The sequence below is a fragment of the Streptomyces peucetius genome (assembly GCF_025854275.1).
Lineage (GTDB): Bacteria > Actinomycetota > Actinomycetes > Streptomycetales > Streptomycetaceae > Streptomyces > Streptomyces peucetius_A.
On record NZ_CP107567.1, the window covers coordinates 341,114 to 396,762 of the forward strand.

The window sequence follows — 55,649 nt, forward strand, 5'->3', positions numbered from 1 at the left end:
GCCTCCTGGCGGCCGAAGATCGCGGCCACCGAGGACGCCCGGCTCCCCTGGTCCGGTCTCGACCGCGGCCTGGTGTGGGGCGAGGTCCACGACGAGAACGCGTACAGCTTCGGCGGCGTGGCCGGCCACGCCGGGGTGTTCTCCTGCGCCTGGGACCTCGCGATCCTCGCCCGTACGCTCCTCAACGGCGGCGTCTACGGCGGCTCCCGCATCCTGGACACCGCCTCCGTCGACCTGATGTTCACCGACTTCAACACCGACTTCCCCGGCGACGAGCACGGCCTCGGCTTCGAGCTCTACCAGCACTGGTACATGGGCGCGATGGCCACGCCGCGTACCGCCGGGCACACCGGCTTCACCGGCACCAGCCTCGTGCTCGACCCGACCACCGACTCGTTCCTGATCGTGCTGGGCAACTCGGTGCACCCCGTGCGCAGCTGGCGCTCCGGCAGCGCGCCCCGGGTGGCCGCCGCGAACAACATGGCCAGGGCCGTCGCCGTCCGCCCCGACCACGGCCGCACCGCCTGGTACTCCGGCATGGCCGGCTCCACGGAGGCGACCCTCACGCTGCCCGCGCTCACCCTCACGTCCGGCGGACCGCGACTGCGGTGCTCCCTGTGGTGGGACACCGAGCCCGGCTCCGACGCGCTGTTCCTCGAAGCGTCGCAGGACGACGGGGCGACCTGGCGACCGGTCGCCTTCACCACGACGCAGGCGGCCCGCGCGGGCGGCACGGGCGGGACAAGCACGAACGCGTCCCACCCGGAAGGGTCCACCCCCGAGAACTCCCACCCGGCCGGGTCCGCAACCGGCTGGTCGGGGCGGGTGTGGCACCGGCTCACCGCCGACCTGACCGCGTGGCGCGGCGCGCCGGTACGGCTGCGCTGGCGGTACGCGACCGACCGGCTCTACGTGGGCCGGGGCGCCTACGTCGACGCGATCCGCGTCGAGGACGGCCACGGCGGGCCGCTCTTCGACGAGTCGCGCCCCGCGGACGCCGCCCGGATCGAGGCGCTGGGCTGGAGCGCGTCAAGGGACTGACGGCCGGTCAGGTCGACGGGCCCTCGGTGTCACCGGCCCAGCGCCGCCATCGCGGCGTTGTGGCCGGGCACCCCGCTCACCCCGCCGCCGCGCACCGCGCCCGCTCCGCACAGCAGCACATTGGCGTGCGCCGTCTCCACGCCCCAGCGGCCGCCGGCCTCCGTGGCGTACGGACAGGACAGGTCGCGGTGGAAGATGTGGCCGCCGGGCAGCCGCAGTTCCCGTTCCAGGTCGAGCGGTGTCTTCGCCTCGATGCACGGGTCGCCGTTCGCGTCGAGCGCGAGGCAGTCGGCGATCGGCTCCTCCAGATACGCGTCGAGTTCGGCGAGCGTCGCCGCCAGCAGCTCGTCGCGCGCCCGGTCGTTGTCGGCGGCGAAGAGCCGGGCCGGGGTGTGCAGTCCGAAGAGCGTCAGGGTGTGGCAGCCCTGGGCGGCGAGCTCCGGCGACAGGATGGAGGGATCGGTCAGCGAATGGCAGTAGATCTCGGACGGCGGGGCGCTCGGCAGCCGGCCGGCGGCAGCCTCCCGGTAGGCGGTGGCCAGCTGTTCGTAGCCCTCGGAGACATGGAACGTCCCCGCGAAAGCGTCCTTCGGAGCGACGGAGACGTCCCGCAGCCGGGGCAGCCGGCGCAGCAGCATGTTCACCTTCAGCTGCGCGCCCTCCGCGGCCTCGGGTGCCGGTTCGCCGAGCAGCGCGGCCAGTTCCTGCGGCGAGGCGTTGACCAGGACCCGGCGGGCGCCGACGGCACCCTCGCCCGTCGGGGTGCGGAAGGCGACCTCGGCCCTCTCGCCGTCGGTCCCGACGGCGAGCACCTCGTGCTCGACGGCGATCTCCGCCCCGGCCTTGCGTGCGGAGGCGGCCAGCGCGCCGGTGAGCGCGCCCATGCCGCCGACCGGCACGTCCCAGTCGCCGGTGCCGCCGCCGATGACGTGGTAGAGGAAGCACCGGTTCTGGACCAGCGACGGATCGTGGGCGTCGGCGAACGTACCGATCAGCGCGTCGGTGAGCACCACGCCGCGAACGAGGTCGTGGGTGAACCGCTGCTCGATCGCGGCGCCGATCGGCTCCTCGAACAGCATCCGCCAGGCCTGCTCGTCACCGACCACGGCCCGTAGTTCCTCCCGGTTGGGCAGCGGCCCGGTCAGCGTCGGGAACACCCGGCGGGCGACCTGCCCGGTGATCGCGTAGAACTCCTGCCACGCCGTGTACTCCCGGTCGCCGCCGATGAGTTCCGCGAACGACTCGCGGGTGCGGCCACCGCCCACCAGGAGACCGCCGCCGCCCCTCGGCGTGTAGGAGGAGACGGTCCGCTTGCGTACGGCGAAGTCCAGCTCCAGATCGCGCACGATCTTGTCCGGCAGCAGCGAGACCAGGTACGAGAACCGGGACAGCCGGGCGTCCATGCCGGGGAACGGGCGAGAGGAGACGGCCGCTCCCCCGGTGTCCGCCCGGCGCTCCAGCACCAGGACGGAGCGGCCGGCGCGGGCCAGGTAGGCGGCGGCGACCAGACCGTTGTGGCCGCCGCCCACGATCACGGCGTCGTACGAGGCGTGTGCGGGCATGGCGGGACCTTAACGCCTCCGGGTCGGATCGTGCCGGTCCCGCGTGGCCCGAACACCGCACCCGGCCACGCCGTCTAACCGCCGGGCGTCTGCTCCGCCACGGTCCGGCGCAGCGCGGCGACCTGCCGGTACAGCTCGACGGCCTCCGCGTGGCGCCCGAGCTGTTCCAGGCAGTGCGCCTCGTCGTTGCGGCTGGACAGGGTGTCGGGGTGGTCGGGGCCCAGCACCCGCTCGCGGGCGCGCGCCACCTGCTCGTACACGCCCATGGCGTCGGACCAGCGGGCCAGCCAGCCGAGTGCCACAGCCACCTCCCGCAGGCTCACCAGGGCCTCGGGGTGGTCGGGGCCGAGCACCTGCTCACGCAGGGCGCTCACCTCGCGCGCCTCGGCCAGCGCCTCGTCCCAGCGGCCGAGCCGGCCGAGGTTGACGCCGAGGCCGTGGCGGGCGCGCAGGGTCTCCGGGTCGTCCGGGCCGGCTGTACGGGTGCGGTCGGCGACGAGGCCGCGGTAGACGTCGAGGGCCTCGGCGCCGCGGCCGAGCCGGCCGAGGCAGATACCGGTCTCGTAGCGGGCGGCGAGGGTGTCCGGGTGGTCGGGGCCCAGTGCCTGGGCCCGTGCTGCCGCCACGTCCTGGTAGGCGGTCAGCGCGTCCAACCAGCGGCCCAGCTGCCCGAGCGCGTGGGCCGCCTCGTAGCGGGTGACGAGCGTGTCGGGGTGGTCGGGGCCGAGCACCCGGGCGCGGGCCTGTGCGACGTCCTCGGCGATCCGGTGCGACTCCTCGACGCGTCCCATGCGGCCCAGGTTGAAGGCGAGGTTGTGGCGGCAGCGCAGGGTGTCGGGATGGTCGGGGCCCATGGTGCGCTCGCGGGACTCGAGGACGGCCGCGTACACCCGGTCGGCCTCGGTGTACCGGCCGAGGCCGCCCAGCACATAGGCGGTCTCCTGGCGGGCGGCGAGCGTGTCGGGGTGGTCGGGGCCCAGCGCCCGCTCCCGGCCGGTCGCGACATGGCCGAACTCCGCGAGCGCGTCCGTGGCGCGGCCGGTGCGGCTGAGGCTGAAGGCGACCTCGTAGCGGCTGGAGAGCGTGTCGGGATGGTCGGGGCCCAGCAGCGTCTCCCGGTCGGCGGCCACCGCGCGGTGCACCTCGCCCGCCTCGTCCCAGCGGCCCAGGCGCCCGAGGCTCAGGCCCGCGTTGTGCCGGGTGTCGAGTACGGCGAGCAGCTCGGGCGGCGGGGTGGTCCGCTCGGAGCCGGCGGACGCCGCAACCGCCTGGTGCGCGGCCGACGCCCCCACCGCCTGGTGCGCGGCGGACGCCGGAACCGCCTGGTGCGCGGCAGGGGCCGGGACGTCCCCGTGCGGTGCGGGGCGGGTGGTCCACTGCCCGGTCAGCGCCGCCGTGTGGTCGAGGCCGGGCGGCACCGGACCGGCGGCGACGGCGCCGGTCGCCCGGTGGCCGACGGTCATCCCGCGCGTCCAGTACGGCAGGGCGGTCCCGCGTGCCGCGTCCGGCACGGGGTCGCGCTGCAGGGGCACCACGGCCGGCCGGTGGCGCACATGGCCCGCGGCGTGGATGCGGTGCCTCAGGTCGCCCGCGGCTCCGGGCCGTTCCTCGGGTGTCTTGGCGAGCAGGTCGAGCACCATCAGGTCGAGGAACTCGGGGATCTCGTCACGGTGTTCGCGCAGCGGCCGGGGGGCCGTGTCCCGGTGGCCGACGAGGATGGACCAGGTGTCGCCGACGTCGAAGGGCGGAGCGCCGGTGGCCAGTTCGTAGAGCACGCAGCCCAGCGAGTACAGGTCACTGCGGTGGTCGACCTGGCCGCCGGCGATCTGTTCGGGCGACATGTAGTGCGGCGTGCCCATGGCGATGCCCGTGCCGGTGAGCTTGGACGTGAAGCCGATGTCCTCGCCGAGGCGCGCTATTCCGAAGTCGCAGATCTTCACCCCGCCGCCGGTGAGCCGCATGATGTTCGCGGGCTTCAGATCACGGTGCACGATGCCCCGTTCGTGGGTGTAGTCGAGGGCGTCGGCGATCTGGTCGGCGATGTCGACGACGTCGGCGACCGGCAGCGGGCGCTGCTTGTTGTCGTCGAGCAGCTGGCTGAGGTTGCGGCCCTCGAGCAGCTCCATCACCAGGTACAGCACGCCCTCGTGCTCGCCGAAGTCGTGGACCACGGTCACGCCGCGGTGCTGGAGCGCCGCGGCGACGCGGGCCTCGCGGCGGAAGCGTTCCCGCAGGACCCCGGTGAAGGACCGGTCGGGCTGCGATCCGATCGGCTTGAGGCACTTGACGGCCACATGCCGTCCGAGAGATTCGTCGCGGGCCCGCCACACCTCGCCCATACCGCCTCGCCCGATGAGATCGAGCAGTCGGTACCGGCCCTGGATCAGCCTGGTTTCCGCCATCGCGTGCTGTCGCCCCCGTCGCTGTGCTGCGCCCTCCCCGGCCGGTCCAGTATGGCGGCCCGCCTGCGCAGTTTGTACGGGGCCGGGCGTGTTGCGGGCCCGAGCCGGGCGATCGCTTGCCGGATGTGACCGGGAGGCAGCCGCCAGCGTATACGGGAAGGTACGCAGCGCAGCAGGTCGGCCGTGGCGGTCAGGCGCCGTGTCACCCGGTCCGGTGGCGGTGCGGTTCTGCCGTACAGCCCGTGCGCGTAGGACGGCAGGGTGTCGTACGCGAGCGCCGCGACCGGTCCCCACAGCAGTGCGCGGGCGGGGACCAGCGCGGGTGCGACGGGGGGCCGGCGCAGGAAGTCGTCGACGTCGCGGGCTTCCGGGCCGGCGGCGAGCCGCGGCCGTACGCGCTCGAAGTAGGCGGCCAGCTGCCCGGTGGTGGCGGGCACGTCCGCCGGATCGAGGCCGACCAGGCGGGCGGCCCGACGCTGCTCGTCCAGGTAGCGGTCGGCGAGTTCGTCGTCGAGCGGAAGCCCGGAGCGGCGGGCCACCTCCAGGTAGGAGGCGACCTCCGCGCAGTGCACCCACAGCAGCAGGCCGGGCTCGTCCACGCCGTACCGTTCGCCGGTGTCCGGGTCGGTGGCCTTCAGGCGGGAGTGGATGCGGCGGACGCGGGCGCCCGCCTTCTCGGCGGCGCCGGTGGTGCCGTACGTGATGGTGCCGACGAAGTCCGCGGTGCGCATCAGCCGGCCCCAGGCGTCCTGGCGGAAGTCCGAGTTCTGCATGACGCCGCGGACGGCACGCGGATGGAGCGCCTGCAGGTAGAGGGCGCGTACGCCCGCGATCCACATGACCGGGTCGCCGTGGATGTTCCAGGTCACGGAGCCGGGCCCGAACAGTCCCGGGTCGGCGTCGTCCTTCGGGCTCAGGTGGGCCCACGGAGCGTTCATGTCACCCAGCACGCTTCCGGTCTGCAAGTCCGCCGCCTGGCATCCGTGCCACACCCCTCCGCATACAGAACCGCTCGGCACACCGGTACGCCTCGAGACGCCTCGAGACGCCTCGTGCTTGGTCCTACCCACCACGCACGGCTGGAAGCCCCGGAGTTCCGGCAGCGCGACGAGAGGGCCGGACCGGCGGCGGGGGTGGGCGGAACACCGCGGGCGGGGGTGTTCCTGCGCAAAGTGTGGTGGGTGTGCCTCGTTCGTCCGCCGGGTCTCTACGCCGTGTGCGGCCGCCCGGTCCGCTCAGCACGCTCCCGGGCCCGAGGGGCCTTCACGGCGTCCGGAATCCGCGGAAGGTCACGTGCTTGCGGACCTCGAAGCCGAGCCGCTCGTACATTGCGACGGCACCCGTGTTGGCCGCGGCCACGTGCAGGACCGGACGTTCGTTCCGGGCTGTGATCCGTGCGGTCAGTGCGCGTATCAGGCGGGTGGCGTGGCCTCGTCCACGTGCCTCGGGGGCGGTGCACACGGCGCTGATCTCGGTCCATCCCGGTGGACGGAGCCGTTCGCCGGCCATGGCGACGAGGGTGCCGTTCTCGCGGATGCCCAGGTAGGTGCCGAGTTCGTGGGTCCGGGGCCAGAACGGTCCGGGCTGGGTCCGTGCGACGAGGTCGAGCATCTCGGGAACGTCGTCGGGGCCCAGTTCGGCAACGCGTGTCTCTGCCTGGGCGTGTCCGGGGCGGCACTCGGCGGGGCCGGTCATCTGGAAACCCTCGAGTGTGAAGACCGGTTCCCAGTCCGGTGGCGGGGTCGCCGGACTGCTGAACATGTCGGCGAACGCTCCGCGGCCGAGCAACCGGGCCAGATCGGCCCACCCTGCCGCTCCCGGGTCGGCGGGCACCGAGGAGAAGGTGGCGACCTCCGGCAGATAGACAGCCGCCCGGCCGAGCCGCCGGGCCAGGTGCGCGTGGTGGCCTCGCAGTGACTGCCGCACCGGATCGTCGAGTACCACGGCGTCGCGGTCGGCCATCGTCGTTCGCCTCTCGTGTAGGGGGCACGTGAAGTCAGCGGTGGCCGTGTCCTGTCCAAGAGACCGTGACGTCGTTGAGGCGGGCGGCGGTCCGAGCTGTCATCTCCTCGCGGTCGCAGTGTAGCCGCGCCGGATGGTGGGCTCTCCCGCCGCCCGGGGAACCGGGGTCCGTGCGGGGCGCCGGGCGGGGCTCCTGCTCCCTGGTGGGAGGCCTCGAGAGGGCGCTGGTGTCGAAGGGGGCCGCCGCCATGACCCCTCAGAAGCGACGCCGGGACGGTGACGGTCGGGCCGAGGCAGGGGGCGGGGGAGCCTTGCTGGGTTGGCACTTGCTTGCAACTCTGTGCTGAGTACTTGGCTCGATGGTCGGACTTACGAGCCGCCGATTCCTGCCTCTGGACCATGGAGGTCCTCCATGAATCAGCCGACGTCGGCGCCGCCATTGTTCGAGCGCCCCCTCCGCACCGGCGAGCCGCTCTTCGCCTCCGGTCGGCTTCCCACCACGGAGTCGGTGCTCGAGGAACTCGGTGACCGTGGACGTCACGCCCGTATCGCACTCGGTGTGACCTCCGCGCCGTTCGGTGCGTGTGTGGAGACCGAGATGGTGGTCGAATGCTGAAGATGACCAGTACGGGACGGCGCGACGCCTCGGGCAACGGGGCCGGGAACCAGGACAACCCGCTTGAGATGCTCTCGCTCGACCAGTTGCGTCGACGGCGGAGCATGAAATGGCGCACGCATCCGGCGGACGTCCTGCCGTTGTGGGTGGCGGAGATGGATGTCCCGCTCGCGCCGGCGGTCGCCGATGCCCTGCACGAGGCCATCGAGGCAGGTGACACCGGGTATCCCGCCGGGACCGAGTTCGCCGAGTCGCTGGCCGGCTTCGCACGGCGGCGGTGGAACTGGGACGGCGCGGCGATCGACCGAGTCGCCGTCATCCCCGACGTGATGACGGGCGCCGTCCAGGTGCTGCGACTCATCACCGAACCGGGCGACCCGGTCGTCGTCAACTCCCCGGTGTACGCGCCGTTCTACGCCTTCATCACCCATGACGACCGCCGGATCGTCGAGGCGCCGCTCGGAGAGAACCTGCGGATCGACCCGGAGGTGCTCGAGGACACGTTCCGGCGCGTCCGCCGGGAGACCGGCCAGGGCAAGATCGCCTACCTTCTCAGCAACCCGCACAATCCGACCGGCACCGTGCACACCGCCGATGAGCTCTCCGCCGTGGCGGAGCTGGCTCGCCGCTACAAGATCCGTGTCGTCGCCGATGAGATCCACGCCCCGCTCGTGCTGCGGGGCGCCCGGTTCACGCCGTATCTGAGCGTGCCCGGGTCCGAGGACGCGTTCTCGCTCATGTCGGCGACCAAGGGCTGGAACCTCGCCGGGATCAAGGCGGCACTCGCCGTCGCAGGGCCTCGAGCGGCCCCTGATCTGCGCAGGATGCCCGAGGAGGTCCACCACGGCGCCAGCTATCTGGGCGTGATCGCCCACACGGCAGCCTTCCGTGAGGGGGACGCATGGCTCGACGCACTGCTGGCCGGGCTCGACGCGAACAGGGCTCTGCTGGGTGAACTCGTCGCCGAGCACCTGCCGGGCGTCGGGTACGCCAGGCCGGAGGGGACCCACCTGGCCTGGCTCGACTGCCGGTCCCTCGGGCTCGGCCCGGAGGAGGCAACGACAGAGCTCGCGGTTGTCACCGACCTGGCCGGCCCCGCACGACTCTTCCTGGACCACGCCAGGGTGGCGCTCTCGTCCGGTCACATCTTCGGGACGGGGGGAGCCGGGCACGTCCGCCTGAACTTCGCCACCTCCCAGGCCGTACTCACCGAGGCCATTACCCGAATGGGACGCACGGTCACCGATCACACCGGCCGGTCGCACGGCCCCCGCTCGCCGGGACGGTCGTGACTGCTTCAGCGCTCCGTGCCGGTCTCACAAGAGGCTTCCTCACGGCGCGCCCGTAACCGCCGGAAGGTCTCACCCGCTCGCGCACGTCGAAGCCGAGGTGTCCGTAGAGCGCGTCGCAGCGTGTCAGCGGCGTACCCGCGGCATCCCCAGTCCGATCCAGGAGATGATCTCGCGCTGGATCTCGTTGTTGCCGCCTCCGAAGGTGAAGATGACGGCGGAGCGGTAGCCGCGTTCCAGTTCGCCGCCGAGAACGGACCCGGCCGAGCCCTCCTTCAGCGGGCCCGCCGCGCCGACGACCTCCATCAGCCAGGCGTAGGCGTCGCGCCTGGCCTCGGAGCCGTAGACCTTGACGGCCGAGGCGTCCTGCGGGGTGAGGGTGCCGTCCTGGACGGCGTTCACCATCTGCCAGTTGAGCAGTTTCATCGCGTCGAGCCGGCTGTGGGTGCGGGCGAGCCGGCCGCGCACCCAGCCGAGGTCGATGACCCGGCGGCCGTCGGCGAGTTTCGTGTCGGCGGCCCAGCGCTGGACGTCGCGCAGGGCGCGGATCGCCATGGTGCCGTGGGCGGCGAGGGTGACCCGTTCGTGGTTGAGCTGGTTGGTGATCAGCCGCCAGCCCTTGTTCTCCTCGCCGACCCGGCGCGAGACGGGGACGCGGACGTTCTCGTAGTGGCTCGCGGTCGTGTCGTGGGAGGCGAGGGTGTTGATGAGGGTGCACGAGTAGCCGGGGTCGGACGTCGGTACGAGGAGCATGGTGATGCCCTTGTGGGGCGGGGCGTTCGGATCGGTGCGCACCGCGAGCCAGACCCAGTCGGCGGTGTCGCCGTTGGTGGTCCAGATCTTCTGCCCGTTGACGACGTACGTGTCCCCTTCCCGTACGGCACGCGTCCTGAGGGCGGCGAGGTCGGTGCCCGCGTCGGGTTCGCTGTAGCCGATGGCGAAGTCGATCTCGCCGGAGAGGATCTTCGGCAGGAAGTACGCCTTCTGCTCGTCGGTGCCGAACTGCATGATCGTCGGGCCGACCGTGTTGAGTGCCATCAGCGGCAGGGGCACACCGGCCTGGGCGGCCTCGTCGAAGAAGATGAACTGTTCCATCGGGGTGAGCCCCCGGCCGCCGTACTGTTCGGGCCAGCCGACCCCGAGCCAGCCGTCGGAGCCGAGGCGGCGGATCGTCTCGCGGTAGAAGCGTTTCCGGGCGGCCGGTTCGGCGAACCGGGCATAGGCGTTGTCGGGGACGAGTTTCGCGAAGTAGGTGCGCAGTTCGGCGCGCAACTGCTCCTGCTGCGGCGTGTATCGAAGGTGCACGACCCCTCCAGGCTCTCGCGGTCCGTCCCTTGCGCGGCGGCGCACACAGTAGAACGTGTTGCAATAATTCGGAAGGGCCGTGCGGCGTCCGCTACCGCGAGGCGTACACGGCGTCGACGAGGGCCATCTTGCGCGGGTCGTCGGCGATGTGCGGGCCCATCCGGTTCATCACGTACCCCAGGGAGATGCCGCCCTCGGGGTCGGCGAGCCCGCACGAGCCGCCGAAGCCGTCGTGGCCGACCGCCCTCGGGTTGGGCCCGTACGAGCCGTTCCCGCCGCTCAGCCAGAGGCCGAGACCGGCCTCCGTGTCCTGCGCGAACCCGGCCCCGACGACGAGGTCGCGGCAGGCGCCCTGCCCTTCGCGTACGCGCTCCGCCGCCCGCTCCGTCAGCACACGGCGCCCGTCGAGCCTCCCCCGGCCGGCGAGGACGCCGTACAGCGCGGCGACCGCGCGGGCGGTGCCGTGGCCGTTCGCGGCGGGGATCTCGGCGGCCCGCCACGCGGCGGAGTTGGCGGCGTCCGCGTCGGTGACCGGGTTGATCAGGGCGGCGAGTGCGACGGGCGGCAACCGGGCGAAGGCGGCCACCTGTTCGCTGCTCCGCCGGGCCGGGCGCACCAGCTCGGCCACCCGCCCGGCCTCGGTCCCCGGGAGGCCGATCGTGAAGTCGATGCCGAGCGGTCCGGTGATCTCCTGCCGCAGGAACTCGCCCGGCAGTTGTCCGCTCACCCGGCGCACGACCTCGCCGACCAGGTGGCCGTAGGTGATCGCGTGGTACCCGGACCGGGTGCCCGGCTCCCACCACGGCTCCGTGGCCGCCAACCGTGCGCAGGTCAGCTCCCAGTCGTACAGCTCGTCGAGCGAGTGGGGTTCGCGCAGTCCCGCCAGGCCGGCTCGATGGGAGAGCAGATGGCGCACCAGGACGGCCTTCTTGCCCTCCGCGGCGAACTCGGGCCAGTACGCGGCGACCGGCGCGTCCAGGTCGAGAAGCCCGCGGTCGGCGAGCACATGGGCGCAGAGCGCGGTCGGACCCTTCGTCGTGGACCAGACGTTGACCGTCGTGTCGCGCTGCCACGGCCGCGTCCGGGCCGCGTCCGCCCAGCCGCCCCACAGGTCCACGACCTTCTCGCCGTCGGCGAGCACGGTCACTGCGGCGCCGAGCTCCCCCCGCTCACGGAAGTTCTCCTCGAACGCGGCGCGCACCGCCGAGAACCGCTCGTCGCAGTGGCCTTCGATGCCGATGGGTCGCTCCGCCATACCGATCTCCGTCGTCTCGTCCCGCACCGCCTCACCTTCCGGGGAACATACCGACTGGTCGGACCGGAAGAGAAGGGGGCGTATGGCGTCCGCTCACCCGTGAGCGAGGATGGAACGGCATGGCAAGATCCCGATCCCGGAAGGACGAAGCGATGGCCCCCGACGGCTCCGCACCGCCGAACGACGACGCCGTACTGCTGCGCACCGAGGGGCGCACCGGGTACCTCACGCTCAACCGCCCCCGGGCCATCAACGCGCTCACCCACCCGATGGTGCGCGCCGTCTACGCGGCGCTCGACGCCTGGGAGCACGACGACGCCGTCGACGTGGTGGTCGTCGCCGGGGCCGGTGAGCGCGGGCTCTGCGCCGGGGGCGACATCCGCGCCATCCACGACGACGCGCGCGCCGGCGGGCGCGCGTCGGCGGCCTTCTGGCGCGACGAGTACCGGCTCAACGCCCGTATCGCCCGCTACCCGAAGCCGTACGTCGCCCTCATGGACGGCATCGTGATGGGCGGCGGCGTCGGGGTGTCCGCCCACGGCAGCGTCCGGATCGTCACCGAACGCTCCAGGGTCGCCATGCCGGAGACCGGGATCGGCTTCGTACCGGACGTGGGCGGCACCCACCTGCTGGCGCGGGCACCCGGTGAACTGGGGACCCACCTGGCGCTCACCGGCGCGGCGGTCGGTGCGGGGGACGCGCTCCTGCTCGGCCTCGCCGACCACTTCGTGCCGTCCGAACGGCTCGCCGGCCTCGCGGCGTCGCTCGCCTCGGTAACCGCGGCCGACGCGGTACGGCGCCACCAGGCTCCCGCGCCCGAGGCGGAACTGGCCGCCCACCGCGGCTGGATCGACCACTGCTACGCCGCCGGCTCGGCGGAGGAGATCGTCGAGCGCCTGTCCTCCTGCGGGGAGCCGGCGGCCAAGGAGGCCGCGGAGACGATCCTGACCCGGTCCCCCACGTCCGTGAAGGTGACGCTCGCCGCGATCCGCCGGGCGCGGGCGCTGGGCTCCCTGGAGGCCGTCCTCGAGCAGGAGTTCCGCGTCTCGTGTGCCGCGCTGTCCTCGCCGGATCTCGTCGAGGGCATCCGCGCGCAGGTCGTCGACAAGGACCGCAGGCCCCGGTGGTCGCCGGCGCGGCTCGAAGCGGTCACCGAGGCGGACGTGACGGCCCACTTCGCCCCACTCCCGGAGGGAGAGCCGGGCCTCGGGCTGGCGTAACGGCAGGCCGAGGTTCGGCCCGGGAGCGCCGAACCGGGCCACACCGGGCCACACCGGAGCGCGGCCGGGCCCCGGACCGAACCCGGCCCCGCCCGAACGTGGCCCGGGCCACGCACCGTTCCCGTGCGTGGCCCGGGCCGCCAACAAAGGCGGCTACGCCGCCTTGTCGCGCGGCGTCACCACGTTCGCGCGCACCTCTCGCGTCGTGCCGTTGACCGTCACCGCAAGCGTGAACGCGCCGGCACGCAGCGCCGTGACCCGGCCCGTCGCCGGGTCGAAGGACGCCACATGACGCCCGCGGGCGTCGTCCGCGGTGCCGATGTGGAGGTTCGGCGAGCCCGACCAGTCCGCGCTGACGGGGAAGGTCACGGGGACCCGTCGTGCGCCCTGGACGACCGTCGCCTTCGCCTCGCCGGTGTCGCCGGGGCGCAGGACGACGGGCGTCTCGAGCTCCAGCGCGTCGACATGGGCCCGGGCCTGGACGGACACCCAGTCGGGCCCGGCCTCCCAGGGGGCCCGGCGGGCGGCCGCCTGCTCGGCGTGCGGGACACGGTCGACGCCGACGAGCGACCAGCCGGTGAAGCCTCCTTCGTCCGCGGGCCCGGCCGGCGCCTTGCCGGAGTTGCCGTTGACGAGGTACGGCACGCCGTCGACGTGCTCGGCGTGGAAGACCCCGACGTGGCTGCCGATCAGTCCGGCGCCCTTGCCGGTCGTACGGCGGAACTGAGCCAGCCAGTCCTCGATCAGCGCGGCTTCCTTGCGGTCGCCGAGCCGGCTCGCCTGCTGGACGGTCGGGTCGCGCGGCGGGACGTGCTCGATGACCATCACCGAGCTGATGCCCCGGTCGGCCGCGGCCGCGTCGAGCTGCGCGCGGAGCTCCTTGATCTGGTCGAGCCCGCCGCCCCGCAGCGTCAGGCTGGAGGTGTCGAGCGTGATGAAGCGGGTGCCCCGGTGGTCGAACGTGCGCTGCGCGGGGCCGAACTCGTCGACGAAGTTGTCGATCCTCCCGCCCATCACCTCGTGGTTGCCGGGCACGTAGTACCAGGGCAGTTCGTCCCCGAGTTCCTCGGTGAGCACGCGGCGCGCGAAGGCGAGGTCCTCCGGTGACCCCTCGTCGACGAGGTCGCCGTTGACGACCAGGAAGTCGGGGCGGGCCGCCTTGATCTCACGGAGCGTCCGGCGGGCCTGGGCGACGATCGGGCTGTCCGGGGCGCGGGCGACGAACTGCGCGTCGGACATCACGGCGAACCGCCAGTCGCGCTGCCCGGTCACGGCCGCCGGGTCGATGAGCGGGTCGACGACCCGCGGGGCCTCGGGCAGGTCGACCGGGGGCGGCACCTGCGCCTGGAGCTCGTCGATCACGATCCGCCCGGTGTACTGGCGGGCGGCGGCTGTCTCCGCGAGATAGAAACGGTGCACGGACAGCGGCATCGCCGCGCCCTGCGGGACGGGGAACCGCACCTGCTGCCAGCCGGTCCAGGTGACATAGGGGCCGCGCAGCAACTGGTCGGAGCCGGCGGCGTCCTTGAGGTGCAGGGTGGGCCAGGCGCCGTTGCCGTCGCCCTTGATCCAGAGCGTGAAGGCCTGTGGCTGGCCGGCGACGGCGATCCGCTGCGGCGGGTTGGCGTAGGCGGCCCTGGTCGCGGTCGACTTCGTGAAGTCGTAGGAGAGTTCGAGGCCGGTGCCGCTGTGTCCGTCGGGCGTGGCCGCGACGGACCCGCTCGCACGGGCCTGGCTGAAGGTCCAGGACCCGGCGTCGTCGAAGCCGGTGACGGCCTGTTCGGTGAGGCCGACGCTGACGGCGAGCACGGTACGGGCGCCGTCGACCGTCGCGGTGATCAGTCCGGCGGTGCCGTCGCCGGAGCGTGCGGCGACGGTGAAGGCGCCGCGGCCGTCGTCGCGGACGTCGAACAGACCGTGGTCGTAGTCGAGCCGTACGTCGCCGGGTTCGATCGGCGCACTGTTGCCCTGGGCGTCCAGGCCGAGGATACCGAAGGTGCCGGTGGCACCGGAGTCCGCGAGGGAGACGCGGCGGGTGGTCGGCTCGATCCGGGCCAGGTCGTCCAGCACGGTGAGGCGGATGCTGCCGTGGGCGGCGTCCCGCTCGGCACGGACCTCCGTGGTCCCGCTGTGCCGTGCCCGGAAGACGCCGTCGTCGTCGACCCGGCCGACGGAGGGCCGCAGGGAACGCCAGTGCGGCTCGCCCGCGGCCGGCCCGTACGTCTCGTCGTGGCCGGCGGCGGTGAGCCTGCGGGTGAGCCCGGGGAACACCCGCTCCGGGTGGCCGCCCACGACCGGGTCGGCGGTGGGCGCGGCCAGGGCCGGTACGGCGGTCTCCACCCAGTAGCCGCGCAGCTGTCCGCTGCCGTCGGGGGTGGTCAGGGCAAGGCCGTTGGGCACCTCGCGCTCGCTGCCGTCGGAGGGGCTGTTCTCCACGTGGAACACGTCGCTGCCCACGGCGCGGGCGACGAGGGTCGAGGAGCCGCCACCGTCGAGGTTGAGGGCGCTGTGCGCGCCGGCCTTCCGCATCATCCGGCCGAGCTCGGTGAGGGTGACGCCGCCGCTGTCGGCCTGCCGGCCGTCGACGGTGATGATCTGCATCGTGCGGCCGTCCCCGGAGAAACCGACGGCGGTGCGCGGCGCGGTGGTGTTGTTGCCGGCGCCGTCGTGGTTCTGCGGCACGCCGTCGACGACGAGGAGTTCACGACCGCCGACGGCCGTACGCGGTACGGGGCCGCTGTCGGTGCGCGGCCGGTACTCGATGCTCACCGGGTCGCCGGGCTTCAGGGCCGCCAGTACGGCGGCCCCCGCCTCCCGGCCGACGAGCACGGTGGTGTCGGCGGGGACGTTCCCGGTGCCGGGCCGGTCCGTGACGGTGACGACCTTGCCGTCGCGGACGGCGGCCTCCGCGACCGGCGTCGCGGAGTCGACGGTGAGGGCCCGGTCGGCCTCGCCCCAGGCGGAGGTGTACGCGCCGATGCCGCCGGCGGGCACGTTGGCGGCGTTGTACGCGCCCAGCGTGTGTTGCCCGCCGGGCACGGTGAGTGTGCCGTCGAAGTACAACTGCAGGATCCGGCCCGCGCCTTCCGGGCCGATGCCGACGGCACGGTGGGCGCCCGGGGCGGGCGAGTGAGTGAGCCGGCCGTCCTTGATGCCGGGGCCCTGCGGTGCGCCGGTCTGGTTGATGTCGAAGAAGTCCGCGTTGACGGCCGCGACGGTGCGCCGGCCCTCGCCCGGGTCGTGCCGGGCGGCGAGTTCGGAGACGCTGTGCCGGTCGGTGACCTTGCCGGACGACAGGTAGTCGGCCTGCACCGTGCCGCCGAGGTCGACGGAGAGCGCGTCGACGCGCAGCCACTTGTCGGCCTCGAGGCGGTCGTACGAGGTGAGCCGGACGCCGGGTGCGACGGGCCGGGAGCTGCGGGCCGTCTCGATGCCGTCGGAGTCGGTGACGGCGGCCTGGCTGCCGCCGGGGTCGCTCGCGGGCGGCGGTGCGACGGGCCGCAGTATCTCGGCCGACTGCCGGGGCGGCGGTGGTGCGGGATCGGCGGCGGCGGGAGCGGTGGCTCCCACGACGAGTGCGGACAGCGTCGCGGCCAGCACGACGGTGCGTCTTGCTATGCCAAGGCCCACAACATCTCCTGGAATTCGGCGGGTTGAGCACGTGGTAAGCGCTGTCGGCGGACAGCATCGCCGGGCCGGGAGGATCGCGCCAGAGGGTCGGAGTGAAGGACGAGGGAACAGGGAGTGCCTGGCGTCTTCGCGTGGCGGTGCACGGTGACGCGACGTCACCACTCCGACAGCGACGACGCCTTGCCGTTGGGCGCAAGCCCGCGTCCGGTCATGCACGAAGCCGCCCACTCGACGTGTCGAGTGGGCGGCTTCGTGGTGCCGGCCGCCCGTCTCGTGGGACGGCCGCAACACTGGGAGGGCGGGTGGGCCGAAGGCGGCCCACCCGCCCGGCGTCACATCAGTGCTGTGCGCTGCGGCGCTTGCGCGCGGCCCACATGATGCCGCCGCCGGCGAGGATCACCAGGGTGGCCGCACCGGCGATCAGCGGGGTGGCGCTGGAGCCACCGGTCTCCGCCAGGCCGCCGCCGGGCGCGCTGGTGCTCGGCTCTGCCGGGGGTGTCGCGGGCGCGCTGGTGCTCGGCGTGTCGCTGGGCGCCGGCGAGGACACGCTCGGAGTCGGCGAAGGAGGCGTCGGCGAGGGCGGCGTGGTCGACGGCGACGGGCTCGGCGTGTCGTCCTCGCAGACCGGCGCGGTCTTGGTCTCGTCGCGGGAGAACTGGTCCCCGTCGCCGGCCTCGATGATCAGGCGGACGGTGACTTCCTTGTCGTGCGCGGGGAGTTCCAGCCTGTCGTGGAATTCCTTCCTGAACGTCTTCGCCGGCAGGAGGTCCTTGCCGTCCACCGTGATCGTCACGGTGTTGTCCTCGTTGGGGCTGTACGCGGTCAGGTCGACGCTGACCTGATCACAGGTCACCGACCACACCGGCGTGTGCGCGAAAGCCGGTGCGGCAGAAAGGCCGACGCCGAGCGCGCCGGCCGACGCGACGGCTATGAATGCCCCGGTGCGCCGCCACGTTCTTCTTGTATCAGTCACTGATTCCTCCACGATTACCGCGTCCTTCGGTCAGGCGGTGCGCGCACAGTACCGCCAGGGCCGCACGGCTTCACAACCGGGCTGCCTCATAGGGCGATTCGAGGGCTGAAAAAGCGTCAGTCGAGACCACGGCGGGTGGCGCGGGTCCACGCGGGCAGCACGAACCAGCACACCACGAACCACACCACCATGGCGACGACCAGCCACAGTGCGATGGTGTCGTCCAGGACGACGCGAAGGATCAGCAGCAGCGCGAACGCCATGGTGCACAGCAGCAGCACCAGCCCCAGCATGGTCAGGCGGGAGGCCCAGGCGACCGTCTCGGGCTTGAGTCGCCGCCCGGTGAGCATCCGGTGGAAGGCGACCGGTCCGACGAGCACCCCGGTGGTGGCCGCGCCCAGGATGACGGTCACGGAGTAGATGGTCTGGTCCGTCTGCGACAGCTGCTCGAAGCGTGGCTGAAAGGCGACGGTCAGGAGGAATCCGAAGAGGATCTGAACGCCGGTCTGCGCCACCCGCAATTCCTGGATCAGGTCGGCCCATTTCCGGTCTGCCCTTTCCTCCTCGGTCTCGTCGCGCCCGGGGCCGCCACTTCCCTTTGTGTCACCGTTTCCCCTGGTCCGGTCCATCACGCTCAGACTCCATTCGCCTCGGGCGGTGTGCGGCAGGAAAATATGGGCACCCGCTGTGACGGAGGTGCAGACAATGGTTCCTATCCTGCTCGTTCTTCTTCTCGCTGTCGTTCTTTTCGGCGCGGGATTCGCAGTGGAAGTCCTTTGGTGGATCGCTCTCGCCGTTCTGGTGGTCTGGCTGCTGGGATTCGTCATGCGCGGGACGGCGGCAGGCGGCGGGCGGTCGCGCTGGTACAGGTGGTAGACGACTGACGAGGGGCCGCTCCTATCGAAGGGCGGCAAGCCGGCGGCCGGCCGGGCCCAGTGCCCGCCGGCCGCCGAGCGTGTCGCCCCACGGCCGGGTACGGGCCTGGTCGAGCGCGTCGGCGACGGTCCAGCGCCGTGGGCCGAGACCGGGGTCGTCCAGCTGGTCCCAGCTGATCGGCGTGGCCACCGGGGCTCCGGGCCTGGCGCGCACCGAATAGGGGACCACCGCGGTCTGCGCGTATCCGTTGCGCTGCACGTCCAGGTAGAGGCGGTCGCCACGGGCCTGTTTGCGCGCCGCGGTGGTCAGCCGGTCCGGGTCGCGCTCCGCGAGGGTGTCCGCAACCTCCTGGGCGAAGGAACGCGCCGTGTCGAAGTCCGACTCGCCCGCCAGCGGGACGATCACATGGAGGCCACGGGAGCCGGTGGTCATCAGCACGGACGCGAGGCGCAGGTCGTCGAGGAGTTCCCCGAGCTGCCGCGCGGCCCGGCGTACGGTGCCGAAGTCGTCCGCCGAGCTGCCCGAGGGGTCCAGATCGAACACCAGCCGGTCGGGCCGGTCCAGGCTGCCGACGCGTGACTGCCAGCGGTGGAGGGTCAGGCACGCCTGGTCGACGAGGTGCATCAGAGTGGCGGTGTTGTCGCACACCGTGTGGCACACGGTGCCGTCCGCCTTGTCGACCTCGACCCTGCGCACCCAGTCCGGGTAGCTGTCCGGGGTGTTCTTCTGCATGAAGCGGGGACCGTCGATGCCGTCGGGGTGCCGTTCGAGCATCAGCGGCCTGCCGCGCAGATGGGGCAGCATGTGGGGCGCGATCGCCCGGTAGTAGTCGGCGAGTGAGGCCTTGGTGATCCCGTCGTCCGGGAAGAGCACCTTGTCGGGCCGCTGGATCGGGACGGTACGCCCGCCCGCCCGTACCCGGTGCGTCCGCCGGTCCTTCACGGGCGCACCATGGCTTCCGCGACGAGCAGACGCACGGCGGCCGCGATCGACTCGGCGTCGATGCCGGAGGCGTGCAGCTGTTCCTCGGGCTTGGCCGAGGCAGGGATGTTGCGCACGCCCAGCCGTACCAGCCGGGGCATGGGACGCCCGTCGGAGAACGCCTCGGCCACCGCGTCGCCGAGGCCGCCCTCGGTGCGGTGGTCCTCCACGGTCAGCAGGCAGCCGGTGTCGTCGGCGGCCGTCTGCAGGGTGCCCCCGTCGACCGGCTTCACCGAGTACAGGTCGATGACCCGCACCGGGATGCCCTCGCGTTCCAGCAGGGCGGCGGCGGCCAGCGACTCGTGGACGGTCACGCCCGCGGCGACGACGCAGACGCGGTCCCGGTGGGAGGAGCGCAGCACCTTGGAGCCGCCGACCGGGAAGGCCTCGTCGGGGCCGTAGAGCACCGGCATGTCGGCGCGGCTGGTGCGCAGATAGCTGATGTTCGGCAGATCGGCCATGGCGGCCACGAGCCGGGCGGTCTGGTTGCCGTCGCACGGGTAGAGGACGGTGCTGCCCGGCACGGAGCGGAACATCGCCAGGTCCTCGAGGCCCATCTGGGACGGCCCGTCCTGGCCGATGGCGACGCCCGCGTGGGAGCCGACGAGGTTGACGGAGGCGCGGCTGACGGCCGCCATGCGCACGAAGTCGTGGGCACGGGTCAGGAACGCGGCGAACGTGGAGGCGAAGGGCACGTAGCCCCGGACGTACATCCCCACCGCCGCGGCGACCAGCTGCTGTTCGGCGATGTAGCACTGGAAGTACCGGTCGGGGTGCTCCTTGGCGAAGTACTCGGCCCGGGTCGAGTCGCCCACCTCCGCGTCGAGTGCCACGACGTCCGTACGCGCGGCGCCGAGCGCGGTGAGGGCCTCGCCGTACGCGGTGCGGGGTGCGACCTCGTCGCCCTTCTCGTACCCGGGCAGGGTCAGCCCGCCGCTGCGGCGGGCGTGCAGGACGCGGGCCGGGGGCGGCGTCCGGACCTGGACGCGGGCGGTGCGCACCCCGCCGAGCTCGGCGATCGCCTCCTCGGCGTCGGGCAGCGGTTTGCCGTGCTTGCCCTCCTGGTCCTGCACGGCGGTCACTCCGTGGCCCTTGTCCGTGCGGGCGATGACCGCGGTGGGGCGGCCGACGGTGGCGGTGGCTTCGGAGAGGGCCTCGTCGACGGCCCTGACGTCGTGTCCGTCGGTCTCGACGGTGTGCCAGCCGTGGGCCCGCAGCCGGCGGGCGTAGGCGTCGAGGTCCCAGCCGAAGCGGGTGGGGCCGCGCTGGCCGAGCCGGTTGACGTCGAGGAGCAGGGTCAGATTGTCCAGCCCCTCGTACGACGCGTGCTCGACGGCCTCCCAGACGGAGCCCTCCGCCATCTCGCTGTCGCCGGAGAGGACCCACACGCGGTACGGGATGTCGTCCAGCCGCTTGCCGGCGAGCGCCATGCCGACGCCCACGGGCAGTCCCTGTCCGAGCGATCCGGTGGCGACGTCGACCCAGGGCAGCCTCGGCGTGGGGTGTCCTTCGAGGCGGCTGCCCTTCTTCCGGAAGGTGAGGAGTTCCTCGTCGTCGATGGCGCCCGCCGCCAGGTACATGGCATACAGCAGCGGCGAGGCGTGCCCTTTCGAGAGCACGAGCCGGTCGTTGCCCGCGTGCTCGGGCCGGTCGAAGTCGTAACGCAGATGGCGGGCGAGCAGCACGGCGCCGAGTTCGGCCGCGGACATGGAGGAGGTGGGGTGGCCGGAGCCTGCCGCGTCGGCGGCGCGTACCGCGTCGACGCGCAGCTGCTGGGCGAGTTCCGCGAGTTGTTCGTCCTGCATCTCAACTCTCCTTGGAGGAGGCGCCCGGGACCCGTGCCAGTTCGGGCGAGGCGTTGTCCAGCGGGACGGACCCCGAACGCACGAGTCCCAGCTGGACCGCCTGCCGGGGCAGCACGGCGTCCAGGACCCAGTCGGCGGCGACCCGTACCCGGTTCCCGGGCATCGCCGCGAGGTGGTAGCCGCGGGTGACGGCGCCCGCGAGAGGTCCGGACAGCGGCACGCCGAGAGGGTTCGCGGCCGCCTTGACGCCACCGAGGTCGACGGCGAAGCCGAGGTCGTGGTGGGAGTAGGCCTGCGCGGTGCCGCGGCCGAGCGACGCGGCGACGTTGTGGCCGGCCGTCCTGCCCTGCCGGGCGGCGTGCTGGGCCGTCATCGGTGTGTACTCGCCGGGCCGGGTGACGTCGGGGACCGCGGCGGCGTCGCCGCAGGCGAAGACTTCCGGGTGCCCGGGCACGGTGAGCCTGGAGTCGACGACCAGCCGGCCGCGTTCCGCAGGCAGTCCCACGTCGGAGACGAGGGGGTCGGGTCGCACACCCACGCACCAGACCAGGGTGTGGGTGGCGATGTCGTCGCCGTCGTCGAGCAGCACCCCGGTCGCCGTGGCCTCCTTGACGGAGGTCTTGGTGCGGACCTCGACGCCGCGTTGGCGCAGCACCCGGCCGGCGGTGTCGGAGAGCCTGCGGTCCAGTTCGGGCAGTACCCGGTCGGCGATGTCCACCAGGATCCAGCGCGGCCGGACGCCGACGTGGCCGACGCGCTGCCGCTCGGCCTGCGCCCGGGTGAACAGCGCTCCCTGGGCGGCGACTTCCGTCCCGGTGTAGCCGGCGCCGACGACGACGAACGTGCGGCGGGCGGTGCGTTCCTCGGAGCTGTCCGCCGCGGCGGACAGCTCCATCTGGCGGGTGAGGTGGTCGCGCAGGTAGAGCGCCTCCGGCAGCCCGCGGAAGCCGTGAGCGTGTTCGGTGATGCCGGGCACGGGCAGCAGTTTGTTCACACTGCCGACGGCCAGGACCAGCCGGTCGTACGTGAGCCGGCCCGTGCCGCCTTCTGGTCCTTCGTAGTGGACCTGCCGGCCTTCGAGGTCGACCCCGGTGGCCTGGCCGAGCACCAGGCGGACCCGGGGCAGGGCGCCGGGGAGGGAGACCGTCACCCGGCGCGGCTCGAGGATTCCGGCCGCCACCTGGGGGAGCAGCGGAAGGTAGAGGAAGTAGTCGGTCGGGTTGAGCAGCACCACCTCTGCCTTGTCCCGCAGGTTCCGGCTGAGGGTGCGGGCCGCCTGGAAGCCGGCGAACCCGGCTCCGACGACCACGACTCGGGAACGGCTCACGATCTGCTCCGTCCGCGAACGGGGATGAATACGGAATGTGCACGTCGAGCGCGGATCCCGGGTGCCCGTGGCCCCGGCCGTCAAACCAGCGGCGGCCGTCCGGCCGCGTCACTCGTAGGTGCGGCGGTTCGGGTCCTCGACCACCGGCGTGGAGGGCGGCACGACCACGCGCCTGCGCCGGGCGATGCTGGTGAAGGTCGCGACGCCGATGATGCCGACGGCCATGAGGATCAGACCGATGACGTCGAGGTTGGCGCCCTGCACCTCCCAGTCGGTGGCGAATGTGAGGATCGCGCCGACGGCGATCAGGATGATGCATCCGCCAAGACCCATGAGTCTCACCTGTTTCTGTAGGTCGGATGGTCCGCTTCCGGGTACCCGCCGGAGGTAGGGCCATGCATGGCGGGCCGCGCACGGCCCTTGGCCGGCGGCCCCGGATAGGGCACGCCGGGCAAGGGATCAAGAGCATCCGGGGAGGGCAAAGTCACAGCTCCGGGGCCTGCTGTGACTCTGGGTGGCTGTCCTACGATCCGTGGCATGACGGTCCTTCCCGATGACGGGTTCTCACTGGCCGCCGAGTTCCCGGATGCGAACCACGAACAGTGGCAGCGCCTGGTCGAAGGCGTGCTGCGCAAGGCAGGCAGGGACGCGGCCGGGGCCGCGGCCGAGGACGCGCTGTCCACTGCCCTGGAGGACGGGATCACCACCCGTCCGCTCTACACGGCGGACGGCGCGCCCCCGGCGGCCTCCGCGGGCTGGCCGGGGTTCGCGCCGTTCACGCGTGGCGGCACACCGCAGGGCGGTTCGGTGGCGGGCTGGGATGTACGCCAGCGTCACGAACGGCCGGACGCGGCCCGTACGAACGAGGCGGTGCTCACCGACCTGGAGAACGGCGCCGCCTCGGTGTGGCTGGCCGTCGGCGAGGCGGGCGTGCCCGTGGAGGACCTGGCCGCGGCGCTGGAGGGCGTCCATCTGGACCTGGCTCCCGTGGTGCTCGACGCGGGCGGCGCCTTCGACGCGGCGGCGCGCGAACTGCTCGGCCTGTACGAGAAGCGGGGCGTGGCGCCCGAGGCGGCGCTCGGCCGTCTCGGCGCGGACCCGCTGGGCCACGCCGCCCGCACCGGCCGCCACACCGGCATCGAGGAGGGCACGGCCGCGGCCGCCCAACTCGCCGCCCTGTGCCACGGGTCGTACCCGCTCCTGCGTGCGGTGAGCGTCGACGCGCTCCCGTACCACGAGGCCGGGGCGAGCGCCGCCCAGGAACTGGGCTGCTCGCTGGCGACCGGTGTCCTCTGGCTGCGTGAGCTGACCGGTGCCGGGCTGGACGCCCAAGCGGCCTGCGGGCAGTTGGAGTTCCGGTACGCGGCCACCGCCGACCAGTTCCTGACGATCGCCAAGCTCCGTGCGGCACGCCGGCTGTGGTCACGGGTGGCCGAGGTGTGCGGCGTGAGCGGCCCGGCCGGTGCCCAGCGCCAGCACGCGGTGACGTCGGCGGTCATGATGGCGCGCCGCGACCCGTGGGTGAACATGCTGCGCACCACGGTCGCCTCGCTGGCCGCGGGCGTGGGCGGCGCCGACGCGGTGACCGTGCTTCCGTTCGACCACGCGCTGGGCCTGCCGGACGCGTTCGCGCGCCGCATCGCCCGTAACACGTCCACGATCCTGATCGAGGAGTCGCATCTGGGCCGCGTCGTCGACCCGGCGGGCGGCTCCTGGTACGTGGAGCGGCTCACGGACGAGCTCGCCGAGGCGGCCTGGGCGTGGTTCCAGGAGATCGAGCGGGCCGGCGGCCAGGCCGCCGCGCTGCGCGGCGGCCTGATCGAGGAGCGGATCGGCGCGGCCTGGGAGGTCCGCCGGCGGCGGCTGGCCACCCGCCGCGAACCGGTCACCGGCGTCAGCGAGTTCCCGCTGCTGGGTCAGGCGGCGGTGGAGCGGGACCCGGCACCGCGGCGGCCCTCGGGCGGCCTGCCCGTGGTGCGCCGTGACGAGGCGTTCGAGGCGCTGCGGGCGCGGTCCGACGCGCACCTGGCGGCGACGGGCGACCGGCCGAAGGTGTTCGTCGCGGCGCTCGGCCCGGCTGCCGCGCACACCGCGCGGGCGGGCTTCGCGGCCAACCTCTTCCAGGCGGGCGGCATCGAGCCGGTGCACGACCCGGTGACCGTCGACGCGGACTCGGCCGCTGCGGCGTTCGCGGCCAGCGGCGCCGTGGTGGCGTGCATCTGCTCGAGCGACGCGCTCTACGAGCAGCAGGCCGCCGGCGTGGCCGAGGCCCTGAAGGCGGCCGGCGCGCGGCGGGTGTATCTCGCCGGGCGGCCCGGCGAACAACGAGAGACGTACGAGAGGGCCGGGGTCGACGAGTTCGTCGTCGCGGGCGGCGACGCGGTCGCGGTGCTGACCGGGGCCCTCGACCGGATCGGAGTGGTGTGATGGGCATCCCGGACTTCACGGGGATCGAGCTGGGGCCCGCCGCCGCGGGAACGGCCGGTCGGGAGCAGTGGCAGGCGGCGGTCGAGGCGGCCACCGGCAAGGAGCCCGGTGAGCTGGTGTGGGAGACGCCGGAGGGCATCGGGGTGAAGCCCCTGTACACGGACGGTGATCTCGAGGGCGTCGACTTCCTCTCGACGTATCCGGGCGTGGCGCCGTACCTGCGCGGCCCGTACCCGACGATGTACGTCAACCAGCCCTGGACGATCCGTCAGTACGCCGGGTTCTCCACGGCCGAGGAGTCGAACGCCTTCTACCGGCGGAATCTGGCGGCCGGCCAGAGGGGCCTGTCCGTCGCCTTCGACCTGCCGACGCACCGCGGGTACGACAGCGACCATCCGCGGGTGACCGGGGACGTCGGCATGGCCGGCGTGGCGATCGACTCGATCTACGACATGCGGCAGCTGTTTGACGGCATTCCGCTGGACCGCATGAGCGTGTCGATGACCATGAACGGCGCGGTGCTGCCGGTCCTGGCGCTGTACATCGTGGCCGCGGAGGAGCAGGGCGTACCGGCCGAGAAGCTGGCGGGGACCATCCAGAACGACATCCTCAAGGAGTTCATGGTCCGCAACACCTACATCTATCCGCCCGGCCCCTCGATGCGGATCATCTCGGACATCTTCGCGTTCACCTCGCAGAAGATGCCGCGCTACAACTCGATCTCCATCTCGGGCTACCACATCCAGGAGGCCGGGGCCACGGCCGACCTGGAGCTCGCGTACACGCTGGCCGACGGCATGGAGTATCTGCGGGCGGGCGTCGCGGCCGGCATGGACGTGGACGCGTTCGCGCCCCGGCTGTCGTTCTTCTGGGCGATCGGCATGAACTTCTTCATGGAGGTCGCCAAGCTGCGGGCGGCGCGGCTGCTGTGGGCGAAGCTGGTGAAGCGGTTCGACCCGAAGAACCCCAAGTCGCTGTCGCTGCGCACCCACTCGCAGACCTCCGGCTGGTCGCTCACGGCGCAGGACGTCTTCAACAACGTCACCCGCACCTGTGTCGAGGCGATGGCCGCGACGCAGGGCCACACCCAGTCGCTGCACACCAACGCCCTCGACGAGGCGCTGGCGCTGCCGACCGACTTCTCGGCCCGCATCGCCCGCAACACGCAGCTGCTGCTCCAGCAGGAGTCCGGGACCTGCCGGGTCATCGACCCGTGGGGCGGCAGCGCGTACGTCGAGAGGCTGACGCACGACCTCGCCCGGCGCGCCTGGCAGCACATCGAGGAGGTCGAGGCCGCCGGCGGCATGGCGAAGGCCATCGACGCCGGCATCCCCAAGCTGCGGGTGGAGGAGGCCGCAGCCCGCACCCAGGCCCGTATCGACTCCGGCCGGCAGCCGGTGATCGGCGTGAACAAGTACCGGGTGGAGTCCGACGAGCAGATCGAGGTGCTCAAGGTTGACAACTCCCAGGTGCGCGCCCAGCAGATCGAGAAGCTCCGGCGGCTGCGCGCGGAGCGCGACGAGGCCGCCTGCCAGGACGCGCTGCGCGCCCTGACTGCGGCGGCGCAGGCCGGGCCGGCGCAGGGCGGCGGCCTGGAGGGCAATCTGCTGGCGCTGGCCGTGGACGCGGCCCGTGCCATGGCCACGGTCGGTGAGATCTCCGACGCCCTGGAGAAGGTGTACGGCAGGCACTCGGGCCAGATCCGTACGATCTCCGGCGTGTACAGGAACGAGGCAGGTATGTCGCCCGCGGTGGACGAGACCCGTGCCCTGGTCGACGCGTTCGAGCAGGACGAGGGGCGCCGGCCGCGCATCCTGGTCGCCAAGATGGGGCAGGACGGTCATGACCGCGGTCAGAAGGTGATCGCGACCGCGTTCGCCGACCTCGGTTTCGACGTGGACGTCGGCCCGCTGTTCCAGACGCCGGCCGAGGTGGCACGGCAGGCGGTCGAGGCGGACGTGCACATCGTCGGCGTCTCGTCGCTGGCCGCCGGTCATCTGACGCTGGTGCCCGCGCTGCGGGAGCAGCTGGCCGCCGAGGGACGCGACGACATCATGATCGTCGTGGGCGGTGTGATCCCGCCGCAGGACGTCCCCGCGCTCCACGAGGCCGGTGCGGCGGCCGTCTTCCCACCGGGCACGGTCATCCCGGACGCCGCCAGGGACCTGGTACGGACGCTGGCCGCCTCGCTCGGCCACGAGTCGTAGGCCCATGCCGCCGAGGATCGACGTCGACGCGTACGTCAAGGGAGTGCGTGACGGTTCGCGGGCGTACATCGCCCGCGCCGTCACGCTGGTGGAGTCGGGCCGCCCCGACCACCGGGCGCTCGCCCAGCAGTTGCTGACCGAGCTGCTGCCGTTCACCGGCGCGGCGCGGAGGGTCGGCATCAGCGGCGTGCCCGGCGTCGGCAAGTCCACGTTCATCGACGCTCTCGGCTCGATGCTGACCGGGCTCGGGCACCGGGTGGCGGTCCTCGCCGTCGACCCGTCGTCCAGCCGCACCGGCGGCTCGATCCTGGGTGACAAGACCCGGATGGAGCGCCTGGCGGTGGACCCGGCGGCATTTGTACGCCCCTCCCCCAGCTCGGGGACGCTGGGCGGGGTCGCCAGGGCGACCCGGGAGACGATGGTCGTGATGGAGGCCGCCGGCTACGACGTCGTGCTCGTCGAGACGGTCGGGGTCGGCCAGTCGGAGACCGCCGTGGCCGGCATGGTCGACTCGTTCCTGCTGCTGAGTCTCGCCCGCACCGGCGACCAGCTGCAGGGCATCAAGAAGGGCGTGCTGGAGCTGGCAGACGTGATCGCGGTCAACAAGGCCGACGGCCCGCACGAGCGGGACGCCCGCTCCGCCGCCCGTGAACTGGCCGGGGCGCTGCGCCTGATGAACCCGGCGGACGCCGCGTGGACGCCGCCGGTCCTGTCGTGCAGCGCCCGGGAGGGCACCGGACTCGACGCCGTGTGGGAGCGGCTGGAGCAGCACCGGGCGGTGCTCTCGGCGGCGGGCACGCTCGACGCCAAGCGCCGCGAGCAGCAGATCGAGTGGACCTGGGCGATGGTCCACGACACCCTGCTGGACCGGCTGCGCCGGCACCCGGGTGTGCGTGAACTGACCCCCGGCCTGGAACAGCTGGTGCGCGACGGCGAGCTGACCGCGACGCTCGCGGCCGAGCGCATCCTCGACGCCTTCGGGCGGCCGTAGGAGTACGGTTCGGACGGCCGCAGGAGCCGCCGTCACCGTGCCGCGTCCCGTTCTCCGGTCCGCCGTCCGCGGGCTGTGCCTGCGGCCGTTCCGGTCGCGGCCGCCGGCGTCTCACGGGCGGCTGTTGGCCGGTCCGGCGTACGCCCCACCGGGGCAAGGGGCGGGCCGGGCACGGAGGTCCGCCGATTCTCCGTGCCCGGCCCGTTCTCCCATCCCATGGCCGCTCGGCCGATCTCCGGGTCCCCGTCTCCCCCGGACCCAAACATCGCCTCTCCGGATCGGTGCCCTGTCCGGCCGTCCTTCCGTGTCACTGCCGGGGCACCTGGGTACCCGCCCGGCGGCAGCCGCCCGGAGCGGGCCGGCAGGGATTTCCACTGGAAGGCGAGCAGCGATGGCAGAGATCGTAAGAGAAGTGATGACGGCCGGTGTGGCGGCGGTCCGGCCGGACGCCTCACTGGTCGAGGCGGCCCGGCTGATGCGGGACCTGGACATCGGCGATGTGCTGGTCGCCGACGGCGACCGCGTGGTCGGCGTGCTCACCGACCGGGACATCACCCTGCGCTCGGTCGCCGAGGGAGCCGATCCCGTCGGTGTCAGCGCCGTCTCCGCGTGCACGCCCGACCCTGTGTGCGTGACCCCCGACGATTCGGTGGCGTCGGCCGTGCGTCTGATGCGCACCCACGCGGTGCGCAGGCTGCCGGTGGTGGAGGACGGCCGTCCGCTCGGGGTGGTGAGCATCGGTGATCTGGCCGCCGTCCAGGATCCCGGCTCTGCCCTGGCCGAGATCAGCCTCGCCGAGAGCAACAACGAAAGGAGCTGATCATGCTGATCGCGTTTCTGACAGCCCCCGAAGGGGTCGAACAGGTCGAACTCACGGAGCCGTGGAAGGCCGTGGCGGACACCGGGGACAAGCCGCAGCTGGTGTCGACGCGTCCCGGTCAGGTGCAGGCATTCGACCATCTCGACAAGGCGGAGACCTTTCCCGTCGACCAGGTGGTCGCGGACGCCTCGGTGGACGAGTTCGGCGCCCTGGTGCTGCCCGGCGGTGTGGCCAATCCCGACGCGCTGCGGCTGGACAAGGACGCCGTCGCATTCGTGAAGGCGTTCTTCGAGGCGGGCAAGCCGGTCGCGGCGATCTGCCATGCGCCGTGGACGCTGATCGAGGCGGACGTGGTGCGCGGCCGCACCATGACGTCATGGCCGAGTCTGCGCACGGACCTGCTCAACGCGGGTGCCGACTGGGTGGACGAACAGGTCAAGGTCTGCGAGGGCGCGCCCAGCACCCTCATCACCAGCCGCAAGCCGGGCGATCTCGAGGCGTTCTGCGAGGCGTTCACCGCCGAGTTCGCCAAGCTCTCCGGAGCGGCGGCGGGACGCTGATCGGACCTGTGACGGTCGACGGCTCACGACGACTTCGCAACGGGTCGCCGGGCGGGCGCGGGAGCGCCCGCCCGGCCCGCGTCCACGGCCCACGCGTTCACGGCTGCCGCGACCGGGCGCCGGCTCGGGTGCGGCCCGGCGCGACGGGGCGCTCGGGGTGGCGCCGCAGATACTCGGCCTCCAGGTCCGCCATCCGCACGTTGTGCGCCTCCAGGGCGGCGGCCGAGCCGTACAGCAGAGTGTCGTGCCGGCTCCGGTGGATGGTCTCCAGTTCCCGCAGCAGGTCCTGTTCGCCGAGTTCCGCCGGGTCGACGCCCCTGTGCCGGTGCTCGTGCTCGTGCTCGTTCTCGTTCACGGCGACCGTCCCTTCCGAGTGGTGCTGGTCGTGGCGTGTGGTGGTCGGCCTACGGGTACCCGCTCGTGACGCGATACCCGGCCTCCGAGGGAGGAAGTAATGCAGCTGTCGTTTCTCACCCCTCTCTACGAGCGTCCCGGCCCATGGGCCAGCGTTCATCTCGACACCAGCTGGGAGAACGAGGCCACGACGGCACGGCGCGAGCTCCAGGCCCGCGACGTGTGCGATTCCCTCGCCCGCCAGGGGGCCGACGACGCGACCGGTCGCGCCGTGTACGACGCGCTGATGTCACGGCCGGGGCCCACCCGCGGCGCGGGACGGGCCGTATTCGCCACCGCCGGCCAGGTGGTCCTGGATCCGCCGCTGGCCGCCCGCCCGCCGGCCCCCGTGGACGTCCAGTGGTCCGCGCTGCCGCATGTGTCGCCGCTGCTCGACCTCGCGGCGCAGGAACCGATGTGTCTCGTCGCCTACATCGACCGGCTGGGCGCCGACCTCGAGATACGCACGCCGCTCGGCAGCCGGGACGCCGGCGAGGCCCACGGCAAGGACTGGCCGATGCACCGGACCGGACGGGACGACTGGTCCGAGCGGCACTTCCAGCAGAGCGTCGAGAACACCTGGGAGGAGAACGCCGGCGAGGTCGCGGCCGCGATCGCGGCCTGCGACGCGGGCGTCCGCGCCGATCTGATCGTGCTGGTGGGCGATCCGCGCGAGCGCCGGGCCGTGCACGACAAACTGCCCCCGCAGCTGGGCGCACGCACCGTGGAGTCCGAGCACGGCGGCCGGGCCGAGGGCACCACGACCCGCCTGCTCGACCAGGACATCGAGCAGGCCCGCCACGAGCACCTGCGCCACAAGGCCGAAGAGGAGCTGAACCGGTTCCGCTCCGCCCACGACGCGACCGCCGAGGGCGTGCCCGCACTGGTGGAGGCGGCGCGTGAACACCGGATCGCCGAGCTGCTCGTACGGCCCGACGGCCCGGACACGCACCGTGAGGTCTGGGTCGGCGGCGAGGCCGACCAGCTGGCCGTACGCCGGTCCGAGACGCAGTACCTGGGCGACACGCGCCCGGCGTCGGCCCGGGCGGACGACGCGCTGCTGCGTTCGGCGACGGTGACCGGTGCGGAGGTGCAGAGCCTGCCGCCGGCCGTTGTCGGCGGCGACGACGTTCCGGCCGGCGGCCTGGGAGCGCTGCTGCGCTGGCCGTACGAGGAGATGGAACGGCGATGACCGCCGGGCGCAGCGGTGAGAAGCAGCAGCGCGCGGTGCTCCACGCGCTCCTCGACGACAACGGCCGCACCTACGCGGAGGAGGCCGGGATCAAACTCCGGGACACCCCGCAACCGCTGTACCGGCTGCTGGTGCTCGCCCACCTGCTGAGCGCACGTATCCGCGCCTCCGTGGCGCTCGCCGCCGCCCGTGAACTCGGCGATGCCGGGATGCGCAGTCCGCGGGCGATGCTGGAGGCCACGTGGCAGGACCGCGTCGACGCCCTCGGCCGCGGCGGCTACCGCCGTTACGACGAGCGGACGGCCACCCAGCTGGGCGACGGTGCGCAGCTGCTGCTCGAACACTACGGCGGCGATCTGCGCCGGATGCGGGAGAAGGCCGGCGGCGACCTCGGCGAGCTCCGCCGTCTTCTGCGGGAGGTCCCAGGGCTCGGGCCCGCCGGGGTGGACATCTTTCTGCGGGAGGTGCAGTCGGTCTGGCCGGAGGCCGGGCCGCTGCTGGACGAGAAGGCGCTCCGGGGCGCCCGCCGGCTGGGGGTCGCCGACGACCCCGGCACGCTGCTGAAGCTGGCGGACGACACCGATCCCGCGCATCTGGCGGCCGGTCTGGTGCGCGCCGCGCTCGACAAGGATGTGGCCGAGTCGGCGAAGGAACACGCGGCGGCCTGATTCCCGGCACGGCGGCAGGGGCCCCGGCCATTCCCGGCACGGCCGCAGGGCTCCGGCATGCCCCTGTGCCGTGCCGTCGGGACCTGCGCCCCGGACCCGCCTCTCGGGCGGGAGAGTCCCGTGCACCGCAGGTCTCCGGCGCGCGATCGCAGCAGCCGGGACGGGCCACCCGGGAGCCGCGCACTTCTGCCGGGCCCGGGCCGCGCGCGTAAAATCGAGCGGGCGCGATCACCACCGGTACGGTCGCCCGACTGCTCGAGATGGGGGTGGTCCTGATCATGCCAGCCCGGGGCCCCGCACCGGCGGACAGCGGGCAGCGCGAGCCGAGGACGCTCGTACTCCGCCTGAGCGAGGAGAACACCGCACTCCGCGAGGAGCTCGCCCGGCGCCATCTGACCGATCTGGCGACCGGGGTCCTGGCGGCGCAGCTGCGCACCTCGCCGTCCGAGGCCCGCGAGTATCTCGCGCGCCTTGCCGAGTCCGCGTCCCTGAGCCTCGAGGACATCGCCGCCGACCTCGTGAACGGTGTCGCCGGGACCGTTGCCGTCACCGCGCCCGTGGCCCTGGGCGACACGGCGGAGGAGGCGCACGGGGACGGGTTCCCGTCGCATGCCGAGGCGCGCAGACTGCGGCAGGTGGTCACCGCCGCCGAGGCCGCCGACACCGTGGGGACCGGCGCGGCCACGCTGCTGGAAGGCGGACTGAAGCCGCTCGGTGTGGAGTCGCTGTGGCTGTGGCAGCTGACCGGGTCCGGCTGTCTGCGGCTCGCGGGACACGCCGGGGGAAGTGCACTGGAGGCCTCGCAGTGGCGGTGGATCCCCCCGGCGGCCCCCGCACCGGTCCGCGCGGCGTTCGCCGACGGCGCGCCGGTGTGGCTGCCCGCGGGCCCGCCGGACGGCGAGATGCTGCCCGGCCCGTCCGACCGGGCGGCCCGCGCCCTGGTGCCGCTGCGGCTCCGGGGGAGGACCACGGGGCTCGCGCTGGCGGTCTGGCCGGACAGCACCGACCTGGACGACCGGATGCGTGCCGCGCTCACGGGCCTGGTCGAGGTCGCGGCGAGGCTGCTCGGCGCCGAACCGCTGCCGCCCTCCGAGGAGCCCGCGCTCGACGACCTCCTCGACGCCCTGGTGCACCCCGCGATGACCCTGAAGCGTGATCCGCAGACGGCGACGCTGCTCGTCGAGCATGTCAACGGGCCGGCGGGCGAGGCGCTGGGCGGCTCCCAGCGGGCCGTGGGGCGGCCGGTCGAGGCCGCGTTCCCGCTGATCCACGCCGACCTCGACGCCATGTCCCGGCGGGCGCACTACGCCTCCTCCCCGCAGCGGGCGGCACGGCTGCCCGCCGAGCACGGCACCGGCTCCGGCGGGCCGCTGCTGGATCTGCGGGTCCTGCCGGCGGGCCCGGACCGCAGCGTCGTGCTGTGGCACACGTACACCGACCGCCGTACGGCGGTGGGGCGTGCCGTCGGGAGGCTGCAGGGTCTCGCGCTGTTCGAGGACGATCTGGCCACGGGGCGCTCGACGTGGACGGAGCAGACGTACGCGATCTTCGGGATGGGCCGTGGCTCGACGCCGGTCCCGCTGACCGGACTGGAACCGCGCGTGCACCCCGACGACACGGGCGAGCTGGCCGAACTCCTCACCGACCTGCTCGAACGGCGCAAGGGCGCCGCCGCCGTGGTGCGGGTCGTCCGCCAGGACGGCGGCCTGCGTCACGTCCGGATCACCGCGGAGCCTCTTCTGCACGGGGAAGCCCTGTCGGGCATCACCGGCGTCTACCACGACATCTCGGCCGAGTACCACACCGAGGTCGCGCTCACGGCGACGTTCGACCAGCTCACGGCGGTCCGGGCGCAGGCGACGCTGCGGCACCGGCTGGTGCTCCAGCTCCAGCAGGCGATCGTGCCGGAGATGCCGGCGCCCGGGCAGTTGCCCGGTCTCAGCGCCGCGGCCCGCTACCGTCCGGCGGCGCAGGAGTACCGGGTGGGCGGCGACTGGTACGACATCCTGCCGCTGCCCGACGGCAGGGTGATGATGGCGGTCGGCGACATCGCCGGCCACGGCATCGACTCGGCCACCGGCATGGTCGCCCTGCGCAACACGCTGCGCGGTCTGGCCTTCACCGGCCACTCCCCCGGCCGTCTGATGGCGCTGCTCAACGAGGTGACCCTGCACACGGCCGGGCATCCCACCGCCACGGCGCTGTGCGCGATGTACGACCCGAAGGGCCGGACCCTGCGCTGGGCGAGCGCGGGCCATCTGCCGATCCTGTTGCTGCGCGGCGGCACTGCGCGACTCCTGGACCCTCCGCCGGACATCCTGCTCGGCGCCGCGCACTCGCCCGTCTACGAGGAGGCGACGACGCGGCTGGCCCCCGGTGACACGCTCCTGCTCTACACGGACGGTCTGATCGAGCGCCGCCACGACGGCCTCGACGAGGGGCTGGCCGCTCTGCGGCGGATGGCGGAACGGCTCCCGGACTGCGAGGTCGACGGGCAGGTGGATCTGCTGCTGAGCGCGGCCACCGGGGACACGGACGACGACACGAGTCTCATCGCCGTCCGCGTCCGCTGACGGGCGCGCCCCGGCGCGCACCGGCCCCCTCCCGCCACGGGCGCGCACCGCCCCCGTCCCGCCCCGGCGACGCGCCGGTCAGCGGCCCTTCTCGAGCCGTTGCCGGATCTTCTCCACGAGCTGGTCCGCGTCCACCGGTTTGGACACGTAGGCGTCGGCCCCGGCGGCCAGGGCCGACGCGCGGTCCCCCGGCATCGCCTTCGCGGTGACGACGACCGGGAGGTCCGCTGCGTGCGGCAGCCTCCTGATCTCCTCCATGGCGGCGTAGCCGTCCATGCCGACCATCATCACGTCCATCACGACGAGATCGATCTCCCGGTGGGCGCGCACCATGTCGATCCCGGCCCTGCCGTTGTCCGCCTGGAGGACGTGCACTCCTTCGTTCTCGAGCAGTTCGGTGAGCGCGAAGACGTTCCGTGTGTCGTCGTCGACCACCAGAACCGTACGGTCCGTCAGCGGCGCGCCCGTCGGCCGGTAGGGGTCGTCCCGTCCCTCGGCCTCCTCGTCGGGCGCCTCCTCGTCGGGCGCCGCCTGGGTGGAGCCGCGCCGGTGGACCGGCAGGTACAGGGTGAAGCAGCTGCCGCGGCCGGGGGTGCTCTGCGCCTCCAGCGCTCCCCCCAGCAGCCGGGCGACCTCCCGGCTGATGGACAGCCCGAGGCCGGTGCCGCCGTAGTGGCGGGACGTCGTCCCGTCGCCCTGCTGGAAGGCGCCGAACATGCTCTCGAGACGGTCGGCGGGGATACCGATTCCCGTGTCGACGACACGGAAGGCGACGACGGGCCCGGAGTCCCGCAGGAACGCGGGCACCTCCTCCCCGCGTGCGGGGGCGACCCGCAGCTCGACCCGTCCCTGTTCGGTGAACTTCAGTGCGTTGGAGAGCAGGTTGCGCAGCACCTGGCGGAGCCTGGACTCGTCGGTGGTGAGCCACTGCGGCGTGTCTGGTTCCGCGACGACCTCGAAGGCGAGCTCCCGCTCGGTGGCCACGGGCCGGAACGTGGCCTCGACGTGCTCCACCAGCCCGGTGAGCGGGAAGTCCGCCGGGTGGATGGGCATCTTGCCGGCCTCGACCTTGGACAGGTCCAGGATGTCGTTGATCAGCTGGAGCAGGTCGGAGCCCGCGGAGTGGATGACTTCCGCGTAGTCGACCTGCTTCTCGGTGAGGTTGCCCTCGAGGTTCTGGGCGAGGAGCTGCGCCAGGATGAGCAGGCTGTTGAGCGGGGTGCGCAGCTCGTGGCTCATGTTGGCCAGGAACTCGGATTTGTACATCGAGGTGCGGGAGAGCTGCTGGGCGCGGGCCTCGAGTTCCTGACGGGCCTGTTCGATCTCCAGGTTCTTGCGCTCGATGTCGCGGTTGCGGTCGGCGAGCAGCGCCGCCTTCTCCTTGAGTTCGGCGTTGGAGCGCTGCAACTCCTCCTGGCGGGCCTGGAGTTCCTTGGAGCGCATGCTGAGCTCGGCGGTGAGCCGCTGGGACCGGTCGAGCAGTTCGTCGGTGCGGCTGTTGGCGATCAGCGAGCTGACGTTCACGCCGACCGACTCGATGAGCTGGTCGAGGAAGTCGCGGTGGAGCAGGGTCGGGGGCTGTACGGCGGCGAGTTCGACGACGCCCAGCAGCTGGTCCTCGACGACGACGGGCAGCACGATCAGATGGTTCGGATCCACCCGGCCGGTGCCGGAGAAGACCGTGGCGTACCCCGGCGGCAGGTCGTGGACCTCGACGGTGCGGCGGCTGCGGGCGGCCTGGCCCACCAGGGACTGGCCGAGCCGGATACGGCGGCCCGGACCGCTCCGTTCGTCCTGCGCCCCGTACGAGGCGATCATGACGAGGTCGGCGCCCCGGTCGCTCTCCTCCGCGAGGAAGAAGCCGCCGTACTGCGCGCGGACCAGCGGCGGCACCTCCTCCATGATCAGCTCGGCGACCGCGGTGAGGTTCCTGGTGCCCTGCATGAGGCCGGAGACCCGGGCCAGATTGGTCTTGAGCCAGTCCTGTTCCTCGTTGGCGCGGATGGTCTCGCGCAGGGACTCGACCATGGCGTTGATGTTGTCCTTGAGGTCGCCGACCTCGCCGGGGGCCTCGACGGTGATGGAGCGGGTGAGGTCGCCCTCCGCCACCGCGCTGGTGACCTCCGCGATGGCCCGCACCTGGCGGGTGAGGTTGCCGGCGAGTTCGTTCACGTTCTCCGTGAGCCGCTTCCAGGTGCCGGAGACGCCCTCCACCTCCGCCTGGCCGCCCAGCCGTCCTTCACTGCCGACCTCCCGGGCGACCCTGGTGACCTCCGCGGCGAACGACGAGAGCTGGTCGACCATGGTGTTGATGGTGGTCTTCAGCTCCAGGATCTCTCCGCGCGCGTCGACGTCGATCCTGCGGGTCAGGTCGCCGCGGGCGACGGCCGTGGTGACCTGGGCGATGTTGCGGACCTGGTTGGTGAGGTTGTCGGCCATCGAGTTGACGTTGTCGGTGAGGTCCTTCCACGTGCCGGAAACGCCGCGGACGTCGGCCTGGCCGCCGAGGTTGCCGTCGGTTCCGACCTCGCGGGCGACGCGGGAGACCTCCTCCGCGAACGACGACAGCCGGTCGACCATCGTGTTGATGGTCTCCTTCAGTTCGAGGATCTCGCCGCGCGCGTCGACCCGGATCTTCTGGGTGAGGTCGCCCCGGGCGACGGCGGTCGCGACCTGGGCGATGGAGCGGACCTGGGAAGTGAGGTTGTCCGCCATGGTGTTGACGCCGGAGGTGAGCTCCCGCCACGCCCCGCTGACCTGCGGATCCCGGGCCTGTCCGCCGAGCAGGCCCTGGCCGCCGACCTCGCGGGCCACCCGGGTGACCTCGGACGTGACGAGGGCGAGTTCGTCGACCATGCCGTTGTAGATGGCGGCGATCTCGCCGAGGAGTCCGGAGTCGTACGGCAGTCGGACCGACAGATCTCCGTCGCGCACGGCGGTGAGCCCTGCGAGCAGTTTCCTGAGCCCCTCCTCGCTCAGCTCAGCGGGAGGGCCGGCCCGGGCGGGCTCGGGCGTACTGCTGGACGCGTCCATCGCAGACCTCGCGCTGTCGTGACGTACGGCGCCGCGATCTGCCGCCGTCCGAGCGGCGTCGCCCGCGGCCCTCTCCACTGTGGCACGCGGGCACCGTCACGACACCCCGGCGGCGCCGTCCCTCCGGCCGGACCGGCGCATCGCGTCGCTCGGGAGCGTGTCACGCGGGACCGCGACGGCGAACCATACGGCCTTCCCGGCCCCTCGTGGCATCCAGCCCCATTCGTCGGAGAGGCGTTCCAGCAGATGGAGGCCGTGTCCGGAGACACGGTCCGGCTGGTGCGGACCGCGGCGGACGGGCCCGGCGGGGCTGGTGTCACTCACCTGGACCCGGATCCGGCCGGGGCCGCGGTCGATGCTCAGTTCGCACGGAAAGCCACCGTGCGTGCACGCATTGGTGACGACTTCCGACACGAGCAGCAGCACGTCGTCGACCCTGACGTACCCCTCGGCCCCGGAGGGGGCGAACCACTCGTCCAGCACCTGACGCGTGAGGTCACGGCACCGGCCCACCACGCCCTGTCCGCCGTCGAGCGTGAAGCGGCGGCTGAGCCAGAGCTGCGGCTGCTCCGGTGCCTGTCCCATAACGGACCGGTGCCCCGCCGAATTGCTTCAAAGCACTTCAAAAGGGAATCATCGGTAGATAAGAGCTCGACCGACGGTCCCGCTGCAGCCGACAGCGACGGCCTCCGCCCCCGTCGAAGGAGCCTCGATGTCCAGCTCGACGCCCACCCAGCCATCCGTCGGCGCGCAGGCGCCTCGTACCGCACGGCCCCCGAACGGTCTGCCGGAGATCCCCGACCCGCGGTCCGTCAGCCCGATGGACGCCCGCGCACTGTCGACGGTGCTGTTCGAGCGGCTGGCCGTCCTCGAGGAGGGCACGCCGGAGTACTCGTACGTCCGCAACACACTCGTCGAACTCAATCTGAGTCTTGTGAAGTTCGCGGCGCTCCGGTTCGCCGGGCGGGCGGAACCGATGGAGGACATCATCCAGGTCGGCACCATCGGACTGATCAAGGCGATCAACCGGTTCGAGACCGGCCGCGAGGTCGAGTTCGCCTCGTTCGCACTGCCGACCGTGGTCGGCGAGATCAAGCGCTTCTTCCGGGACTCGAGCTGGTCGGTCCGGGTGCCGCGCCGGCTCCAGGAGCTGCGGATCGACCTCGCCAAGGCGCTCGACCTGCTGGAACAGCAACTGGGACGCAGGCCGACGACCGCGGAACTGTCCGAGTACCTCCAGGTCAGCGAGGAGGAGGTGCTCGAGGGCGAGCGCGCCTCCAACGGCTACACCGCCCAGTCCCTCGACGCCACGGTGAACGAGGAGGAGGCGACGAACGCCGTCACCCGGCGCCTCGGCAAGGAGGACCCGGCCTTCGACATCGTCGATTCCCTGGAGGCGCTCAAGCCGCTGATCGCCGGCCTGGACGAGCGTGACCGGCTGATCCTGTCACTGCGCTTCCGCGAGGAGCTGACGCAGTCCGAGATCGGCGAGCGGCTCGGCATCTCGCAGATGCATGTGTCGCGCCTGCTCGCACGCATCCTCAAGATGCTGCGCGCCGGAATCATGGACGACGCCCCGGCCCGCCCGGGCCGGGACTGAGCCACACCTCCAGCCAGACCACCTTGCCGGTGCCGCGGGACTCCGACCCCCAGCTCTGCGCCAGCCGCTCGAGGATGATCAGCCCGTGGCCGCCCGGCTGCGCGAGGTCGCTCCGCGGCCTTCGCCGCGGCCGGCGGGGGTCGGCGTCGGCCACCTCGACGCGCAGCCGGCCGCCGGAGTGGTTGAGCGTCAGTTCCTCGGGTCCGCCCGCGTGCAGACACGCGTTGGTGACCAGCTCGGACACGAGCAGCAGTACGTCCTCGACGACGTCGTGCTCCTCCTCGGGACCGGCCGCACGCCAGCCCCAGTCGGCGAGCGCCTGCTCGGTGAAGTCACGGCACCGGCTCACCACGCCTTTCGTGCCGAAGAGCGCGAGGCGGCGAGTCTGCGCCTGGCCGCCGAGGCCCGTGCTCATCAGGCCTCCCAGGGTCAGAGGGTCCGCTCGTCGGCCAGCGCTTCGTCCACGCCGGCGTACAGCCGGAACACCGCCTGCGCGCCGGTGATCTCGAACATGCGCGCCACGGGTGGCCGCAGAGCGGCCAGGTCCACGCGTCCGCCCCCCTCCTGGGCGTCAAGCCGCCCGTGCAGCAGCACGTTCAACCCCGTGGAGTCACAGAAGTGCAGACCGCCGCAGTCGACGACGATCCGCCTGGCGCCCGCCCGCACCTCCTGCGCGAGGGCATGCCGCAGGGGTTCGGCGGTGTCGTGGTCCAGCTCCCCGCTCAGGGAGATGACGACCGTGCCGCCGCGGTGCCTGGTGGCGACGCCGAACCGCTCGCCGCCGGCGGCCGGCTCCTCCCCCGATCGCCTGGTCACTCCCGAGACCATGGGCCTCCGCCTCCTCGACACTGGTTCACCGGCATTCCGACTGTCGCCCGGCTGCTACCACGGCGGCGACCGTGACTGCCCGGGGCCGTTCGGGTACCCGGCACGCGCAGCGCCACACCGCTCGGGAGGTACGCCCCGACCGATGACTTCCGCCCGGCGGACTACAAAGCCCCGAACACGGATCAATCCCCTTCAACGGGGTACGTGTCGTGTCCTCACGCCATGCGTGGGACAGCGATTTCCGAGAACTCCGAGACCGATCGAGGACGGACCGGCGATGAACCACACCCAGGACACGCCCCGGCCGGCAACTCCGCTTCCGGCCGCCGGGGCGTACGAGGGCCTCGGTGCGGCGGTGACCGGACCGGTGGACAGCGCCCCCGACGAGCTGCCACAGGACCACACCCAGGCCATCCTGCAGGCGACGAAGCAGGTGGGCGCCCTGCTCAAGGCGTCGGGGTACCCGTTCGCGCTGGTGGGCAGCGTGGCCGCCTACGCACACGGCGTCCCGACCCGGTTGCAGCACGACTCGGACTTCTGCCTGCGCAGACAGGACGCCGAGCCCGTGGTGCAGACCCTCATCGAGGGCGGCATCCAGATCGTCTCGCCGCCGGAGGACTGGCTGGTGAAGGCGAGGACCGGCGGCGAGGAGATCGACCTGATCTTCGAACTGGCCCACCGCCCGGTCACCAAGGAGATGCTCGACCGGGCCGAGGTCCTGCCGGTCGACTCCGTGCACATGCCGGTGCTCGCCCCCACCGACCTGCTGGAGAGCCGGCTCACCGCGCTGTCGGAGCACCACTGCGACTTCGGCGCGCTGCTCCCGGTGGCCAGGGCGCTGCGCGAACGCGTCGACTGGGACCTGCTGCGCCGAGAGCACGCGTCCTCGCCGATGCCGGACGCGTTCCTCTATCTTCTGGAGCGGCTGGACGTCATCCCGCCGCGGGAGACGCGGCAACCGCCGGAGTCCGGGACGTCGCAGGAGGTGCCCCGTGAAAGAACCTGAGGCATCCGAGTACCGGATCGCGCGGCTGCGCGACCGTCTCGCCGATGACGAGATCTCCGAACTGGGGGTCCAGATCGACATGCGCGGTGGATACGTGCACCTCTGGGGCACCGTCTCCACCGCCGCGTGCAGGACCGAAATCCTGCGCATCGCAGAGACCGAACTCGGCGGACTGCCGGTGCGGGCCGACCTCACGGTCGCCTCTCCGACGGCCCCCGAACGGCCCGAGGAGCTCGAGTGATCCGTGTTGCCGCCGTGGGAGACATCCATCTGTCCCCCGACAGCCGGGGCCTGCTGCGCCCGGCCTGGGAAACGCTCGGCGACTGCGCCGACATGCTGCTGCTGGCCGGGGACCTGACCCGGCACGGCACGGTCGAGGAGGCGGAGGTGGTGGCCGCCGAGATCAAGGGGCTGCCCGTGCCGGTCGTCGCCGTACTCGGCAACCACGACTACCACAGCGATCAGCAGGACGAGGTGACGGACGTGCTGGAGCGCGCCGGTGCGACGGTCCTGGAGGGCGGGAGCACGGTGCTCGACGTCGGCGGCACCAGGGTCGGCATCGCCGGTACGAAAGGGTTCGGAGGCGGCTTCGCGGGCCGCAGTGCCGGCGAGTTCGGCGAGCCGGAGATGCGGGCGTTCGTCCGCTACAGCCGCCGCTGCGCGGCCGATCTGGCCCGTTCCCTGCTGGACCTCCAGGAGCAAGGGTGCGAGGTGCGCATCGCTCTGACGCATTTCTCCCCGGTACCCGACACTCTCGCCGGGGAGCCGCCCGAGATCTTCCCCTTCCTCGGCAGCTATCTGCTCGCCGAGGCGGTCGACGAGACGGAGGCGGACCTGGCCGTGCACGGCCACGCCCACCTGGGCACCGAGCACGGGATGACCGCCGGCGGTGTGAAGGTCCGCAACGTCGCCCAGCCCGTCATCGGGCACGCGTTCGCCGTCTACCACCTGCCGGTGGCGGCGCGCATCGACGTACCGGCCATCGGCTGAGAGGTTTCGGCCCGACCCGCTCGGGCAGGTGCGTCATGTGCTTCGGACAGGAGGCACGCCCCGTGGGAGCGGATGCTCCGGGCGCGTCAGGCCCCTGTCCGTCTTCCCCGGGTGAGTGATTCCGGCACGGCAACCCCCCAGATCCCAGGGAGTCGCGACATCATGCCCACGTTCGCACACACAAAGCACTCGCATTCGGACGCTCCCGACACCGCGGAGGCCTTCCGCAGGCTGGCCGAACTCGGCGACGGGCCGGAGCGGCAGGAGCTGCGCCAGGAAATCGTGTCGGCCTGGCTGCCGATGGCCCAGCGGATCGCCGGCCGCTTCCGCAACCGGGGCGAGTCCCTCGAGGACCTCCAGCAGGTGGCCGCGCTGGGCCTGGTCAAGGCCGTCGACCGGTACGACCCCTCGCGCGGCGCCTTCGAGAGTTTCGCGGTGCCCACCGTCGTCGGCGAGGTCAAGCGGCACTTCCGCGACCACATGTGGGCGCTGCATGTGCCGCGACGTGTCCAGGATCTGCGCAACCGCGTCCGGTTCGCCCGGCAGGACCTCGTCCAGACGGTCTCGGGGCGTGCCCCGACGGTGGCGGAGATCGCCGAGCGGGCCGGGCTCTGCGAGGAGGACGCGCTGGTCGGCCTGGAGGCGCTGGAGAGCTTCACCGCGCTGTCGCTCGACGCGGAGCTGCCCGGTGCCGACGACGGCTACTCGCTCAGCGACACCCTCGGCTCGGCCGACCCCGCCCTCGACGTGCTCGTCGACCGGGAGGCCGTGAAGCCGGGTCTGCGCAAGCTGCCCGAGCGCGAGCAGAACATCCTCTACATGCGCTTCTTCCGCGACATGACCCAGAGCAGCATCGCCAGCACGCTCGGGATCTCCCAGATGCACGTCTCCCGGCTGATCAGCCGGAGCTGCAGTCAGCTGCGGAACGAGGTCATGCGGGACGAGGCGGCGCACGACAGGGTCATGAGGAACGCCGCATAGCGAGCGCCACATGCCGCGAGACGACGTCGACGGCCCGTGCCTGCGCCATGGAGAAGGCCGGCGCGCTGCCGCTGCGGAACATCGACAGCACGCCGAGGACGGGACCGGCCTCCCCGTCCGTGTCACCGACGGGCGCCCGGAGAGGTACGCACATCAGCGAGGTGACATCGGCCTGGACGAGCACCGAGTCACCGCCCCGGTCCCGTCCGAACGAGTCGAGGTCCTCCGGCCGGACCTGGAGCACGGGGGAACCCTCGCCGGCGCTCTCGACGACGAGTGGACAGCCGGCGGGGTCCTGTGCCGAGATCTTCGCGCCCAGCACGGCCGCCGCCTCGTCGCCGTCCGGTCCCAGCACAGCCGTACGGCGCAGACCGCCACCGGTCACGAGATCGGCGACGACCCAGTCGGCGACGTGAGAGGCGAGGACCGCCGCCGCCGCGGCCAGGGCCGCCTCCGGGTCACCGGCCGGTGCCCGCAGCAGGGCGGTGGTCATCGCGTCGAGAAGGTCCATCTGCGCCGCGTGGCCGGCCACCTCGGCGAGGTCGGGAGCGGTGACGCGGCGAAGCCGGGTACCGGTGGCACCCTGCCCGGGACTCCGCTCGCCCGCGCCGCCGGTGTCGTCGGCGCCGGCCGGGGCGGCGGAAACCGTGTCCGACTGAAGGACCATCAGCACGGCCGGCTGCGGCTCGTTCGGCGGGCGCAGAGCGGTGAGTGTCGCGCGCAGGGTCTCGTCCGGCTGCTGCTGCAGGTGCACCCGCAGGCTGCGTGGGCCCTCGCCCCGGGCGACGGCCGCCGCCTGCGACCGCAGCGCGGCCCGGTCGCCGGGTCTGAGCAGGCCGGACAGCGGCCGTCCTGCGGCGAAACCGGCGCGGACCCCGGTGAGGTCCGTGGCGGCGAGGTTCATGCGTCTGACCACCGTGTCACCGCCCATGAGGGCCACGGGCAGCGGAAGACGCTGGAAGAGGGCGCGCAGCAGCTGAAGCTCGGTACGGTCCGCGGCAGCGCGGGCGGGGCCGTGGCCGGCCAGCCGCTCGTACTTCGGCCACAACGTCTCCGCGACGTGCTGGAGCTCGAAGAGGGTGGCGTCCAGCAGGGTCTGCTGCTCTTCCGGCGGCAGCCCGCGTGCGGCTCTCAGTTCGCCCACCCGGCGGACGAAGTCCTCAAGGTCGTCACCGAACTCATCGATCTCCGCCATGGGAGAAAGCTATCCGACCCGCACCGCCCGCACCGCCCCGGCCAGGGGTTTGTCCCGGAACGAGACGGGCAGCCGCATCGGCGGGAAGGAGAACGCACATGCTGACCCCGCCGGATTCCTCCGTGGATCCCGCGGCCACCGCACGGGACCTCTCGGACTTCAGTGAAGCGGCGATGCGCTGCGTGGACTCCTGTTGCGGCGCCGCCATCACGGTCGCCGACGGCACGTCCGAGCGCCGTGCCGCGGCCACGCATCCAGATCTGACCACACTGCTCTCGGTCGAGTTCGACTCGGGCCAGGGGCCCACGTCGAGCGCTCTGGATGCGGGCGAGCCCGTCGCCGCCGCGGATCTGCTCGACGAGGAGCGCTGGCCCGTCTACCGCGCCGCGGCCCTGGATTCGGGCATCCGCTCCAGTGTCACGATGCCGTTCCGCCGCAGCGAGGTCGAGGTGACGCTGAGTCTCTACAGTTTCCGGCCGGGAGCGTTCGCGCATCCGTCGCTCCACCCGGTCGTCGTCCTGGGCGAGCAGTTCGCCCAGCAGCTGGTGCGCGACCACCACTACCGGGCGGCTCTCGCCCAGGTGAACCAGCTCGAGACCGCCCTGGACTCGCGCGCCGTGATCGACCAGGCGAGCGGCATCCTGATGCACGCCCTCGGCTGCGGCCCCGCGGAGGCGTTCGACATCCTGCGGCGCTTCTCGCAGCGGACCAACCGCAAGCTGAGCGCCGTGGCCGAGGAGATCGTCCGCAGCAGGGGCCGCAGCCTGAAGGAACAGCAGCGCACAGAGTGACCCCATAGGGGCGAATCGGCTTATTCCGCAGCTTCGGTGGGGAACCCTGACCCGCATGGAACGACGCGGGATGCTCCGCCCGGACGCCACACTCCCCGCCGTCGCCCAGGGATACGCCTGGCTGCCCGACCTGAGGCGACTCAACGGCGGCGGCCCGGTCCGCACCCGTCTCATGGGACACCCGGCGATCGCCCTGCACGGGCCCGAGGCGGTCCGCTTCTTCTACGACGAGGAGCACATCGAACGCCGCTCCGCGCTGCCCGGGCCCGTCCTGGACACCCTCTTCGGCCGGGGCGCGGTCCACACCCTCGACGGGCCGGGGCACCGGGCGCGCAAGGCGCTCTTCGTCTCGCTGCTCAAGACCCCGGCGTCGGTGGGCGACCTCGCCCGACGTGCCGGTGCCGAATGGGACGAGGCCGCCGCGCAGTGGGGGCACCGGCGGCGGGTGGAGCTGTTCACGGAGGCAAGCGTGGTGATCACCCGCGCGAACCCGTCCGCCGGACGGGTGGGCACCCGGCCCAGGCGGATCGACAGGTCCTGCGGCGGCCTGCGCGCGCCGCGGCCGCCGGCCGCCGGCTGACGCACGCGGTCCGTCCGGGCGCCGCGGCGTCGGGGCGGGGCCGTGGAGTCGCCGGCTCCCCGCCTCTCCCCGCCTCCACCGGGGGGATGGAACAGTCAGCGGACGGGATTCCTGACGAGCGGGGTCCTCCCCCACAGCCAGTCGCGCAGCGCGGCCAGCCGCGGCCGCTTCTCCCGCCGTTCCCGGGTGTGGCGGTCGAGTTCCTCCATGAGGCGCCGGGAGCGGTGGTCCATGTCGAGCTCGTCGAGGATCCGGTCGACCTCGGTGAGCAGCGCGCCGTGCAGCTGCCATTGGCGCGGCGACTCCTGGATTCCCTGGAGGAGCAGTTCCGCGGCGTTGTCGCGGCTGGTGCGGGCGGCGGCGAGCTCCCCCGTGAGCCGCTCCTCAGCGGCGTCGGCGCTCTCGCTGGTCTGGGTGGTGACCAGGACGGCGAAGCTCACCAGGGTGTCGGCGATGTGCGCGAGGAGTTCCTCGAGGGCGACGCCGACCTCGTGGCCGAACAGGTCCTCGTCCCGGCGTTCCTTGGCCAGGTCCGTGATGGTGCGGGCCAGGACCCGCAGCACGACGGCGCAGATCTCCAGCGTGTCGAGGCCGGTGCGCAGCACGATGCGGTGCAACAGGCCTTCCTTGACGCGCGGATTGAAGCGGAGGCTGTCCTCGGCCTGGCGCAGGGCGGCGTCCACGTCGGCGATGTCGTTGTCGAGCCTGCGGGCCTCGTGGAGCCGGGCGGCCGCCCGCTCGACGGGGGTGTGGCTCGTCAGCTCCTCGCCGATGTGCAGCAGAAGCTGCCTCATGCGCCGCCCGAGACCCTCGATCGAGTCCCCGGCCGCCTCGACCCACACCGGCGGCACCAGCAGGATGTTGAACAGCAGCCCCACGACGGCGCCGATCAACGTCTCCAGCACCCGGTCCCAGGCGGCGTCGCCCACCTGTGTCACGCCGAGCACCAGCATCGCGCTGATCGCGACCTCGGGGACGAACTCGTCGACGCGAACGAATCTGCCGACGACCAGGGAGGCCAGGATGATCAGCCCGAGGCTCCACCACGACAGTCCGACCAGTGCGCTGAAGCCGATGGCGATGAGCACGCCGACGACCACGGAGTTGACCCGGCGCACCCCGGTGGTGAGCGTGGCGTAGAGGGTGACCTGGACGACGAGGAGCGCGGTCAGCGGTGCGGTGAGCGGGGGGACCTGGCTGTCCACCACCTGCAGGGCGACGACGTAGGAGATGGTCGCCGCCGCGGCGGACCGCAGAGTCTGCACCACGGCCGGTTCCTTGCGCCGGCTGACGATGCCGGCCACCGGCGTTCGTAGCCTCGAGCCAACCTCAGACACCTCGGTCCTTCCCCGCTCCCTCGCCCGGACGCCGTGGCCGGTTCCGCCCGGTCCCCCTCAGCGCCCGCCGGATGCCGCGCCCTCGCCGACCGCCTGTGCGCCCTGCCGGATACGGCGGCCCACGTACGTCTCCGCCGCGAGGAGGGCTTCGCGGGCCGTGCGCTCGCACATGAGCACGCACAGTGTGTATGCCGTGTCCTCGAACCGCCTCCGGGCGGACTCGTCGTGGGGAGCGGCGAGGACGTAATGTTCCTGCGCCCGGTAGCGGGCAATCAGCCTGGTGATCACACTCGTGTCGGGCATCAGCATCGTGGTCTCCCGGTTTATGCGGCCCCCTGACACGGCGGAGCGAGGTCCGTCCGGTGCCTCATTGTGAACCGGAGCGGTCGAGTCCGCCACACAGCTGGCTACTGTAGGTAGTCGTCGGTACGGGCAGGGGGCACGGCGCGCCGGAAGCCCGCTTTCAGGGGGTGCCGAGGGCGTCACAGCGGTGCCCGCAGGCTCGTGGAGCCGTTGCGCCAGGCCGCCAGCAGCCGGTCGCCGAGCCGGTCCTCGACCCAGTTCGTGGCCGCGACGCCGAAGGCCATGTCGGGGGCGAGCGACGGCTCGTCGGCCAGCAGCCCGCCGATGACGTCCCGGCGCACGATCTGCTCGTGCACGGCGTCCGCCGTCACGTGTTCCGCGTAGAAGTGCTCGGCCGCCGGCCCCGCTCCGGTGCGGCGCATCGCTTCCGCGAGCCGCCGTGAACCCGGTGAGGACGTCACCTCGACCGTGGCGAAGTGCCCCACCAGGGCGCCCCGATGGGCACGGTGCAGCCCGAGGAGCGACATCAGGTTGACGGCTGCGAGCATCTCGGCCGGGGCGGCGTCGAGGTACCGGCCGTAGGCGGTGTCGAGGCCGAGGTCCGCCATGAGGCCGGCGAACAGCCGGGCGTGCACCCGCTCGGCGCGTCCGCCGCCGAACTCGTCGAACGCCACCGCCACGAAGGCCGCCTTGGCCCTCCCGCGCAGTCTCGGGATGACCCAGGCGTGCGGGTCGGCCTCCTTGAGATGGTAGAGGGAGCGCTGGGCCGCGTACTCGCGCAGGTGCCACAGCTGTCCCTCGTCCCTGAGGAAGTACGACACCCCGGTGCCGTCGACGGGTTCGACGAGCAGTTCGTCCAGTGCGTCGTAGACGCCGGGGTGACCGGCGGTCCGTTCACGGAGCGCTTCGAGGAAGCGGCGTTCCATCGCCGCGCGCAGGCCGAGCAGCCCGGGCTCCCACTCCCAGGCCGCCTCGACCCCGCGAAAGCCCCGGTAGTGCAGCTCGTAGCAGAGGTAGAGGGCCAGCTGCAGATCGTCACCGAAGGGGTCGGCGCCCCGGGCGCCGCCGGGGTCCGGCACGGGGCCGCCGGCGGCGCCGCGCAGGGCCGTCAGCACTCCTTGCGAGAGCTCACCGCGTGCGCCCGGCAGTTCGCCCTCCGGGCCCGTCCGTGGATCGGGCGTACGGTCCGCCATCGTTCACCTCCTGCCGCGCCGGCGGTGGCTGGTGTCGCACCACGGGTACGTCCGGCTCCGCCGGCAGGTGCACAGGGCCACGGCGAACCGGTCGGACCGCACGGTGGTCCCGTCGTCGAGCACGACCTCCACGGGGCCCTCCACGAGCATCGGGCCCTCCTTGGTCACGGTCACCCGGCAGGGGGCCGGGGCCGTTCGTTCCTCAGACTCGTTCGGCACGGACGACCACCAGCTCTTCCTTCTCCTCACCGGGAGCGACCAGCCCCCGGCGTTCGAGCCAGTCGGCGCGGGAGCGCAGAACGGGCCCGAAGGGAACGACCCGGCGTTCCATGACGGCGGCGTCGAGTCCGGCGCCGCGCAGCCGGTCCAGGGTGGCCCGGACCCCGCTGAGCGCCGAGTGGACCAGCAGCAGAGCACCGGACGGGTGCAGCAAGCCGGCCGCGCCGTCACAGATCCGGTCGAGCACCGCCCTGCCGTCGTGTCCCGCGTCCCAGGCGACGGCCGCACCGTGGCGCGGCACCCCGGCCCGCGGCGCGGGCACGTACGGCGGGTTGCACACGATCAGGTCGAAGCGCCGGCCCGCCGCCGGGGCCAGCAGGTCGCCGTGCAGCACACGCACCCGCTGACCGGCGCGTGCGGCATTGAGTCTGGTGGCCGCGACGGCGCGCCAGGATCTGTCGACGGCGGTGACACGGGCCCCGCGGCGGGCGGCGGCCAGCGCCAGGACTCCGGTGCCGGTTCCGACGTCGAGCACCTCGGCGCCGGGCCCGAGCGGTTCGCGTTCGAGCGCGTCGGCGAGCAGAAACGTGTCGCTCTGCGGGGCGTAGACCCCCGGGGCGAACACGAGCGCGTCCGCGCTCGTGGTCCGGTCCGCTCCGAGCACACTGGACATCGGCGGCTCCCTCGGCTGTCGGGCGGCCTTGGCTGCCGCCCGTTCTTGATCCCGGGTGCCCGCCGCCGCGGATTTCATCCGTTTCGGTCCCGGCGGCCCGGGGACCCGGGAATCGGCCGGCACGTTCCCCGGAACCCACGGAGTCGCTGATGAGCGCGAAAACAGGACTGCGGGTGGTGGTCACAGGGGCCACGGGAAACGTCGGCACCAGTGTGGTCGGGGCACTCGCCGCGGACTCTCGGATCGCTTCGGTCCTCGGTCTCGCACGCCGCGTCCCCGATCTGGACTTCTCACGCACGGAGTGGGCGTCCGTGGACCTCGCCCGGGAAGACGCGGGCGAGACGCTCGTACGGCAGCTCGACGGCGCGGACGCGGTGATCCACCTCGCCTGGCGGTTCCAGCCGACGCACTCCCCCGTCACGACCTGGCAGACGAACGTCCTCGGGTCGCTGCGGCTCTTCGACGCGGTCGCCGAGGCGGGGGTGCCCGTCCTGGTGCACGCCTCGTCGGTCGGCGCCTACTCGCCCGGCCCCAAGACGGGTACGGGCGTCGACGAGTCCTGGCCGGCACACGGCTGGCCGGACGCGGCCTACTGCCGGGAGAAGGCGTATGTGGAACGGGTGCTCGACGCCTACGAACTGCGGCACCCGGAGACACGGGTGGTACGGATCCGCCCCGCCTTCATGTTCAAGGAGACCTCGGCGAGCGAGCAGCGCCGGATCTTCGCGGGCCGGTTCCTGCCCGGCCCGCTGCTCAACCCGGCGCTGCTCCCCTTCGTGCCCGACCTCGAAGGGCTGCGCTTCCAGGTGATGCACACCGACGACACCGCCCGGGCCTACCTCATGGCCGTCCTCCTCGACGCACGCGGCGCGTTCAACCTGGCCGCGGAGCCGGTGATCGACGCGGGGATCCTCGGCGAGCTGCTGGGGGCCAAGGTGGTGCGGGTGCCGCAGCGGGCGGTGCACGCCGCGCTGTCGGCCGCCTGGAACCTGCGTGCCGTCCCGGCGTCGCCGCATCTGTTCGACGCCCTGCTCCGGATGCCGGTGATGAGTACCGCACGGGCCCGGGAGGAGTTGGAGTGGCAGCCCCGGCACACGGCGACGGAGGCGATCGAGGAGTTTCTGCGCGGGGTCCGCAAAGGCTCCGGCGAGCGGACGGCCCCGCTGGCAGGGCACCGGGCGCACTGAGCGCGACCGGGAAAATGCGCCGGGATCACGCCGGCCCGGCGAAGGGACTGTCGTCGATCTGGGCGAGCAGGTCCGCCGGATCGTCGAAGACCGCCGCCGCCCCCGCGGCCTCCAGTGCGGTACGCGGGATACCGCCGCAGAGCAGCCCCACGGCCCGCACCCCGGCCCGGGACGCGGCCTGCATGTCCCACACGGTGTCACCGACGAACACGGCGTCCGACGCCGGTACCCCGGCCAGGGCCAGGGCCTGCTCGACCGGCTCGGGTGCGGGTTTCCCCTCCTCCACGTCGTCGGCGCTCGCGGTCGCGCTGACGGCGTCGTCCGCGTCGATGGCCCGTCGCAGCGCCGCGAGCTCGGATCCGCCCGCCGAGGAGGCGAGCACCACCCGCCAGCCGTCACCGGCGAGGGCGCGCAGCAGGTCCCCGGCCTCGTCGAAGGCCGGCAGCCGGTCGAAGTACGTCGCGTAGAGGGCTTTGTGCGCGGCCTCGAGGGCGCCGTCCCGGCGGGTGTCCCGGTCGTCCCCGAGCAGATGGGCTACCAGGTCCCGGCCGGGCAGTCCGACGGAACGGTGGATGTCGTGCATGGCCACGCGGTGGCCCGCCTGGCGGAAGGCCTCCCACCAGGCGACGACATGGAGGTGGTTGGTGTCGGCCAGTGTCCCGTCGACGTCGAACACGGCGGCGCGTGCCATGGCTGCAGGTCCTTCCGGTGGCTTCCGGGCTACTCGGGTGCGGCGTCGTCCGTGGCCGTCACGGTGAAGATGGCTCCGTCGGGGTCGCGCAGGGTGGCCTCGGCGCCGTGCGAGGTGGTCCGTTCGCCGAGGACGCTGCCGCCGTGGCGGGTGGCGGTCCGCACGGTCTCCTCGAGGTCCTTGACCGCGAAGTGGACGTGCCAGCGCGGGTGCAGCAGCGGGCTGTCCGCCGTGCCGTCCGCGCCCGAGGTGAGCCGGGCGAGCACCCGTCCCTCGCGGTGCAGCACGACCGCGCCCTCCACGTAGCTGACCTCGCAGCAGCCCGCCCGTCCGGAGGCCCAGTCGAAGACCTCGCCGTAGAAGATCGCCGACTCGAAGGCGTCCTTGGCCAGCAGCCGGATCCAGGCGGGAGCCTTGTCACGCCAGGCCGGCCAGTCCCGCATGAGCTCGCCCTCCCACAGCCCGAAGACGGCGCCGTCCCGGTCGGCCGCCAGCACGCCGCGCCCCATCGACAGGGCGAGCGGCCCGACCGCCACAGTGCCGCTGCGCTCCCGGATGCGGGAGGCGGTCCGGTCCGCGTCCTCGACGGCGAAGTAGGGCGTCCACGCGACGGCCACCGTCAGCGCCGGGGCCAGCGCGCCGATACCGGCGACCGGCATGCCGTCGACGACGGCGACCCTGAACTGGTCGCCCAGCCGGCCCTTGCGGAACCTCCAGCCGAGCACCGCTCCGTAGAAGTCCTGGGCCGCCTGCAGATCGCGGGCCATGAGGCTGACCCAGCAGGGCGCCCCGAACACAGCGGCGGACGCGGCCGCATGGGCGGTCGCCGTCGGGGTCGAGTTCTCGTTCATCACCATGTCCGGCGGTCGGGGACGGTTCGTGCGGGGCCGGTTCCATGTTCCTCCTCCGGGAGCCGACCTGCGAACGCGACGGTCACGGTACGTGTTCATGCGGTGCCACCCGGCACGTCCCCAGTTGCTTCTTCCCTGTGCAGCGGGTGCCCGGCGCGCGGCGTCCGTAACCCCCGGCCCGGGGGCCGTCCGCGCGCCGGGCACCCGCGGGAGGGGTGTCGCGAGCCCTCCGTATGCCGGGCGTCGCAGGGGGTAGCCGCAGTGCATGACTGTTGAGAAGACCAGCGTCCTCGTCCTCGACGCCGCCGAACCCATGACACTGGCGGAGTTCTACGCAGGGCTGTTCGGCGCGGAGATACGCGTCGGCAGCGACCCCGATTTCATCGAGGTCGTCGGTCACGGCGGCGTGCGTCTGGCGATGCGCCGCGACCACGGCTACGCGCCGCCCAGCTGGCCGCGGCCGGAGGACTCCCAGCAAGCGCATCTGCGCATCCTCGTCGGCCGCGGCGACCTGGACGCGGCGGAGCGGGAGGCGGTCGGGCTGGGGGCCCGGCCGGTCGACACCAACAACCGGCGCGGGCCCCACGAGGAACGCGTCTTCTCCGACCCGGCGGGCCACTCCTTCTCCCTGTCGGTGTCCCCGGCGCCCGCCGGGTAGCGGCGCCCCGGTCAGCGGCCCGCCAGCGCCTCCACCACGCGCTGCGCGGTGTCCGCGCTCGACTGCGGGTTCTGCCCGGTGATCAGGTTGCCGTCGACGACGACCCGGCTCGCCCAGGCGTCACCCGGCAGTACCACCGCGCCGAGGTCCCGCAGCCGCGACTCGACCAGGTACGGCGACGCGTCGCCGAGGCCGCCCTGCTGCTCCTCCTCGTCGCTGAACACCGTCAGCTCACGCCCGGCGAAGGTGAAGGAACCGTCCGCCTTCACGGCGCTGAGCAGCGCCGCCGGGCCGTGGCAGAGCGCCGCGACGATCTTTCCGCTCCCGTCGGCTTCGCTCAGCAGCCGGCCGAGGTCCGTGCTGACCGCGAGGTCGGCCATCGGCGCGTGGCCGCCGGGGATGTACACGGCGTCGTAGTCGGCCACCGACACGGCGGAGAGGTCGGCCGGCCGGGCGAGTTCGGCGTCGAGGGAGTCCAGGTACGCCCGGAACCTCTCGGCGTCCGCCTCCTCGACCCCGCCGCGCTCGTCGAGGCTGATGGGGTCCACGGTCGGCCGGACGCCGCCCGGCGTCGCGATGTCCACTTCGTGGCCCGCGGCCCGGAGCACCTCGTGCGACGCGGCCAGCTCCTCGGCCCAGAAGCCGGTGGGGTGGCTGGTGCCGTCGGACAGCTTCAGGCTGTCGGCGCCGGAAACGACCATGAGGATCTTCGACATGGAGAGTCCTTACTGCTTCGCTCGGAACTGTTGAGACTTCGATCGGCTGCCGTTGCAGTGTCGAGGGGACAACACCAGCTTTGCCCCGGCTCCATCCGCGGGCATCATGAGCGTCATAAGCATTCTTATGGAACGGGTGTTGCGTGCCGGGTCTGGATCTGCTGTCGACCTTCGTGGAGATCTACCGCTGCGGGTCGCTGTCCGCGGCCGCCGAGCGGCTGGGGCTGACCCAGCCGGCGGTGACCGGCCAGCTGGCGAGGCTTGAGGAGCAGCTCGGCGAGCAGCTGTTCGTCCGCTCCCGGAAGGGCGTCACCCCCACGGCCCACGCGGCCGACCTCGCCGCGCGCATCGGCACGCATCTCGACGAGCTGCGTGCGGCACTGGAGCCGTCGGCAGCGGGGGCGGCGCATGTAGGGACCGTACGGATCGGGGGGCCCGGGGAGCTGATGGCGCTGCGGGTCCTGCCCACCCTCGCCCCGCTGACGACCCGCGGGCTGCGGGTCCATGTCACGCTGGGCCTCGCCAAGGACCTGCTTGCCGCCCTCGCGGCCGGGCAGGTGGACCTGGTGGTGTCCTCCGTCAGGCCGGCGCAGCAGGACATCGCGGCCACCCCCCTCGTCGACGAGGAGTTCGTCCTGGTCGGCCCGCCGTCCCTGGCCCGCAGCGTCGACGGTGCCCGGCTGGCCGACGACCCGGTGGACGCTCTCGCGCATCTCCCGCTGGTCGGCTACGCGGACGACCTGCCGATCGTGCGCCGCTACTGGCTGAGCGAGTTCAACCGCCGGCCGCCGAACCACATCGCCGTGATCGTGCCGGACCTGCGCGCCGTTCTGGCCGCGGTCGTCGCGGGCGCGGGGGTGAGTGCGCTCCCCCGTTACCTCGCCGAGCCTGCGCTCTCCGCGGGGTCCGTGGAGCTGCTCCACGAGCCCGCCGCCCCACCGCTCAACACGCTCTACCTGGCCACACGGACCGGAGCTCTCGTCCATCCGCCGCTGGCCCTGGTCCACGACCACCTCCGCAGCCGGGCCCACGCGTGGGGCGCGCTGTGAAAGCGCGCAATACCTGTTGATGAAGGGGCAGTTGGTGCGGCTGCACCGTGGCTGAAAGCCGACATGCGCGGCCGGTGCGGCCGGACGTTCACCTGTACCGCCGTCCCGGTGCTCCCTAGCATGTGGACCCCACACAACCGGGATCTCCATCGACGCGGGTGAGGACTGGATGCAGAGCTCGTGGCGCCCCGACGCCATCGACACCAAGGTGCCCAGTGTGGCACGTATGTACGACTACTTCCTGGGGGGCGACGACAATTACCAGTCGGACCGCGAAGCTTGTGAAGAACTGCTGAAGCAGGTCCCCAGTTCCAGGACGCTCGCCGTCAACAACCGCAACTTCCTGCGGCGTGTCGTACGGACGCTGGCGACCGAGTACGGGATCCGCCAGTTCATCGACCACGGGTCCGGCCTGCCGACACAGGACAACGTCCACCAGGTCGCGCAGGCGGTCGACCCGGAGTCGAGGGTCGTGTACGTCGACAACGACCCGATCGTCCTCGCGCACGGTCGCGCGCTGCTCGACGAGAACGACCGCACCACGGTCATCCAGGCCGACATGCGCGACACCGACGGCATCTTCGCTCACGAGGAGACCCGGCGGCTGATCGACTTCAGCAAGCCGGTCGCGGCCCTGTTCGTATCGGTGATGCACTGCATTCCGGACAAGGACGACCCGGCCGCACTGGTGCGGCGGGTCGCGGAACGGCTGGCGCCCGGCAGCTTCCTGGTCGTCTGCCAACTGGTGAGCGACCGGCCCGAGATCCGCCAGTTCGTCACCGACTTCATGGCGCAGGCCACCGACAACCACTGGGGCAGGGTGCGCGAGGAGCACGAGGTCGCCGCGTATCTGGACGGCCTGGAGATCCTCGAGCCGGGGCTCGTGGAGGTCTCCACCTGGCGGCCGGACACCGATCTGGCGCCGGTGCAGCAGACCGACGAATGGATCGAGTGGGGCGGCGTCGCGCGTCTGCCGTGACGGGCGGCGCGTTCCGCGGAACGACGGCTGCGGCCCGGTGAGGTGCCCGAAGAGGCATCGCACCGGGCCGCAGCCGTCGCCGCGTCCTTACAGGGACGTGAGGCGCTGCCGGATCAGTTCCAACGACTGCTTGGGCGTGAGGGCGCAGGCGCCGAGGCGGTCCAGCATGTCGCGGTACTGCTCGACCGCCTGGGGCTTCTGGCTGAAGGTGCTGTCGGTGAGGTGCTCGATGTAGACCGCGTCCTTCAGGTCGCTCAGGGCGAAGCGCAGATAGGTCACGCCCGTACCGACGCCCACCGAGGCGGTCACCTCCAGCGGTGCGATCTGCAGCGTCACCCGCGGCCGCTCCATCATCGAGACGAGATGCAGCAGTTGCTCACGCATCACATGGGGCCCGCCCACGGAGCGCATCAGCACGGACTCGTCGATCACGGCCCACAGGCGCGGCGCGTCCGGCTGATCGAGCTGCCGCTGGCGCTCCTGCCGGAGTTCCACCCTGCGCTGCACCTCGTGCATGAGGAGGTGCCCGGGGCCGGAGCGGACGACCGCGTCCGTGTACGCCGGTGTCTGCAGCAGTCCCGGCACATAGAACGGCTCGTAGGTACGGATGGTCGCCGCGGCGCCCTCGAGGGCGACCAGCGGCTCGAAGAAGTCGGAGAGGACGTCGCTGAAGGAGCGCCACCAGTCGGACTGCCGCGACTGGGAGACGAGCCG

Annotated in this window: 52 protein-coding genes (2 of these 52 running past the window's edge); 24 read left to right on the forward strand and 28 right to left on the reverse strand. The window is 72.6% G+C overall.

Going from position 1 to position 55,649, the window contains the following annotated elements:
• Window positions 1-1,041, forward strand: the 3' portion of a protein-coding gene (locus OGH68_RS01625) for a serine hydrolase (protein WP_264241444.1). Its footprint begins 840 nt before the window's first position; only the last 1,041 of its 1,881 coding nucleotides appear in the window; the start codon falls outside the window, past its left edge; its stop codon occupies window positions 1,039-1,041.
• Window positions 1,042-1,070: 29 nt separating this feature from the next.
• Here the strand turns inward: OGH68_RS01625 and OGH68_RS01630 are convergent, their stop codons facing one another.
• The 4 genes from OGH68_RS01630 to OGH68_RS01645 form a co-directional block, all read right to left on the reverse strand.
• Window positions 1,071-2,603: a phytoene desaturase family protein gene (locus OGH68_RS01630; protein WP_264241445.1), complete on the reverse strand. Its 1,533-nt coding sequence runs from the start codon at window positions 2,601-2,603 to the stop codon at window positions 1,071-1,073.
• Between the two features lie 74 nt (window positions 2,604-2,677).
• The gene (locus OGH68_RS01635) at window positions 2,678-5,005 is read right to left on the reverse strand and encodes a serine/threonine-protein kinase (protein WP_264241446.1); all 2,328 of its coding nucleotides are present in this window, start codon (window positions 5,003-5,005) and stop codon (window positions 2,678-2,680) included.
• Window positions 4,987-5,943, reverse strand: coding sequence for an oxygenase MpaB family protein (locus OGH68_RS01640; protein WP_264241447.1), 957 nt, complete (start codon window positions 5,941-5,943; stop codon window positions 4,987-4,989). The genes OGH68_RS01635 and OGH68_RS01640 overlap by 19 nt, the downstream gene beginning before the upstream one ends.
• A gap of 325 nt (window positions 5,944-6,268) precedes the next feature.
• The gene (locus tag OGH68_RS01645; RefSeq protein ID WP_264241448.1) at window positions 6,269-6,967 is read right to left on the reverse strand and encodes a GNAT family N-acetyltransferase; all 699 of its coding nucleotides are present in this window, start codon (window positions 6,965-6,967) and stop codon (window positions 6,269-6,271) included.
• 412 nt (window positions 6,968-7,379) lie between these two features.
• Between OGH68_RS01645 and OGH68_RS01650 the strand changes: the two genes are divergently transcribed.
• Window positions 7,380-7,583 (forward strand): hypothetical protein, encoded by a 204-nt coding sequence (locus OGH68_RS01650; RefSeq protein ID WP_264241449.1) that lies wholly within the window; start codon window positions 7,380-7,382, stop codon window positions 7,581-7,583.
• Window positions 7,577-8,875, forward strand: a complete 1,299-nt coding sequence (locus OGH68_RS01655; RefSeq protein ID WP_264241450.1) for a MalY/PatB family protein — start codon at window positions 7,577-7,579, stop codon at window positions 8,873-8,875. Before OGH68_RS01650 ends, OGH68_RS01655 begins: the two co-directional genes overlap by 7 nt.
• A 123-nt stretch (window positions 8,876-8,998) precedes the next feature.
• Here the strand turns inward: OGH68_RS01655 and OGH68_RS01660 are convergent, their stop codons facing one another.
• Window positions 8,999-10,177 carry an acyl-CoA dehydrogenase family protein gene (locus tag OGH68_RS01660; RefSeq protein WP_264241451.1) on the reverse strand — a complete coding sequence of 393 codons (1,179 nt, stop codon included), beginning with the start codon at window positions 10,175-10,177 and terminating at the stop codon, window positions 8,999-9,001.
• 91 nt (window positions 10,178-10,268) lie between these two features.
• Window positions 10,269-11,432, reverse strand: coding sequence for a serine hydrolase domain-containing protein (locus OGH68_RS01665; protein WP_264241452.1), 1,164 nt, complete (start codon window positions 11,430-11,432; stop codon window positions 10,269-10,271).
• A gap of 152 nt (window positions 11,433-11,584) precedes the next feature.
• Between OGH68_RS01665 and OGH68_RS01670 the strand changes: the two genes are divergently transcribed.
• On the forward strand, window positions 11,585-12,652 hold the full coding sequence (locus OGH68_RS01670; RefSeq protein ID WP_264249855.1) for an enoyl-CoA hydratase/isomerase family protein: 1,068 nt from the start codon (window positions 11,585-11,587) through the stop codon (window positions 12,650-12,652).
• A gap of 153 nt (window positions 12,653-12,805) precedes the next feature.
• Here the strand turns inward: OGH68_RS01670 and OGH68_RS01675 are convergent, their stop codons facing one another.
• From OGH68_RS01675 to OGH68_RS01685, 3 genes are all read right to left on the reverse strand, one after another.
• Window positions 12,806-16,282 carry a phosphodiester glycosidase family protein gene (locus OGH68_RS01675; RefSeq protein WP_264241453.1) on the reverse strand — a complete coding sequence of 1,159 codons (3,477 nt, stop codon included), beginning with the start codon at window positions 16,280-16,282 and terminating at the stop codon, window positions 12,806-12,808.
• Between the two features lie 337 nt (window positions 16,283-16,619).
• Complete coding sequence (locus OGH68_RS01680; RefSeq protein ID WP_319020267.1) at window positions 16,620-17,255, reverse strand: LAETG motif-containing sortase-dependent surface protein; 636 nt, start codon at window positions 17,253-17,255, stop codon at window positions 16,620-16,622.
• A 116-nt stretch (window positions 17,256-17,371) separates the two neighbouring features.
• Window positions 17,372-17,884, reverse strand: a complete 513-nt coding sequence (locus OGH68_RS01685) for a DUF6328 family protein (RefSeq protein ID WP_264241455.1) — start codon at window positions 17,882-17,884, stop codon at window positions 17,372-17,374.
• A gap of 76 nt (window positions 17,885-17,960) precedes the next feature.
• Between OGH68_RS01685 and OGH68_RS01690 the strand changes: the two genes are divergently transcribed.
• Entirely contained in the window at window positions 17,961-18,131 is a 171-nt protein-coding gene (locus OGH68_RS01690) for a hydrophobic protein (RefSeq protein WP_264241456.1), read from the forward strand.
• A gap of 21 nt (window positions 18,132-18,152) precedes the next feature.
• Here OGH68_RS01690 and ligD read toward each other — a convergent pair whose 3' ends face one another.
• From ligD to OGH68_RS01710, 4 genes are all read right to left on the reverse strand, one after another.
• On the reverse strand, window positions 18,153-19,073 hold the full coding sequence (ligD, locus tag OGH68_RS01695) for a non-homologous end-joining DNA ligase (RefSeq protein ID WP_264241457.1): 921 nt from the start codon (window positions 19,071-19,073) through the stop codon (window positions 18,153-18,155).
• Window positions 19,070-20,917 carry a transketolase gene (locus OGH68_RS01700; protein WP_264241458.1) on the reverse strand — a complete coding sequence of 616 codons (1,848 nt, stop codon included), beginning with the start codon at window positions 20,915-20,917 and terminating at the stop codon, window positions 19,070-19,072. Before OGH68_RS01700 ends, ligD begins: the two co-directional genes overlap by 4 nt.
• 1 nt (window position 20,918) lies before the next feature.
• Complete coding sequence (locus OGH68_RS01705; protein WP_264241459.1) at window positions 20,919-22,244, reverse strand: NAD(P)/FAD-dependent oxidoreductase; 1,326 nt, start codon at window positions 22,242-22,244, stop codon at window positions 20,919-20,921.
• Between the two features lie 108 nt (window positions 22,245-22,352).
• Window positions 22,353-22,577, reverse strand: a complete 225-nt coding sequence (locus tag OGH68_RS01710) for a DUF6458 family protein (RefSeq protein WP_264241460.1) — start codon at window positions 22,575-22,577, stop codon at window positions 22,353-22,355.
• 204 nt (window positions 22,578-22,781) lie between these two features.
• Between OGH68_RS01710 and OGH68_RS01715 the strand changes: the two genes are divergently transcribed.
• The 5 genes from OGH68_RS01715 (at window position 22,782) to OGH68_RS01735 (ending at window position 29,249) form a co-directional block, all read left to right on the forward strand.
• Window positions 22,782-24,671, forward strand: coding sequence for a methylmalonyl-CoA mutase subunit beta (locus tag OGH68_RS01715; protein WP_264241461.1), 1,890 nt, complete (start codon window positions 22,782-22,784; stop codon window positions 24,669-24,671).
• Window positions 24,671-26,878, forward strand: a complete 2,208-nt coding sequence (gene scpA, locus OGH68_RS01720; RefSeq protein WP_264241462.1) for a methylmalonyl-CoA mutase — start codon at window positions 24,671-24,673, stop codon at window positions 26,876-26,878. Before OGH68_RS01715 ends, scpA begins: the two co-directional genes overlap by 1 nt.
• A 4-nt stretch (window positions 26,879-26,882) precedes the next feature.
• Complete coding sequence (gene meaB, locus OGH68_RS01725) at window positions 26,883-27,869, forward strand: methylmalonyl Co-A mutase-associated GTPase MeaB (protein WP_264241463.1); 987 nt, start codon at window positions 26,883-26,885, stop codon at window positions 27,867-27,869.
• Between the two features lie 391 nt (window positions 27,870-28,260).
• Window positions 28,261-28,689, forward strand: coding sequence for a CBS domain-containing protein (locus OGH68_RS01730; RefSeq protein ID WP_264241464.1), 429 nt, complete (start codon window positions 28,261-28,263; stop codon window positions 28,687-28,689).
• A gap of 2 nt (window positions 28,690-28,691) precedes the next feature.
• The gene (locus tag OGH68_RS01735; RefSeq protein WP_264241465.1) at window positions 28,692-29,249 is read left to right on the forward strand and encodes a type 1 glutamine amidotransferase domain-containing protein; all 558 of its coding nucleotides are present in this window, start codon (window positions 28,692-28,694) and stop codon (window positions 29,247-29,249) included.
• Between the two features lie 97 nt (window positions 29,250-29,346).
• Here the strand turns inward: OGH68_RS01735 and OGH68_RS01740 are convergent, their stop codons facing one another.
• Window positions 29,347-29,604: a DUF6158 family protein gene (locus tag OGH68_RS01740; protein ID WP_264241466.1), complete on the reverse strand. Its 258-nt coding sequence runs from the start codon at window positions 29,602-29,604 to the stop codon at window positions 29,347-29,349.
• A 99-nt stretch (window positions 29,605-29,703) separates the two neighbouring features.
• On the opposite strand from OGH68_RS01740, the gene OGH68_RS01745 reads away from it, so the two are divergent.
• The 3 genes from OGH68_RS01745 (at window position 29,704) to OGH68_RS01755 (ending at window position 34,075) form a co-directional block, all read left to right on the forward strand.
• A complete protein-coding gene (locus tag OGH68_RS01745) occupies window positions 29,704-30,834 on the forward strand; it encodes a Vms1/Ankzf1 family peptidyl-tRNA hydrolase (RefSeq protein WP_264241467.1) in 1,131 nt (376 codons plus the stop codon).
• Window positions 30,831-31,502, forward strand: coding sequence for an endonuclease (locus tag OGH68_RS01750; RefSeq protein WP_264241468.1), 672 nt, complete (start codon window positions 30,831-30,833; stop codon window positions 31,500-31,502). Before OGH68_RS01745 ends, OGH68_RS01750 begins: the two co-directional genes overlap by 4 nt.
• 278 nt (window positions 31,503-31,780) lie before the next feature.
• Window positions 31,781-34,075 (forward strand): SpoIIE family protein phosphatase, encoded by a 2,295-nt coding sequence (locus OGH68_RS01755; RefSeq protein ID WP_264241470.1) that lies wholly within the window; start codon window positions 31,781-31,783, stop codon window positions 34,073-34,075.
• 78 nt (window positions 34,076-34,153) lie between these two features.
• Here OGH68_RS01755 and OGH68_RS01760 read toward each other — a convergent pair whose 3' ends face one another.
• Both OGH68_RS01760 and OGH68_RS01765 read right to left on the reverse strand, forming a co-directional pair.
• On the reverse strand, window positions 34,154-37,108 hold the full coding sequence (locus OGH68_RS01760; protein ID WP_264241471.1) for a HAMP domain-containing protein: 2,955 nt from the start codon (window positions 37,106-37,108) through the stop codon (window positions 34,154-34,156).
• 96 nt (window positions 37,109-37,204) lie between these two features.
• On the reverse strand, window positions 37,205-37,693 hold the full coding sequence (locus OGH68_RS01765; protein WP_264241472.1) for an ATP-binding protein: 489 nt from the start codon (window positions 37,691-37,693) through the stop codon (window positions 37,205-37,207).
• A 127-nt stretch (window positions 37,694-37,820) separates the two neighbouring features.
• Between OGH68_RS01765 and OGH68_RS01770 the strand changes: the two genes are divergently transcribed.
• Window positions 37,821-38,708 (forward strand): SigB/SigF/SigG family RNA polymerase sigma factor, encoded by an 888-nt coding sequence (locus OGH68_RS01770; RefSeq protein ID WP_264241473.1) that lies wholly within the window; start codon window positions 37,821-37,823, stop codon window positions 38,706-38,708.
• Here OGH68_RS01770 and OGH68_RS01775 read toward each other — a convergent pair.
• Together OGH68_RS01775 and OGH68_RS01780 are read right to left on the reverse strand one after the other, a co-directional pair.
• Window positions 38,671-39,123, reverse strand: coding sequence for an ATP-binding protein (locus tag OGH68_RS01775; protein ID WP_264241474.1), 453 nt, complete (start codon window positions 39,121-39,123; stop codon window positions 38,671-38,673). The two genes, OGH68_RS01770 and OGH68_RS01775, sit on opposite strands and share 38 nt — an antisense overlap.
• A 14-nt stretch (window positions 39,124-39,137) precedes the next feature.
• The gene (locus tag OGH68_RS01780; protein WP_264241475.1) at window positions 39,138-39,536 is read right to left on the reverse strand and encodes an STAS domain-containing protein; all 399 of its coding nucleotides are present in this window, start codon (window positions 39,534-39,536) and stop codon (window positions 39,138-39,140) included.
• A gap of 277 nt (window positions 39,537-39,813) precedes the next feature.
• Here OGH68_RS01780 and OGH68_RS01785 point away from each other — a divergent pair, with 277 nt between their 5' ends.
• From OGH68_RS01785 to OGH68_RS01800, 4 genes are all read left to right on the forward strand, one after another.
• Window positions 39,814-40,542: a nucleotidyltransferase family protein gene (locus OGH68_RS01785; RefSeq protein WP_264241476.1), complete on the forward strand. Its 729-nt coding sequence runs from the start codon at window positions 39,814-39,816 to the stop codon at window positions 40,540-40,542.
• Window positions 40,529-40,783: a BON domain-containing protein gene (locus tag OGH68_RS01790; protein WP_264241477.1), complete on the forward strand. Its 255-nt coding sequence runs from the start codon at window positions 40,529-40,531 to the stop codon at window positions 40,781-40,783. Before OGH68_RS01785 ends, OGH68_RS01790 begins: the two co-directional genes overlap by 14 nt.
• Window positions 40,780-41,532: a metallophosphoesterase family protein gene (locus tag OGH68_RS01795; RefSeq protein ID WP_264241479.1), complete on the forward strand. Its 753-nt coding sequence runs from the start codon at window positions 40,780-40,782 to the stop codon at window positions 41,530-41,532. Before OGH68_RS01790 ends, OGH68_RS01795 begins: the two co-directional genes overlap by 4 nt.
• Before the next feature lie 162 nt (window positions 41,533-41,694).
• A complete protein-coding gene (locus OGH68_RS01800; protein ID WP_264241481.1) occupies window positions 41,695-42,513 on the forward strand; it encodes a SigB/SigF/SigG family RNA polymerase sigma factor in 819 nt (272 codons plus the stop codon).
• On the opposite strand, the gene OGH68_RS01805 is transcribed toward OGH68_RS01800, so the two are convergent.
• Window positions 42,494-43,708, reverse strand: coding sequence for a PAS domain-containing protein (locus OGH68_RS01805; RefSeq protein ID WP_264241483.1), 1,215 nt, complete (start codon window positions 43,706-43,708; stop codon window positions 42,494-42,496). The two genes, OGH68_RS01800 and OGH68_RS01805, sit on opposite strands and share 20 nt — an antisense overlap.
• 98 nt (window positions 43,709-43,806) lie before the next feature.
• Here OGH68_RS01805 and OGH68_RS01810 point away from each other — a divergent pair, with 98 nt between their 5' ends.
• Together OGH68_RS01810 and OGH68_RS01815 are read left to right on the forward strand one after the other, a co-directional pair.
• Window positions 43,807-44,499 carry an ANTAR domain-containing response regulator gene (locus OGH68_RS01810; RefSeq protein ID WP_264241484.1) on the forward strand — a complete coding sequence of 231 codons (693 nt, stop codon included), beginning with the start codon at window positions 43,807-43,809 and terminating at the stop codon, window positions 44,497-44,499.
• A 55-nt stretch (window positions 44,500-44,554) separates the two neighbouring features.
• Window positions 44,555-45,079 (forward strand): hypothetical protein, encoded by a 525-nt coding sequence (locus tag OGH68_RS01815; protein WP_319020172.1) that lies wholly within the window; start codon window positions 44,555-44,557, stop codon window positions 45,077-45,079.
• Between the two features lie 95 nt (window positions 45,080-45,174).
• Here OGH68_RS01815 and OGH68_RS01820 read toward each other — a convergent pair whose 3' ends face one another.
• The 5 genes from OGH68_RS01820 to OGH68_RS01840 form a co-directional block, all read right to left on the reverse strand.
• Window positions 45,175-46,383 carry an FUSC family protein gene (locus tag OGH68_RS01820; RefSeq protein ID WP_264241485.1) on the reverse strand — a complete coding sequence of 403 codons (1,209 nt, stop codon included), beginning with the start codon at window positions 46,381-46,383 and terminating at the stop codon, window positions 45,175-45,177.
• A 90-nt stretch (window positions 46,384-46,473) separates the two neighbouring features.
• Window positions 46,474-46,725 carry a DUF5133 domain-containing protein gene (locus OGH68_RS01825; protein ID WP_264241486.1) on the reverse strand — a complete coding sequence of 84 codons (252 nt, stop codon included), beginning with the start codon at window positions 46,723-46,725 and terminating at the stop codon, window positions 46,474-46,476.
• Window positions 46,726-46,898: 173 nt separating this feature from the next.
• Entirely contained in the window at window positions 46,899-47,912 is a 1,014-nt protein-coding gene (locus OGH68_RS01830; RefSeq protein ID WP_264241487.1) for an iron-containing redox enzyme family protein, read from the reverse strand.
• Window positions 47,913-47,915: 3 nt separating this feature from the next.
• Complete coding sequence (locus OGH68_RS01835; protein ID WP_264241488.1) at window positions 47,916-48,131, reverse strand: CDGSH iron-sulfur domain-containing protein; 216 nt, start codon at window positions 48,129-48,131, stop codon at window positions 47,916-47,918.
• Window positions 48,115-48,804 (reverse strand): HemK2/MTQ2 family protein methyltransferase, encoded by a 690-nt coding sequence (locus tag OGH68_RS01840; RefSeq protein WP_264241490.1) that lies wholly within the window; start codon window positions 48,802-48,804, stop codon window positions 48,115-48,117. Before OGH68_RS01840 ends, OGH68_RS01835 begins: the two co-directional genes overlap by 17 nt.
• 149 nt (window positions 48,805-48,953) lie before the next feature.
• Between OGH68_RS01840 and OGH68_RS01845 the strand changes: the two genes are divergently transcribed.
• A complete protein-coding gene (locus tag OGH68_RS01845) occupies window positions 48,954-49,991 on the forward strand; it encodes an NAD-dependent epimerase/dehydratase family protein (protein WP_264241491.1) in 1,038 nt (345 codons plus the stop codon).
• Between the two features lie 25 nt (window positions 49,992-50,016).
• On the opposite strand, the gene OGH68_RS01850 is transcribed toward OGH68_RS01845, so the two are convergent.
• Together OGH68_RS01850 and OGH68_RS01855 are read right to left on the reverse strand one after the other, a co-directional pair.
• On the reverse strand, window positions 50,017-50,682 hold the full coding sequence (locus OGH68_RS01850; protein WP_264241492.1) for an HAD family hydrolase: 666 nt from the start codon (window positions 50,680-50,682) through the stop codon (window positions 50,017-50,019).
• Between the two features lie 29 nt (window positions 50,683-50,711).
• On the reverse strand, window positions 50,712-51,533 hold the full coding sequence (locus OGH68_RS01855; protein ID WP_264241493.1) for a VOC family protein: 822 nt from the start codon (window positions 51,531-51,533) through the stop codon (window positions 50,712-50,714).
• 265 nt (window positions 51,534-51,798) lie between these two features.
• Here OGH68_RS01855 and OGH68_RS01860 point away from each other — a divergent pair, with 265 nt between their 5' ends.
• Complete coding sequence (locus tag OGH68_RS01860) at window positions 51,799-52,191, forward strand: VOC family protein (RefSeq protein WP_264241494.1); 393 nt, start codon at window positions 51,799-51,801, stop codon at window positions 52,189-52,191.
• Window positions 52,192-52,202: 11 nt separating this feature from the next.
• Here OGH68_RS01860 and OGH68_RS01865 read toward each other — a convergent pair whose 3' ends face one another.
• Window positions 52,203-52,907 (reverse strand): type 1 glutamine amidotransferase domain-containing protein, encoded by a 705-nt coding sequence (locus OGH68_RS01865; protein WP_264241495.1) that lies wholly within the window; start codon window positions 52,905-52,907, stop codon window positions 52,203-52,205.
• Between the two features lie 143 nt (window positions 52,908-53,050).
• Between OGH68_RS01865 and OGH68_RS01870 the strand changes: the two genes are divergently transcribed.
• Both OGH68_RS01870 and OGH68_RS01875 read left to right on the forward strand, forming a co-directional pair.
• Entirely contained in the window at window positions 53,051-53,956 is a 906-nt protein-coding gene (locus OGH68_RS01870; RefSeq protein WP_264241497.1) for a LysR family transcriptional regulator, read from the forward strand.
• Between the two features lie 169 nt (window positions 53,957-54,125).
• On the forward strand, window positions 54,126-54,935 hold the full coding sequence (locus tag OGH68_RS01875; RefSeq protein WP_264241499.1) for an SAM-dependent methyltransferase: 810 nt from the start codon (window positions 54,126-54,128) through the stop codon (window positions 54,933-54,935).
• Between the two features lie 87 nt (window positions 54,936-55,022).
• Here OGH68_RS01875 and OGH68_RS01880 read toward each other — a convergent pair whose 3' ends face one another.
• Window positions 55,023-55,649 carry the 3' portion of a helix-turn-helix domain-containing protein gene (locus tag OGH68_RS01880; protein ID WP_264241500.1) on the reverse strand. Its footprint extends 276 nt past the window's final position, so only the last 627 of its 903 coding nucleotides appear in the window; the start codon falls outside the window, past its right edge — the gene reads right to left on this strand; the stop codon is at window positions 55,023-55,025.

Bases quoted from the DNA above. Each gene is read 5' to 3' on its own strand.
- OGH68_RS01665 (WP_264241452.1), bottom strand. From the start codon at position 11,432: ATGGCGGAGCGACCCATCGGCATCGAAGGCCACTGCGACGAGCGGTTC.
- OGH68_RS01825 (WP_264241486.1), bottom strand. From the start codon at position 46,725: ATGCTGATGCCCGACACGAGTGTGATCACCAGGCTGATTGCCCGCTAC.
- OGH68_RS01780 (WP_264241475.1), bottom strand. From the start codon at position 39,536: ATGGTCTCGGGAGTGACCAGGCGATCGGGGGAGGAGCCGGCCGCCGGC.
- OGH68_RS01845 (WP_264241491.1), top strand. From the start codon at position 48,954: ATGAGCGCGAAAACAGGACTGCGGGTGGTGGTCACAGGGGCCACGGGA.
- OGH68_RS01760 (WP_264241471.1), bottom strand. From the start codon at position 37,108: ATGGACGCGTCCAGCAGTACGCCCGAGCCCGCCCGGGCCGGCCCTCCC.
- OGH68_RS01855 (WP_264241493.1), bottom strand. From the start codon at position 51,533: ATGAACGAGAACTCGACCCCGACGGCGACCGCCCATGCGGCCGCGTCC.
- OGH68_RS01735 (WP_264241465.1), top strand. From the start codon at position 28,692: ATGCTGATCGCGTTTCTGACAGCCCCCGAAGGGGTCGAACAGGTCGAA.
- OGH68_RS01785 (WP_264241476.1), top strand. From the start codon at position 39,814: ATGAACCACACCCAGGACACGCCCCGGCCGGCAACTCCGCTTCCGGCC.
- scpA (WP_264241462.1), top strand. From the start codon at position 24,671: ATGGGCATCCCGGACTTCACGGGGATCGAGCTGGGGCCCGCCGCCGCG.
- OGH68_RS01645 (WP_264241448.1), bottom strand. From the start codon at position 6,967: ATGGCCGACCGCGACGCCGTGGTACTCGACGATCCGGTGCGGCAGTCA.
- OGH68_RS01815 (WP_319020172.1), top strand. From the start codon at position 44,555: ATGGAACGACGCGGGATGCTCCGCCCGGACGCCACACTCCCCGCCGTC.
- OGH68_RS01800 (WP_264241481.1), top strand. From the start codon at position 41,695: ATGCCCACGTTCGCACACACAAAGCACTCGCATTCGGACGCTCCCGAC.
- OGH68_RS01730 (WP_264241464.1), top strand. From the start codon at position 28,261: ATGGCAGAGATCGTAAGAGAAGTGATGACGGCCGGTGTGGCGGCGGTC.
- OGH68_RS01745 (WP_264241467.1), top strand. From the start codon at position 29,704: ATGCAGCTGTCGTTTCTCACCCCTCTCTACGAGCGTCCCGGCCCATGG.
- OGH68_RS01850 (WP_264241492.1), bottom strand. From the start codon at position 50,682: ATGGCACGCGCCGCCGTGTTCGACGTCGACGGGACACTGGCCGACACC.
- OGH68_RS01810 (WP_264241484.1), top strand. From the start codon at position 43,807: ATGCTGACCCCGCCGGATTCCTCCGTGGATCCCGCGGCCACCGCACGG.
- OGH68_RS01630 (WP_264241445.1), bottom strand. From the start codon at position 2,603: ATGCCCGCACACGCCTCGTACGACGCCGTGATCGTGGGCGGCGGCCAC.
- OGH68_RS01670 (WP_264249855.1), top strand. From the start codon at position 11,585: ATGGCCCCCGACGGCTCCGCACCGCCGAACGACGACGCCGTACTGCTG.
- OGH68_RS01685 (WP_264241455.1), bottom strand. From the start codon at position 17,884: ATGGACCGGACCAGGGGAAACGGTGACACAAAGGGAAGTGGCGGCCCC.
- OGH68_RS01860 (WP_264241494.1), top strand. From the start codon at position 51,799: ATGACTGTTGAGAAGACCAGCGTCCTCGTCCTCGACGCCGCCGAACCC.
- OGH68_RS01875 (WP_264241499.1), top strand. From the start codon at position 54,126: ATGCAGAGCTCGTGGCGCCCCGACGCCATCGACACCAAGGTGCCCAGT.
- OGH68_RS01750 (WP_264241468.1), top strand. From the start codon at position 30,831: ATGACCGCCGGGCGCAGCGGTGAGAAGCAGCAGCGCGCGGTGCTCCAC.
- OGH68_RS01840 (WP_264241490.1), bottom strand. From the start codon at position 48,804: ATGTCCAGTGTGCTCGGAGCGGACCGGACCACGAGCGCGGACGCGCTC.
- OGH68_RS01805 (WP_264241483.1), bottom strand. From the start codon at position 43,708: ATGGCGGAGATCGATGAGTTCGGTGACGACCTTGAGGACTTCGTCCGC.
- OGH68_RS01770 (WP_264241473.1), top strand. From the start codon at position 37,821: ATGTCCAGCTCGACGCCCACCCAGCCATCCGTCGGCGCGCAGGCGCCT.
- OGH68_RS01710 (WP_264241460.1), bottom strand. From the start codon at position 22,577: ATGGGTCTTGGCGGATGCATCATCCTGATCGCCGTCGGCGCGATCCTC.
- OGH68_RS01765 (WP_264241472.1), bottom strand. From the start codon at position 37,693: ATGGGACAGGCACCGGAGCAGCCGCAGCTCTGGCTCAGCCGCCGCTTC.
- OGH68_RS01690 (WP_264241456.1), top strand. From the start codon at position 17,961: ATGGTTCCTATCCTGCTCGTTCTTCTTCTCGCTGTCGTTCTTTTCGGC.
- meaB (WP_264241463.1), top strand. From the start codon at position 26,883: ATGCCGCCGAGGATCGACGTCGACGCGTACGTCAAGGGAGTGCGTGAC.
- OGH68_RS01655 (WP_264241450.1), top strand. From the start codon at position 7,577: ATGCTGAAGATGACCAGTACGGGACGGCGCGACGCCTCGGGCAACGGG.
- OGH68_RS01755 (WP_264241470.1), top strand. From the start codon at position 31,781: ATGCCAGCCCGGGGCCCCGCACCGGCGGACAGCGGGCAGCGCGAGCCG.
- OGH68_RS01635 (WP_264241446.1), bottom strand. From the start codon at position 5,005: ATGGCGGAAACCAGGCTGATCCAGGGCCGGTACCGACTGCTCGATCTC.
- OGH68_RS01650 (WP_264241449.1), top strand. From the start codon at position 7,380: ATGAATCAGCCGACGTCGGCGCCGCCATTGTTCGAGCGCCCCCTCCGC.
- OGH68_RS01640 (WP_264241447.1), bottom strand. From the start codon at position 5,943: ATGAACGCTCCGTGGGCCCACCTGAGCCCGAAGGACGACGCCGACCCG.
- OGH68_RS01865 (WP_264241495.1), bottom strand. From the start codon at position 52,907: ATGTCGAAGATCCTCATGGTCGTTTCCGGCGCCGACAGCCTGAAGCTG.
- OGH68_RS01775 (WP_264241474.1), bottom strand. From the start codon at position 39,123: ATGAGCACGGGCCTCGGCGGCCAGGCGCAGACTCGCCGCCTCGCGCTC.
- OGH68_RS01830 (WP_264241487.1), bottom strand. From the start codon at position 47,912: ATGGCGGACCGTACGCCCGATCCACGGACGGGCCCGGAGGGCGAACTG.
- OGH68_RS01715 (WP_264241461.1), top strand. From the start codon at position 22,782: ATGACGGTCCTTCCCGATGACGGGTTCTCACTGGCCGCCGAGTTCCCG.
- OGH68_RS01700 (WP_264241458.1), bottom strand. From the start codon at position 20,917: ATGCAGGACGAACAACTCGCGGAACTCGCCCAGCAGCTGCGCGTCGAC.